56 protein-coding genes and 1 tRNA gene (1 of these 57 only partly in view) are annotated in these 55,296 nt (G+C 63.8%); 42 read left to right on the plus strand and 15 right to left on the minus strand.

The genetic code is table 11. The features are described from left to right. Window positions 1-17 precede the first annotated feature (17 nt). Complete coding sequence (gene glmS / locus ACSQ25_RS25375) at window positions 18-1,847, minus strand: glutamine--fructose-6-phosphate transaminase (isomerizing) (protein WP_436108513.1); 1,830 nt, start codon at window positions 1,845-1,847, stop codon at window positions 18-20. Window positions 1,848-2,011: 164 nt separating this feature from the next. On the opposite strand from glmS, the gene ACSQ25_RS25380 reads away from it, so the two are divergent. After that, on the plus strand, window positions 2,012-2,482 hold the full coding sequence (locus tag ACSQ25_RS25380; protein ID WP_436108514.1) for an Lrp/AsnC family transcriptional regulator: 471 nt from the start codon (window positions 2,012-2,014) through the stop codon (window positions 2,480-2,482). A gap of 92 nt (window positions 2,483-2,574) precedes the next feature. Here the strand turns inward: ACSQ25_RS25380 and glmU are convergent, their stop codons facing one another. Continuing rightward, entirely contained in the window at window positions 2,575-3,951 is a 1,377-nt protein-coding gene (gene glmU / locus ACSQ25_RS25385; protein WP_436108515.1) for a bifunctional UDP-N-acetylglucosamine diphosphorylase/glucosamine-1-phosphate N-acetyltransferase GlmU, read from the minus strand. A 91-nt stretch (window positions 3,952-4,042) separates the two neighbouring features. On the opposite strand from glmU, the gene ACSQ25_RS25390 reads away from it, so the two are divergent. The 5 genes from ACSQ25_RS25390 to ACSQ25_RS25410 all read left to right on the plus strand — a co-directional run bounded on the left by ACSQ25_RS25390 (window position 4,043) and on the right by ACSQ25_RS25410 (window position 7,172). Beyond that, complete coding sequence (locus tag ACSQ25_RS25390) at window positions 4,043-4,870, plus strand: DUF6279 family lipoprotein (RefSeq protein WP_436108516.1); 828 nt, start codon at window positions 4,043-4,045, stop codon at window positions 4,868-4,870. Window positions 4,871-4,958: 88 nt separating this feature from the next. Continuing rightward, window positions 4,959-5,624 (plus strand): 16S rRNA (guanine(966)-N(2))-methyltransferase RsmD, encoded by a 666-nt coding sequence (gene rsmD / locus ACSQ25_RS25395; protein ID WP_436108517.1) that lies wholly within the window; start codon window positions 4,959-4,961, stop codon window positions 5,622-5,624. A gap of 110 nt (window positions 5,625-5,734) precedes the next feature. Continuing rightward, window positions 5,735-6,235, plus strand: coding sequence for a pantetheine-phosphate adenylyltransferase (gene coaD, locus ACSQ25_RS25400; RefSeq protein ID WP_258827195.1), 501 nt, complete (start codon window positions 5,735-5,737; stop codon window positions 6,233-6,235). A 22-nt stretch (window positions 6,236-6,257) separates the two neighbouring features. After that, entirely contained in the window at window positions 6,258-6,518 is a 261-nt protein-coding gene (locus tag ACSQ25_RS25405) for a YfhL family 4Fe-4S dicluster ferredoxin (protein ID WP_436108518.1), read from the plus strand. Window positions 6,519-6,620: 102 nt separating this feature from the next. Continuing rightward, complete coding sequence (locus ACSQ25_RS25410; protein WP_436108519.1) at window positions 6,621-7,172, plus strand: DUF1003 domain-containing protein; 552 nt, start codon at window positions 6,621-6,623, stop codon at window positions 7,170-7,172. A gap of 382 nt (window positions 7,173-7,554) precedes the next feature. On the opposite strand, the gene ACSQ25_RS25415 is transcribed toward ACSQ25_RS25410, so the two are convergent. Further along, window positions 7,555-7,761, minus strand: coding sequence for a hypothetical protein (locus ACSQ25_RS25415; protein WP_436108520.1), 207 nt, complete (start codon window positions 7,759-7,761; stop codon window positions 7,555-7,557). 140 nt (window positions 7,762-7,901) lie between these two features. On the opposite strand from ACSQ25_RS25415, the gene ACSQ25_RS25420 reads away from it, so the two are divergent. Next, the gene (locus tag ACSQ25_RS25420; RefSeq protein ID WP_436108521.1) at window positions 7,902-8,858 is read left to right on the plus strand and encodes a LysR family transcriptional regulator; all 957 of its coding nucleotides are present in this window, start codon (window positions 7,902-7,904) and stop codon (window positions 8,856-8,858) included. 13 nt (window positions 8,859-8,871) lie between these two features. On the opposite strand, the gene ACSQ25_RS25425 is transcribed toward ACSQ25_RS25420, so the two are convergent. Continuing rightward, complete coding sequence (locus tag ACSQ25_RS25425; protein WP_005664065.1) at window positions 8,872-9,327, minus strand: Lrp/AsnC ligand binding domain-containing protein; 456 nt, start codon at window positions 9,325-9,327, stop codon at window positions 8,872-8,874. Window positions 9,328-9,542: 215 nt separating this feature from the next. Between ACSQ25_RS25425 and putA the strand changes: the two genes are divergently transcribed. Beyond that, entirely contained in the window at window positions 9,543-13,199 is a 3,657-nt protein-coding gene (putA, locus tag ACSQ25_RS25430; RefSeq protein WP_436108522.1) for a trifunctional transcriptional regulator/proline dehydrogenase/L-glutamate gamma-semialdehyde dehydrogenase, read from the plus strand. Between the two features lie 88 nt (window positions 13,200-13,287). Further along, window positions 13,288-14,403, plus strand: a complete 1,116-nt coding sequence (ald, locus tag ACSQ25_RS25435; protein WP_436108523.1) for an alanine dehydrogenase — start codon at window positions 13,288-13,290, stop codon at window positions 14,401-14,403. Here the strand turns inward: ald and ACSQ25_RS25440 are convergent. Then, window positions 14,373-15,167, minus strand: coding sequence for a 5'-methylthioadenosine/adenosylhomocysteine nucleosidase (locus tag ACSQ25_RS25440; protein ID WP_436108524.1), 795 nt, complete (start codon window positions 15,165-15,167; stop codon window positions 14,373-14,375). The genes ald and ACSQ25_RS25440 overlap by 31 nt on opposite strands. 29 nt (window positions 15,168-15,196) lie before the next feature. After that, the gene (gene aac(6'), locus ACSQ25_RS25445) at window positions 15,197-15,643 is read right to left on the minus strand and encodes an aminoglycoside 6'-N-acetyltransferase (protein WP_436108525.1); all 447 of its coding nucleotides are present in this window, start codon (window positions 15,641-15,643) and stop codon (window positions 15,197-15,199) included. A 1,239-nt stretch (window positions 15,644-16,882) separates the two neighbouring features. Here aac(6') and ACSQ25_RS25450 point away from each other — a divergent pair. From ACSQ25_RS25450 to ACSQ25_RS25480, 7 genes are all read left to right on the plus strand, one after another. Then, on the plus strand, window positions 16,883-18,523 hold the full coding sequence (locus ACSQ25_RS25450; protein WP_436108526.1) for a GMC family oxidoreductase: 1,641 nt from the start codon (window positions 16,883-16,885) through the stop codon (window positions 18,521-18,523). 78 nt (window positions 18,524-18,601) lie between these two features. After that, window positions 18,602-19,375: an ABC transporter ATP-binding protein gene (locus tag ACSQ25_RS25455; protein WP_436108527.1), complete on the plus strand. Its 774-nt coding sequence runs from the start codon at window positions 18,602-18,604 to the stop codon at window positions 19,373-19,375. Then, window positions 19,372-20,079, plus strand: a complete 708-nt coding sequence (locus ACSQ25_RS25460) for an ABC transporter ATP-binding protein (RefSeq protein ID WP_436108528.1) — start codon at window positions 19,372-19,374, stop codon at window positions 20,077-20,079. The genes ACSQ25_RS25455 and ACSQ25_RS25460 overlap by 4 nt, the downstream gene beginning before the upstream one ends. A gap of 37 nt (window positions 20,080-20,116) precedes the next feature. Next, window positions 20,117-21,319 (plus strand): ABC transporter substrate-binding protein, encoded by a 1,203-nt coding sequence (locus ACSQ25_RS25465; RefSeq protein ID WP_436108529.1) that lies wholly within the window; start codon window positions 20,117-20,119, stop codon window positions 21,317-21,319. Between the two features lie 198 nt (window positions 21,320-21,517). Further along, a complete protein-coding gene (locus tag ACSQ25_RS25470; RefSeq protein WP_436108530.1) occupies window positions 21,518-22,405 on the plus strand; it encodes a branched-chain amino acid ABC transporter permease in 888 nt (295 codons plus the stop codon). Further along, the gene (locus tag ACSQ25_RS25475) at window positions 22,402-23,388 is read left to right on the plus strand and encodes a branched-chain amino acid ABC transporter permease (protein WP_436108531.1); all 987 of its coding nucleotides are present in this window, start codon (window positions 22,402-22,404) and stop codon (window positions 23,386-23,388) included. Before ACSQ25_RS25470 ends, ACSQ25_RS25475 begins: the two co-directional genes overlap by 4 nt. Next, a complete protein-coding gene (locus tag ACSQ25_RS25480) occupies window positions 23,385-24,206 on the plus strand; it encodes an alpha/beta fold hydrolase (protein ID WP_436108532.1) in 822 nt (273 codons plus the stop codon). Before ACSQ25_RS25475 ends, ACSQ25_RS25480 begins: the two co-directional genes overlap by 4 nt. On the opposite strand, the gene ACSQ25_RS25485 is transcribed toward ACSQ25_RS25480, so the two are convergent. Continuing rightward, complete coding sequence (locus ACSQ25_RS25485; RefSeq protein ID WP_436108533.1) at window positions 24,201-25,358, minus strand: iron-containing alcohol dehydrogenase; 1,158 nt, start codon at window positions 25,356-25,358, stop codon at window positions 24,201-24,203. The two genes, ACSQ25_RS25480 and ACSQ25_RS25485, sit on opposite strands and share 6 nt — an antisense overlap. A gap of 101 nt (window positions 25,359-25,459) precedes the next feature. On the opposite strand from ACSQ25_RS25485, the gene ACSQ25_RS25490 reads away from it, so the two are divergent. The 17 genes from ACSQ25_RS25490 (at window position 25,460) to ACSQ25_RS25570 (ending at window position 42,353) form a co-directional block, all read left to right on the plus strand. Further along, complete coding sequence (locus ACSQ25_RS25490; RefSeq protein ID WP_436108576.1) at window positions 25,460-26,230, plus strand: sulfite exporter TauE/SafE family protein; 771 nt, start codon at window positions 25,460-25,462, stop codon at window positions 26,228-26,230. 153 nt (window positions 26,231-26,383) lie between these two features. Continuing rightward, on the plus strand, window positions 26,384-28,318 hold the full coding sequence (gene mnmG, locus ACSQ25_RS25495; protein ID WP_436108534.1) for a tRNA uridine-5-carboxymethylaminomethyl(34) synthesis enzyme MnmG: 1,935 nt from the start codon (window positions 26,384-26,386) through the stop codon (window positions 28,316-28,318). After that, window positions 28,315-28,974 carry a 16S rRNA (guanine(527)-N(7))-methyltransferase RsmG gene (gene rsmG, locus ACSQ25_RS25500; protein WP_436108535.1) on the plus strand — a complete coding sequence of 220 codons (660 nt, stop codon included), beginning with the start codon at window positions 28,315-28,317 and terminating at the stop codon, window positions 28,972-28,974. The genes mnmG and rsmG overlap by 4 nt, the downstream gene beginning before the upstream one ends. Before the next feature lie 114 nt (window positions 28,975-29,088). After that, window positions 29,089-29,859: a ParA family protein gene (locus ACSQ25_RS25505; RefSeq protein WP_436108536.1), complete on the plus strand. Its 771-nt coding sequence runs from the start codon at window positions 29,089-29,091 to the stop codon at window positions 29,857-29,859. A gap of 21 nt (window positions 29,860-29,880) precedes the next feature. Then, the gene (locus ACSQ25_RS25510) at window positions 29,881-30,753 is read left to right on the plus strand and encodes a ParB/RepB/Spo0J family partition protein (RefSeq protein ID WP_436108537.1); all 873 of its coding nucleotides are present in this window, start codon (window positions 29,881-29,883) and stop codon (window positions 30,751-30,753) included. Window positions 30,754-31,000: 247 nt separating this feature from the next. Further along, the gene (locus ACSQ25_RS25515; RefSeq protein ID WP_436108538.1) at window positions 31,001-31,339 is read left to right on the plus strand and encodes an ATP synthase subunit I; all 339 of its coding nucleotides are present in this window, start codon (window positions 31,001-31,003) and stop codon (window positions 31,337-31,339) included. Between the two features lie 2 nt (window positions 31,340-31,341). Further along, window positions 31,342-32,178, plus strand: a complete 837-nt coding sequence (atpB, locus tag ACSQ25_RS25520; RefSeq protein WP_436108539.1) for a F0F1 ATP synthase subunit A — start codon at window positions 31,342-31,344, stop codon at window positions 32,176-32,178. 86 nt (window positions 32,179-32,264) lie between these two features. Beyond that, the gene (gene atpE / locus ACSQ25_RS25525) at window positions 32,265-32,504 is read left to right on the plus strand and encodes a F0F1 ATP synthase subunit C (protein WP_056340707.1); all 240 of its coding nucleotides are present in this window, start codon (window positions 32,265-32,267) and stop codon (window positions 32,502-32,504) included. 72 nt (window positions 32,505-32,576) lie between these two features. Then, window positions 32,577-33,047, plus strand: coding sequence for a F0F1 ATP synthase subunit B (locus tag ACSQ25_RS25530; protein ID WP_436108540.1), 471 nt, complete (start codon window positions 32,577-32,579; stop codon window positions 33,045-33,047). A 2-nt stretch (window positions 33,048-33,049) separates the two neighbouring features. Continuing rightward, on the plus strand, window positions 33,050-33,583 hold the full coding sequence (locus ACSQ25_RS25535; RefSeq protein WP_436108541.1) for a F0F1 ATP synthase subunit delta: 534 nt from the start codon (window positions 33,050-33,052) through the stop codon (window positions 33,581-33,583). Between the two features lie 71 nt (window positions 33,584-33,654). Further along, a complete protein-coding gene (gene atpA, locus ACSQ25_RS25540) occupies window positions 33,655-35,196 on the plus strand; it encodes a F0F1 ATP synthase subunit alpha (protein ID WP_224946990.1) in 1,542 nt (513 codons plus the stop codon). A 56-nt stretch (window positions 35,197-35,252) separates the two neighbouring features. Further along, a complete protein-coding gene (atpG, locus tag ACSQ25_RS25545) occupies window positions 35,253-36,128 on the plus strand; it encodes a F0F1 ATP synthase subunit gamma (protein ID WP_436108542.1) in 876 nt (291 codons plus the stop codon). Window positions 36,129-36,172: 44 nt separating this feature from the next. Then, complete coding sequence (gene atpD, locus ACSQ25_RS25550) at window positions 36,173-37,576, plus strand: F0F1 ATP synthase subunit beta (protein ID WP_436108543.1); 1,404 nt, start codon at window positions 36,173-36,175, stop codon at window positions 37,574-37,576. Between the two features lie 27 nt (window positions 37,577-37,603). Next, complete coding sequence (locus ACSQ25_RS25555; protein ID WP_436108544.1) at window positions 37,604-38,026, plus strand: F0F1 ATP synthase subunit epsilon; 423 nt, start codon at window positions 37,604-37,606, stop codon at window positions 38,024-38,026. Between the two features lie 380 nt (window positions 38,027-38,406). Beyond that, window positions 38,407-38,766, plus strand: a complete 360-nt coding sequence (locus ACSQ25_RS25560; protein WP_436108545.1) for a hypothetical protein — start codon at window positions 38,407-38,409, stop codon at window positions 38,764-38,766. Between the two features lie 141 nt (window positions 38,767-38,907). After that, window positions 38,908-40,578: a serine hydrolase gene (locus ACSQ25_RS25565; RefSeq protein WP_436108546.1), complete on the plus strand. Its 1,671-nt coding sequence runs from the start codon at window positions 38,908-38,910 to the stop codon at window positions 40,576-40,578. 104 nt (window positions 40,579-40,682) lie between these two features. Continuing rightward, window positions 40,683-42,353 (plus strand): serine hydrolase, encoded by a 1,671-nt coding sequence (locus ACSQ25_RS25570; RefSeq protein WP_436108547.1) that lies wholly within the window; start codon window positions 40,683-40,685, stop codon window positions 42,351-42,353. A 3-nt stretch (window positions 42,354-42,356) separates the two neighbouring features. Here ACSQ25_RS25570 and ACSQ25_RS25575 read toward each other — a convergent pair whose 3' ends face one another. After that, a complete protein-coding gene (locus ACSQ25_RS25575) occupies window positions 42,357-42,980 on the minus strand; it encodes a peptidoglycan recognition protein family protein (protein WP_436108548.1) in 624 nt (207 codons plus the stop codon). A 100-nt stretch (window positions 42,981-43,080) separates the two neighbouring features. On the opposite strand from ACSQ25_RS25575, the gene ACSQ25_RS25580 reads away from it, so the two are divergent. Further along, on the plus strand, window positions 43,081-43,503 hold the full coding sequence (locus tag ACSQ25_RS25580) for a CoA-binding protein (protein WP_436108549.1): 423 nt from the start codon (window positions 43,081-43,083) through the stop codon (window positions 43,501-43,503). A gap of 42 nt (window positions 43,504-43,545) precedes the next feature. After that, window positions 43,546-44,136, plus strand: a complete 591-nt coding sequence (locus ACSQ25_RS25585) for a glutathione peroxidase (protein WP_436108550.1) — start codon at window positions 43,546-43,548, stop codon at window positions 44,134-44,136. Between the two features lie 3 nt (window positions 44,137-44,139). On the opposite strand, the gene pabB is transcribed toward ACSQ25_RS25585, so the two are convergent. The 3 genes from pabB to ACSQ25_RS25600 are packed head-to-tail and all read right to left on the minus strand — an operon-like array spanning window position 44,140 to window position 47,328. Beyond that, entirely contained in the window at window positions 44,140-45,972 is a 1,833-nt protein-coding gene (gene pabB, locus ACSQ25_RS25590) for an aminodeoxychorismate synthase component I (protein WP_436108551.1), read from the minus strand. An 18-nt stretch (window positions 45,973-45,990) separates the two neighbouring features. After that, window positions 45,991-46,569 (minus strand): nucleoid occlusion factor SlmA, encoded by a 579-nt coding sequence (gene slmA, locus ACSQ25_RS25595; RefSeq protein WP_436108552.1) that lies wholly within the window; start codon window positions 46,567-46,569, stop codon window positions 45,991-45,993. Between the two features lie 30 nt (window positions 46,570-46,599). Then, window positions 46,600-47,328 (minus strand): pyrimidine 5'-nucleotidase, encoded by a 729-nt coding sequence (locus ACSQ25_RS25600; protein ID WP_436108553.1) that lies wholly within the window; start codon window positions 47,326-47,328, stop codon window positions 46,600-46,602. 27 nt (window positions 47,329-47,355) lie between these two features. Here ACSQ25_RS25600 and ACSQ25_RS25605 point away from each other — a divergent pair, with 27 nt between their 5' ends. Beyond that, window positions 47,356-48,246 (plus strand): TraB/GumN family protein, encoded by an 891-nt coding sequence (locus tag ACSQ25_RS25605; protein WP_436108554.1) that lies wholly within the window; start codon window positions 47,356-47,358, stop codon window positions 48,244-48,246. Between the two features lie 22 nt (window positions 48,247-48,268). Here ACSQ25_RS25605 and ACSQ25_RS25610 read toward each other — a convergent pair. Together ACSQ25_RS25610 and argB are read right to left on the minus strand one after the other, a co-directional pair. Continuing rightward, window positions 48,269-48,343, minus strand: a tRNA-Thr gene (locus ACSQ25_RS25610). Between the two features lie 42 nt (window positions 48,344-48,385). Continuing rightward, a complete protein-coding gene (argB, locus tag ACSQ25_RS25615; protein WP_436108555.1) occupies window positions 48,386-49,315 on the minus strand; it encodes an acetylglutamate kinase in 930 nt (309 codons plus the stop codon). A gap of 136 nt (window positions 49,316-49,451) precedes the next feature. Between argB and ACSQ25_RS25620 the strand changes: the two genes are divergently transcribed. Further along, window positions 49,452-49,637 carry a cysteine-rich CWC family protein gene (locus tag ACSQ25_RS25620; protein ID WP_436108556.1) on the plus strand — a complete coding sequence of 62 codons (186 nt, stop codon included), beginning with the start codon at window positions 49,452-49,454 and terminating at the stop codon, window positions 49,635-49,637. Between the two features lie 105 nt (window positions 49,638-49,742). Here the strand turns inward: ACSQ25_RS25620 and ACSQ25_RS25625 are convergent, their stop codons facing one another. Together ACSQ25_RS25625 and ACSQ25_RS25630 are read right to left on the minus strand one after the other, a co-directional pair. Further along, entirely contained in the window at window positions 49,743-50,951 is a 1,209-nt protein-coding gene (locus ACSQ25_RS25625) for an extracellular catalytic domain type 1 short-chain-length polyhydroxyalkanoate depolymerase (RefSeq protein ID WP_436108557.1), read from the minus strand. Window positions 50,952-50,973: 22 nt separating this feature from the next. Beyond that, complete coding sequence (locus tag ACSQ25_RS25630) at window positions 50,974-51,405, minus strand: CopG family transcriptional regulator (protein ID WP_436108558.1); 432 nt, start codon at window positions 51,403-51,405, stop codon at window positions 50,974-50,976. A 118-nt stretch (window positions 51,406-51,523) separates the two neighbouring features. On the opposite strand from ACSQ25_RS25630, the gene ACSQ25_RS25635 reads away from it, so the two are divergent. From ACSQ25_RS25635 to ACSQ25_RS25655, 5 genes are all read left to right on the plus strand, one after another. Then, window positions 51,524-51,973: a thioesterase family protein gene (locus ACSQ25_RS25635; protein WP_436108559.1), complete on the plus strand. Its 450-nt coding sequence runs from the start codon at window positions 51,524-51,526 to the stop codon at window positions 51,971-51,973. 61 nt (window positions 51,974-52,034) lie between these two features. Then, window positions 52,035-53,501 carry a UbiA family prenyltransferase gene (locus tag ACSQ25_RS25640; protein WP_436108560.1) on the plus strand — a complete coding sequence of 489 codons (1,467 nt, stop codon included), beginning with the start codon at window positions 52,035-52,037 and terminating at the stop codon, window positions 53,499-53,501. Continuing rightward, window positions 53,501-53,707, plus strand: coding sequence for a DUF1289 domain-containing protein (locus tag ACSQ25_RS25645; protein WP_436108561.1), 207 nt, complete (start codon window positions 53,501-53,503; stop codon window positions 53,705-53,707). Before ACSQ25_RS25640 ends, ACSQ25_RS25645 begins: the two co-directional genes overlap by 1 nt. Before the next feature lies 1 nt (window position 53,708). After that, entirely contained in the window at window positions 53,709-54,626 is a 918-nt protein-coding gene (locus ACSQ25_RS25650) for an MBL fold metallo-hydrolase (RefSeq protein ID WP_436108562.1), read from the plus strand. 82 nt (window positions 54,627-54,708) lie between these two features. After that, window positions 54,709-55,296 carry the 5' portion of an NAD(P)H-dependent flavin oxidoreductase gene (locus ACSQ25_RS25655; RefSeq protein WP_436108563.1) on the plus strand. 369 nt of this gene lie beyond the right edge of the window, so the window shows 588 of its 957 coding nt (coding positions 1-588); it begins with the start codon at window positions 54,709-54,711; the stop codon falls past the right edge of the window.

Consider the following 55,296-nt stretch of genomic DNA (forward strand, 5'->3'; position numbering starts at 1 on the left):
GCGAGGGCGCCGCCGCCTTATTCCACCGTCACCGATTTGGCCAGGTTGCGCGGCTTGTCCACATCGGTGCCGCGTGCCAGCGCGGTGTGATAGGCCAGCAGCTGCAGTGCCGCCACGTGCAGGATCGGCGACAGGTCGCCATAGTGCTCCGGCAGGCGGATCACGTGCAGGCCGTCGCCCGAGGTGATGCGCGAGTCGACGTCGGCGAACACGTAGAGCTGGCCGCCGCGGGCGCGCACTTCCTGCATGTTCGACTTCAGCTTTTCCAGCAGCGCGTCATTCGGGGCAATCGTGACCACCGGCATCTCTTCGGTCACCAGCGCCAGCGGGCCGTGCTTCAGCTCGCCTGCCGGGTAGGCTTCGGCGTGGATGTACGAGATTTCCTTCAGCTTGAGCGCGCCTTCGAGGGCGATCGGATAGTGCATGCCGCGGCCCAGGAACAGGGCGTTTTCCTTGCGCGCGAACTCTTCGGCCCAGGCCATGATCTGCGGCTCCAGTGCCAGCACCGAGCTCAGCGCGACCGGCAGGTGGCGCATCGCCTTCAGGTGCTCGGCCTCTTCCGCTTCCGTCAGGCGGCCGTTCACTTGCGCCAGGGTCAGGGTCAGCAGGAACAGGGCGGCCAGCTGGGTCGTAAAGGCCTTGGTCGAGGCGACGCCCACTTCGACACCGGCGCGGGTGATGTAGGCCAGCTTGCACTCGCGCACCATGGCGCTGGTGGAGACGTTGCAGATGGTCAGCGTGTGCGGCATGCCGAGGCTGCGTGCATGCTTCAGCGCGGCCAGGGTATCGGCCGTTTCGCCGCTCTGGGAAATCGTGACGACCAGGGTCTGCGGGTGCGGGACGCTGTCGCGGTAGCGGTATTCGCTGGCGATCTCGACGTTGACCGGGACCTTGGCGATGGATTCGATCCAGTACTTCGCGGTCAGGCCGGCGTAGTAGCTGGTGCCGCAGGCCAGGATCAGCACGCGGTCGATTTCCTTGAACACGCCGTAGGCGCCGTCGCCGAACAGTTCCGGCATGATGCCGGTCACGCCTTCGAGGGTGTCGCCGATGACGCGCGGCTGCTCGAAGATCTCTTTCTGCATGTAGTGGCGGTACGGGCCGAGCTCGGCTGCGCCAGTGTGGGCGTGCACGGTCTTGACTTCACGCTCGACCGAACGTCCTTCGCTGTCGACGATCCAATAACGGGCCAGCTGCAGGTCGACCACATCGCCTTCTTCGAGGTAGATGATCTGGTTGGTGGTGCCGGCCAGCGCCATCGCGTCCGAAGCGACGAAGTTCTCGCTCTCGCCCACGCCGACGATCAGCGGCGAGCCCTGGCGGGCGGCGACCACGCGGTGCGGTTCTTCGCGCGAGAACACGGCGATCGCGTAGGCGCCATGCAGGCGCTTGACGGCCTGCTGGACGGTGTCGAACAGGTCGCCGTTATACATGTGGTCGACCAGGTGGGCGATGACTTCGGTGTCGGTCTGGCTGGTGAACTCGTAGCCGAGGCCTTTCAGCTCAGCGCGCAGCTCGTCGTGGTTTTCGATGATGCCGTTGTGGACAAGTGCGATGCGCGCGTTCGCTTCGGTCGGCGAAAAGTGCGGGTGGGCATTGTGCGAGGCCGGGGCGCCGTGGGTGGCCCAGCGGGTGTGGGCGATGCCGGTGAAGCCGTCGAGGCGGGCTTCGCGCACCTGCTCTTCGAGCTCGGCCACGCGCGAGGTGCTGCGCGCACGGGTCAGCTTGCCGTCCAGGTGCACGGCGACGCCGCAGGAGTCATAGCCGCGGTACTCGAGGCGTTTCAAGCCCTCGATCAGGACTGGAGTGATGTTGCGCTTGGCGACTGCACCGACGATACCGCACATGTTTGACCTCGTTGAAAGATGGATTTGCAATGAAACCTATCCTAGAGCAACTCGATTGAAATAAGCTTTCAGAATCCTCCTTATTTTGATAGATTATTTCACAAGCAGGACAACGTGAAATATTCTTTCATTCAAACGATATTCTTTTATATTTATTTCATTCGATGTCAGATCAACTACTACTGGACGAGCTCGATCGTCGCATTCTGAATACATTGCAGGCTGATGCATCGCATACGAATGCCGAATTGGCCGAACTCGTCCATGTCTCGCCGCCCACTTGCTTGCGCCGGGTGAAACAGCTGACCGACAGCGGCGTCATAGAACGCCAGGTTGCCATCGTCGACCCGGCCAAGGTCGGCGCACGCCTGAGCGCCATTGTCGAGATCACGCTCGACGTCCAGGCGGTCGAACGCATGGACGAGTTCGAAGCCCTGGTGGCGCCCGACCCCGCGGTGCTGCAGTGCTACCGCGTGACGCCGGGCCCGGACTTCGTGCTGATCGTGCAGGTGGCCGACATGCCGGCCTACCATGCGCTCGCCCACCGCCTGTTCACGGCGCATGCCAACGTGCGCAACGTGAAAGCCTACTTTTCCACCCACCGCTCCAAGTTCGATACCCGGATCGCGGTGTAGCCAGCCTGTGGATAACTTTGTGGATTGGCACCGGGAGAACCACAGGATAAGCCTGTGATTACCCTGTGTTCTTCCTGTGCCTATCCAGTGGATTACTTCTTGGTCTTCACCGGGCGCGACCAGCCTTCGACGGTCATCTGCTTCGGACGCGAGATGGTCAGCTTGCCCGCCGGTGCATCCTTGGTGAGCGTGGTACCCGCACCCAGGGTCGCCCCCTTGCCCACGGTGACCGGGGCCACCAGCTGGCTGTCGCTGCCGATGAAGGCATCGTCCTCGATCACGGTACGGAACTTGTTGGCGCCGTCGTAATTGCAGGTGATGGTGCCGGCGCCGATGTTCACGCGCGAGCCGACGGTGGCGTCGCCCACGTAGGCCAGGTGGTTGGCCTTGCTGTGCGCGGCGACCTGGCTGTTCTTGATCTCGACGAAGTTACCCACATGGACGTCCTCGCCCAGCTCGGTACCCGGACGCAGGCGCGCGTAGGGGCCGATCTGCGACTTGTCGCCCACCACGGCGTCTTCGATGTGGCAGAAGGGCTTGATCTGGGCGCCGGCGCCGACCTTGGCATTGACCAGCACGCAGTGCGGGCCAACCGTGACACCATCGGCCAGTTCGACCCGGCCTTCGAACACGCAGCCGACGTCGATCACGACGTCGCGGCCGCAGACCAGCTCGCCGCGCACGTCGATGCGGGCCGGGTCCATCAGGGTCACACCTTTTTCCAGCAGGGCAGTGGCGATGTTCAGCTGGTGGCGGCGCTCGAGCTCGGCCAGCTGGACCTTGCTGTTGACGCCGGCCACTTCCCATTCGGCGGAAGGCTGGGCCGACACCACCGGCACGCCGTCCGCAACGGCTTGGGCCACGATGTCGGTCAGGTAGTATTCGCCCTGGGCGTTATTGTTCGACAGCGCGGCCAGCCATTTCTTGAGGTGGGTGGTCGGGACGCACATGATGCCGCTGTTGATCTCGCGGATCGCGCGCTCGGCTTCGCTGGCGTCTTTCTCTTCGACGATGCGGACGATGCTGCCGTTCTCGCGCACGATGCGGCCCAGGCCGAAGGGATTGGCCTGCTCCACGGTCAGGATGGCGAGCTTGTCGGTGCCGGCGGCCTCGACCAGGCGGCCGAGCGAGGCGGCGGTGGTCAGCGGGACGTCGCCGTACAGCACCAGGGTCGGCACGCTCTCATCCAGCTGGGGCACCGCCTGCATCACCGCATGGCCGGTACCGAGCTGCGGTTGTTGCAGGGCGGTCTCGATCGCTGCGCCGGTTTGCCCGGACAACTGGGCAAGCATTTCCGGCACCGCTGCGCCTCCGTGACCGTAAATCACGCATAATTTACTCGGCGATAAGCTGCTGGCAGTATCGATAACGTGCCGCAACAGCGGTTTCCCCGCCAATGGATGCAAGACTTTCGGCAGCGCGGATTGCATGCGCTTTCCCATGCCGGCGGCGAGGATGACAACGTTCATAAGCCGTCCTAAAAAAGTTGATAATATGAAAAATTTTAACACGCCAGATACCTTGTTCCGGCGCACTGTTGCGCTGTGCCTGATTGTGCTCATGGCCCTTGTTGCAGGCTGCAGCTCGGTGCGTTTTACCTACAACCAGGGCGACACCTTACTGTATTGGTGGTTGGATTCCTATGCCGATCTGGAAGGCGAGCAGGCCGACCTGGCCAAGCGCGACATCGACAAGCTGTTCCAATGGCACCGCCAGACCCAGTTGCGCGACTATGCGAGCCTGCTCGGCACGATGCAGCGTGAACTCGCCGGCAACCCGACCCAGGCCGACCTGATCGGCATCTACAAGGAAATCCGCGTGCGCGGCGAGCGCCTGGCCCTGCGCGCCGTGCCGGAACTGACCACCCTGGCACTGTCCATCAAGCCGGATCAGATCGCCGATATCGAACGCAAGTTCATCTCGAAGAACGCGGAGTATCGCAAGAAATTTATCGAGGGGAGCACCGAGAAGCGCCAGCGCGCCCGCTTCAAGAAGGCGATGGACCAGCTCGAGCTGTGGTTCGGCAACTTCAACAGCGGGCAGGAAGACATCCTGCGCAAGGCCTCCGACGCCCGTCCTCTCGACAGCGAGATCTGGCTGGAAGAACGCGTCTGGCGCCAGCGCCGTGTCTTGAGTCTGCTGCGCAAGTTCCAGCATGAGAAACCGAACCGCGAGCAGGCGGCCGCCCAGATCACGGCGATGCAGCGCGAACTCTTCGGCCGCATGGAGTCGCCCGAGCGCAAGGCCTTCTATGACAATTACCTCGACCAGACCACGAAGTTCATGCTGACGGCCATCCGCACCGCCACCCCGGCGCAGAAAAAGCATGCACACGAGCGCATGCAGGGATGGATCAATGATTTCCAGGCCCTGGCGGCCGGGAAATAAGCAGTGGATAAGTCGGTGGACAGGCAGTGAACAAGCACTGAATAAGCGGCCGGGAAGGGCGGCACACCCACATGCTATAGTGCCGCCCATGCAAAAGAAGTCCTCCAAACCACAATCGAATCGAGGCCCGCAGCGGCCTTCCCACGGATCGCCCCGCCTGGCGCCGCGTCAGGTGCGTATCATCGGCGGCGCCTGGAAACGCGCCCTGCTGCCGGTCCTCGAGGCCGAAGGCCTGCGCCCGACGCCGGACCGCGTACGCGAGACCGTCTTCAACTGGATCCGGCACCAGCTCGGCGGCGATTTCACCGGCGCCAGCTTCCTCGACCTGTTTGCCGGTTCCGGCGCGCTCGGCTTCGAGGCCGCCAGCCGCGGTGCGGCATCGGTCACCATGGTGGATAACCATGGCCCGGCGGCACGCCAGCTCGAGCTCAACCGCGAAAAACTGAAGGCCGACAAGGTCAAGGTGCTGCGCACCGATGCGCTGGCGCTGGTGAAAGACCTGGCGGCGCGCGGCCAGCGTGTCGACGTGATCTTCCTCGATCCGCCCTACCAGCTGGGCCTGCTTACCCAGATCCTGCCGCTGTGCCCGGCCATCCTCAACGAAGACGGCCTGGTGTATGCGGAAACCGGCGAGCCCTTGCCCCTGGAAGAGGGCGAGCAGCCCGAATGGCTGGCCGGCTGGGAAGCGATTCGCTCGGACAAGGCCGGCATGGTCTATTACTACCTGCTGAAGTTACACAAGAAAGACGCCTGAGCGGCCAAAACTGCACAAGGATTGGGCAAAGACCGCCCCCCGCTGGGGCGGCTGCCGGATTTTCAGGCATAATGCGCGTTCTTACAGGGTGATTCTCCAAGGGAGCCGCAATGGTTGTAGCCGTTTATCCAGGTACTTTCGATCCGCTCACGCGTGGCCATGAGGACCTGGTGCGCCGTGCATCGGGCCTGTTCGACCGCCTGGTGGTCGGCGTGGCCGACAGCAAGAACAAGAAACCCTTCTTCTCGCTCGACGAGCGCCTGGAAATCGCCAACGAAGTGCTGGGCCATTATCCGAACGTGCAGGTTGAAAGTTTTTCCGGCCTGCTGAAGGATTTCGTGCGCCAGCACGATGCGCGCGTGATCGTGCGCGGCCTGCGCGCGGTGTCCGACTTCGAATACGAATTCCAGATGGCGGGCATGAACCGCTACCTGCTCCCGGATGTCGAAACCCTGTTCCTGACCCCGTCCGACCAATATCAGTTCATTTCGGGCACCATCGTGCGCGAGATCGCAATGCTGGGCGGCGACGTGTCGAAATTCGTCTTCCCGTCGGTGGACCGCTGGCTGCAAAAGAAGATCGCAGCGATGAAGGCCGCGCCGGCAGCCTAAGCAACAAGGAACGAGTACCACCATGGCACTGATGATTACCGACGATTGCATCAACTGCGACGTCTGCGAACCCGAATGCCCGAACGACGCCATTTCGATGGGCGCCGAGTTCTACCAGATCGATCCGCACAAGTGCACCGAATGCGTCGGCCATTTCGACGAGCCGACCTGCGCCGTGCTATGCCCGGTCGCATGCATTCCCCTGAATCCTGAATGGCGCGAAACGCGCGAGCAGCTTCAGGCGAAATACGAACGCCTGACCGCCCCCAAGGCGGAGACCTGATCCCAAGCCGGCTTTCACGCCGGCTTTTTATTTCCTTGTCACACGCAGGCCTGTGTGCGCGCACGCGCATAAGGCGGTCTGCGGCGGTGCTATCCTGATTTCATGGAGACGCCCGACGATCGCAAGGAAGCCCTGCCTTCCGCTTTCCAGGAACACCTCGGCACGGTGTCCGAATTCTATGCGCGGCATAACGAAGACCTGTCGCCGGTCCAGCGTGCCGTCGAAAAGATCAGCTATTTCCTCGGCAGCCCGGGCTATATCGTCGGCAACCTGGTCTTCGTTGTCCTCTGGATCGCCTGGAACCTGGCCGCGCCCGAACTCGGCTTTACGCAATGGGACGAGCCGCCCTTCTTCTGGCTGCAGGGGCTGATTGCCCTGAATGCCTTCGTGATCTCCACCACGGTGCTGATTCGCCAGAATCGCATGTCCATCCTCGCCAACCACCACGCCCATCTCGACCTCCAGGTCAACCTGCTGGCTGAGGAAAAGAACAGCAAGATCATCCAGATGCTGGAGGAATTGCGGCGCGACATGCCCAACGTCCGCGACAAGGTCGACCGCGAAGCCGAAGAACTGAGCAAACCGTCCGATACCGGCGCCATCCTGGCCATCATCGAAGAGTCGTCGGACCAGCTCAATTGCGAACGCAAATAATAACCGAGACTCATCAAGATGCATGAATAGAAGGTGAACTGTGTCAAACACCACGCATATCTCATCAAGATTCTGTCTTCATGAGCTCAACTCCATTCAATAGCTTTTTTCAGGCACGGTTTTAAAGAGTATTCCAAAACGATCAATTACTCATTTTTTCCGGCAAACATGCGCTCAACGTCTGCTAATATTTCCTCATCATGCGGATGAATGGATTTTCTGCTGATTCATCGTGTTGACTCTTCGTGAACTTTGTTAAATCATCGAAGCGAGAAAGCCCCGGTAACGAAGAGTCACCGAAGAAACCGGGAAAAACGGGAGAAACGGGCGAAAAAAAACGCGGCGTCCGGATCGGAGGCCGCGTTCAATGGAGGAAGATGAATCAGTGGCGCTTGGCCAGGTGGGCTTTCGGCGGGCGCGGGCGCACGGCCAGCACTGCGGCGCGGCCGATACCGACCAGCAGCGGACGGAAGAACATGGCAACGCCACCCAGCAGGGCAAGGCCGGTAGCTGTACGGAGGACCTGGCCGACGGGAACGGCTGCCACGGCAGCGCCGGCGGTCTGGATAAGGGTCAGGGAAGCAGACATGGTGAGTGAATTGTTCAGTTGCAAGCAATATAGTGCGATGCAACATATAAATCTAATTTTGTTCCCTGATGTCGCTTATGCATTTCATGAATACTTGAGGTACACTGGTAACACTTCCTGTATGCCATCAATAAGTTCCCATGAGCTTTCTGACGCTTGACCTGAACCTGCTGCGCGTGTTCGACGCAGTGATGACCGAGCAAAACCTCACCCGCGCCGCCGGGCACCTCGCGATGACCCAGCCGGCGGTATCGAACGCCATCAAGCGGCTGCGCGAAAGCCTGGGAGACGAACTCCTGATCCGCACCGCCTACGGGGTTAAGCCGACGCCGCGTGCGGAAGCGCTGTGGCCGGCCGTGCGCCAGGCCCTGGCCGCGCTGGAAGCGGCCGTGATGCCGGAAACTTTCGACGTCTCGAAGGCGCAAGCCACCTTCCGGATGGCGATGGCCGACGCCACCGCCGCCCTGTGGCTGCCTTCGCTGATGCGCTCGATCGAGCGTGAGGCGCCGGGCGTAAACATCCGCATGGTGCCCCTGACGACGCGCGAACCGCGGCCGATGCTGCTGCGCGGCGACATCGACCTGGCGGTCGGCTTCTTCCCGGGCGTGGCGGCCCAGCTGTCCTATGAAACCGGCTCGCCGATCCGCCACGAGCGCCTGTATTCCGGCGTGTACGTGTGCGTGATGCGCAAGGATCACCCGCTGGCCAAGGAAAAGCTCGACCTCGACACCTACTGCAAGGCCAATCACCTGCTGGTGAGTTTCTCCGGACGCGCCCACGGCCTGGTCGACGAAGCCCTGGCCCAGATCGGCCGCGAACGCCGCATCCTGCTGACGGTGAACCAGTTCTTCACGGCGGGGCGCGTGGTGGCGAATTCGGATTTGATCACGGTGCTGCCGAAGCACCTGATGGTCTCGACCGGCATGACCGACGCGCTGGTCTGGCGCGAGCTGCCTTTCCAGCTGCCACCCGTGCACCTGGACATGCTTTGGCACGAGCGCGACGGCCGCAGCCCGGCACACCGCTGGCTGCGCAAGAATCTGGAAACGATGTCGGAAACTGCGGCGCCAAAGACCGGCGCACGCAAGGTAGTGTAACTGCCCGGTCCGCTCAGCGGATCGGCAGCTTGGTCGTGTTCTTGACCTCTTCCATCACCGCATAGGTGTGCGTTTCGCGCACGCCTTTCTGCAGCAGGGTCTTGCCCAGGAATTCGCGGTAGGCCGCCATGTCTTTCACGCGCGCCTTGACCAGGTAGTCGAAGCCGCCCGCGACCATGTGACACTCGAGCACTTCCGGAATCATCTGGACGCTCTGTTTGAATGCATCGAACACCTCGGGAGTGGTACGATCGAGTACCACTTCGATGAACACCAGCAGCGAGACGTCCAGCAGCTGCGGGTTGAGCTGGGCGGTGTAGCCCATGATGTAGCCGGATTCGTGCAGCTTGCGCACGCGCTCCAGGCAGGCGGCGGGAGAGAGGTTGACCCGAGCAGCCAGTTCGACGTTGCTGATTCGTCCGTCGTTCTGGAGTTCCGCCAGAATTTTCTTACTGATCTTGTCGAGCATGGTCCGTCTCCTGCCATGTAAATATTATTCGGTCAGATTGTCTCACCAAAAACTATCTTTTGCTAGTCTGTCTTAAAAACAGAATTAATCCAGAAGATTTCCTTCTACAATCGAATCATTCAATTGTGTTCCACAGCACGCCGTCCGCCCTCGTTGCGGTACGGCGTTTTTTGCTGCATGGGCACGGTTCCCGTTTCCTTTTTAGAAGAGTCACCATGCAGATCGACGCCGCCCTGGCTAGCACCTCGGCCTCCACCTTTGTCCCCTTCGACGCGCTCCAGCTCGAGGTCAAGCGCGACCAGACCCCGCTGCGCGAAGCCATCACCAATGCCTACCGCCGCGACGAAGCCGAGGCCGTGCAGTGGCTGCTGGGCCAGGGTGCCAGCGCCAACGGCGACGCCTACATGCTGGCCCACCGCCTGGTCTCGAGCGTGCGCGAGAAGCGCACCCGCTCCTCGGGCGTCGACGCGCTGATGCACGAGTTCTCGCTGTCGTCGGAAGAAGGCGTGGCGCTGATGTGCCTGGCCGAGGCGCTGCTGCGCATCCCGGACAGCGAGACCGCCGACCGCCTCATCGCCGACAAGATCAGCAAGGGCGACTGGAAGAAGCACCTGGGCGAATCGCCTTCGCTGTTCGTCAACGCGGCCACCTGGGGCCTGCTCATCACCGGCAAGCTGGTCTCGACCAACAGCGAAAAGAACCTGGGATCGGCGCTCACCCGCCTGATCGCCAAGGGCGGCGAACCCCTGATCCGCAAGGGCGTCGACATGGCGATGCGCATGCTGGGCAACCAGTTCGTCACCGGCCAGACCATCGAGGAAGCACTGAAGAACAGCCGCGAGAACGAGACCCGCGGCTACCGCTACTCCTACGACATGCTGGGCGAGGCCGCGCTCACCGAAGCCGACGCCAGGAACTACTACGCCTCGTACGAAACCGCGATCCATGCGATCGGCAAGGCCTCGAACGGCCGCGGCATCAAGGACGGTCCGGGCATCTCGATCAAGCTGTCGGCCCTGCATCCGCGCTACAGCCGTGCCCAGTACTGGCGCGTGATGAACGAGCTGCTGCCGCGCGTGCGCAGCCTGGTCCTGCTGGCCAAGCAGTACAACATCGGCATCAACATCGACGCCGAAGAAGCCGACCGCCTCGAGATCTCGCTCGACATGCTGGAGGCACTTGCTTTTGATCCGGAGTTGGCCGGCTTCGAAGGCATCGGCCTGGTGGTGCAGGCTTACCAGAAGCGCTGCCCCTTCGTGATCGACTTCGTGGTCGACCTGGCCAAGAGGAGCGGCCGCAAGTTCATGGTGCGCCTGGTGAAGGGCGCCTACTGGGACGCCGAGATCAAGCGCGCCCAGGTCGACGGCATGCCGGGCTACCCGGTCTACACCCGCAAGGTGTACACCGACCTGTCCTATCTCACCTGCGCACGCAAGCTGCTGGCGGCCAGCGACATCATCTATCCGCAGTTCGCGACCCACAACGCACACTCGCTGTCGGTGATCTACACCTGGGCCAAGGCCGAGGGCATCAGCAACTACGAATTCCAGTGCCTGCACGGCATGGGCGAGACCCTGTACGACCAGGTCGTCGGCCCGCGCAAGCTGGACAAGGCCTGCCGCATCTACGCGCCGGTCGGTTCGCACGAAACCCTGCTGGCCTATCTGGTGCGCCGCCTGCTGGAAAACGGCGCCAACTCGTCCTTCGTGAACCAGATCGTGGACGAGAACGTGGCCATCGACAGCCTGCTGGCCGACCCCTTCGAGCAGGCACGCGCCGCCGGCGGCAAGCCGCACCCGGCGATCGCGCTGCCGCTGCAGCTGTTCGGTGACGAGCGCAAGAATTCAAGCGGCCTGGACTTGGTCAACGAGAACATGCTGACCACGCTCGCGGAAGGTTTGGCAAAGCAGCGCCAGCACAGCGCCGCGCCGCTGATCGCCGGTCCGGTGGAAGCGAGCGAGAAGGCGAACATCGTCAATCCCGCCATGTCGGGCGACATCGTGGGCCAGGTCGTCGAGGCCTCGCGCCCTGATGTCGACACCGCGCTGTCCGCTGCCGCCGCCTTCGCCGGCGAATGGGAAGCGACGTCCGCCGAGACCCGCGCCGGCGTGCTGGAACGCACCGCCGACCTGTTCGAGCAGAACGGCACCGAACTGATGGCGCTGGCCGTGCGCGAAGCCGGCAAATCGCTGCCGAACGCGATCGCCGAACTGCGCGAAGCGGTCGACTTCCTGCGCTACTACGCGGTGCAGATCCGCGAATCGAAAGCCGAGGGCGCACTCGGTCCGGTCACCTGCATCTCGCCATGGAACTTCCCGCTGGCGATCTTCACCGGCCAGGTGGCCGCCGCCCTCGCGGCCGGCAACGTGGTGCTGGCCAAGCCGGCCGAACAGACCCCGCTGATCGCGCACCGCGCGGTCGAGCTGTTCATCGAAGCCGGCTGCCCGCGCGCCGCCCTGCAGCTGCTGCCGGGCCGCGGCGAAGTCGTGGGCGCCGCCCTGACCTCGGACTCGCGTGTAAAGGGCGTGATCTTCACCGGTTCCACCGAAGTGGCGCAGCTGATCAACCGTACCCTGGCGAAGCGTGCCGAACACGAGGGCATCGACATCCCGCTGGTGGCCGAAACCGGCGGCCAGAACGCCCTGATCGTCGATTCCTCGGCGCTGCCGGAGCAGGTGGTGCAGGACGTGCTGTCCTCGGCCTTCGACTCGGCCGGCCAGCGCTGCTCGGCGCTGCGCGTGCTGTTCCTGCAGGAGGATATCGCCGACAAGACCATCACCATGCTCAAGGGCGCGATGCAGGAACTGCGCGTCGGCTCGCCCGACCGCCTGGCCACCGACATCGGCCCGGTGATCGATGCCGAAGCCCAGCGCAACCTGCTGGCCCACATCGAGCGCATGCGCGCCACCGCGCGCAGCCACTTCGCGCTGGAGCTGCCGAACAGCGTCAGCAAGGCCGGCACCTTCGTGCCGCCGACCGTGCTGGAAATCGGCTCGCTGGCGGAACTGAAGCACGAAGTCTTCGGTCCGGTCCTGCACATCGTGCGCTACCGCCGCGCCGACCTGCCGAAGGTGATCGACACCATCAACGCCACCGGCTACGGCCTGACCCTGGGCGTGCATTCGCGGATCGACGAGACCATCGACTTCATCGTGTCGCGCGCCCACGTCGGCAACATCTACGTGAACCGCAACATCGTGGGCGCAGTCGTGGGCGTGCAGCCTTTCGGCGGCGAAGGCAAATCAGGCACCGGCCCGAAGGCCGGCGGTCCGCTCTACCTGAAGCGCCTGCAGCGCCATGCAGCGCCGCTGATGGAGCACAGCCGCGTGTTCGACGCCGGCCTGGATGCGCTGCTCGGCTGGCTGCGCAACAACGGCCAGCAAGACCTCGCGACCCTGGCCCAGGCCTATGGCCGCACGGCACTCAAGGGTATCGAGATGGTCCTGCCGGGTCCGACCGGCGAGCGCAATACCCTGGCCTTCACGCCGCGCGGCACCGTGCTGTGCGCACCGAAGAGCGCCGCCGGCCTGCTCAACCAGGTGGCCGCAAGCCTCGCCAACGGCAACCGCGCGCTGGTGCTGGCCGCGCCGGAGCTGATCCCGGCCAAGCTGCCGGCGCTGGTGAAGGAACGCGTGCGCTTCATCGGCGAGGACGAAATCGATGCGAGCGAATTCCAGGTCGCGCTGCTGGAAGCGGGCCTCGCCGGTTCGCTGCGCAGCAAGCTGGCGGCGCGCACCGGCGCCATCGTGGGCATCGTCGACACCACGGCCCAGGAGCCGGTCGCCCTGTGGCGGCTGGTGGCCGAGCGGGCCGTCTGCGTCAACACGACGGCGGCTGGGGGCAACGCAAGCCTCATGACCTTGGGAGTGTAATCATCACGGGGAGCGCAAGCTCCCCTTTTTTTTACAACAGGAGTAGCGTAGTAGCAGAAGTCACATTCTTATAAAAATGGAGGTAGACATGCTTGTTGGCGTACCTAAGGAGATCAAGAATCACGAGTACCGCGTCGGCCTGACCCCGCCCTCGGTGCGCGAACTGACGTCACGCGGACACGAAGTCATCGTGCAGCAAGGCGCCGGCGAGCAGATCGGGCTGTCGGACGAGCAGTACATGGCGGCCGGCGCCGGCATCGTGGCCACGGCGAAGGAAATCTTCGCGCGCGCCGACATGATCGTGAAGGTCAAGGAACCGCAGCCGCAAGAGTGCGCGATGCTGCGCGAAGGGCAGGTGCTCTACACCTATCTGCACCTGGCGCCGGATCCTGAACAAACCGCCGCGCTGGTGAAATCCGGCGCGGTCTGCATCGCCTACGAAACCATCACCGGCCCAGGCGGCGGCCTGCCGCTGCTGGCGCCGATGAGCGAAGTGGCCGGCCGCATGGCGATCCAGGCCGGCGCCGCGCACCTGGAAAAGTCCAAGGGCGGCATGGGCCTGCTGCTGGGCGGCGTTCCGGGCGTCGCCGCGGGCCACGTGGTGATCATCGGCGCGGGCGTGGTCGGCACCAATGCGCTGCAGATGGCGGTCGGCACCGGCGCCCGCGTCACGGTGCTCGACAAGAACGTCGACCGCCTGCGCCAGCTCGATCTCGTCTTCGGCAACCGCATCTCCACGCTCTACTCCAACGCGCATGCGATCGAGGAAGCGGTACTGTCGGCAGATTTGGTGATCGGCGGCGTGCTGGTGCCGGGCGCCGCAGCGCCGAAGCTGGTCACCCGCGACATGATCTCGCGCATGAAGAAAGGCGCGGTGGTGGTGGACGTCGCGATCGACCAGGGCGGCTGCTTCGAGACTTCGCATGCGACCACCCACGCCGACCCGACCTTCGTGGTCGATGGCGTGATCCACTACTGCGTGGCCAATATGCCGGGCGCAGTGGCGCGCACCTCGACCTTCGCGCTGAACAACGCGACCATCGGACACGCGGTGGCGCTGGCCACCAAGGGCTGGCGCCAGGCGCTCTCGGATGACGTCCACCTGCGTAATGGCCTGAACGTCTGCCAGGGCAAGGTGACTTATGAAGCCGTGGCCCGCGATCTGAACTACAACTACGTGCCGGCCGAATCGCTCCTCGGCTGAAGCGGCGCTTCCCGTAGATCCCGGCATACGCGCCGGGTGATGTGGAAGGCATACTGCGCGGCCACCGATTTCACGAAACGCATGAAATCGGTGGCCGCGTTTTCATTGGCGTTGTCGGACACGGTGCGGATGACCGCACAGGGCACGCCCAGCTCGTGGCACACCTGGGCCACCGCGGCACCCTCCATTTCGACCGCCACGAGGCCGGGAAGGGCTGCGTTGAGCCCGTTCAGGTGCGCGCGGTCGGTCATGAACTGATCGCCGCTCGCCACCAGGCCGCGGTGCACACGCGGTTGCGCCAGCCGGAATGTACGCCGCTCTCCTTCGCTGATCGCATCCAGGAAGTCCAGCTCCAGGAAGTCATGGGCAGCGCGCGACAGGCGCATCGACAGCTGCAGATCGGGCGGGAAGTGCGTCAGGCCGGTCAGCGGCACCTCGAAACGGGGAAATAGCGGACTGGCATCCATGTCGTGCTGGACCAGGGCTTCGGCCACCACGATATCGCCTACCTGGACCGTTTTATCCCCCGCACCGGCCACGCCGGTGAAGAGGATGTGGGTAACTCCGAACTTTTCCACAAGCGTCGTGGCCGTCATGGCAGCCGCAACCTTCCCAATTCGCGACAGAACGCACACAGCGTCGATTTCCCACAGTGTTCCTGCCCAGTACTCGCGCTTGCCATGGATGAGCCTGGAGGGCCCTCTGATGGCTTCCACGAGCCCCAGCTGTTCTTCGACCAGCGCGCTGATGATCCCCAAACGCATGTTTTTCCTTGATTTTCTTGTGTTTTTTACTAGACCAGCGGCTTGCGGAAGTAGACCACACGCTCGGTTTCGCTAAATCCGAGCGCCTGGTGCATCGCATGGCTGGCCGTATTCTCGAGCAAGGCATCCGATGCCATCTCGCTGCAACCCTGTTCTTTCGCCCATTGTTCGGCAACCCGGACCAGCTGGACGGCAATGCCCTGCCTGCGGAAGCCTGGAGCGACATACAAGCCTTCCAGGAAACCGACCGGCGAGGATTCCGTTCCGTTGACGTAATCGCTGCGCAGCGCCACTTCGACCAGTCCCTGGGGCTCTCCAGCGCTGGAATACGCGATGAACTGTGCATAACGGCCGGGTTGTGCACACAGTTCCTGCATTTCAGGCAAGTGTTCGTCGGGATCTGCAGGCCATAAAGCCATGCGCAGTTGCAACCAGCCGGCTTGTTCAACGCTTGTGCACGGTTTGATCGAGCTCATGAAGCGGGAGTTTTCTACGCTAGAGCGTCCATTTTGCTTGTCTTACGGGTGTGAGGCCAGAAAAAACCGCGTTTCCTGGCTTTTCCAGCACTGCAGAGCTTCAGGGTATTAGTTAACTAAAGTTTGTATACAAACTGGTAGTAGATAGTAAACGCGGCTTTTTCTGTTGATAACTCGCGTTTACTCCACAGTATCAAATACTTGGCGAGCTTTTTACTGGCAGGACAAAGTTTGTGTGGGCCTTGAACGAAAGGTGGACAGATTTTGGCTTGCGCGGTAAACGCTGCGTTCTGCACATCCGATCCTGTGGATATACCTCGACTTTTCCACAGCAGGCTTGGCAGAAATCAGCGAGAAAGCGGTTTTGCGTGCTGCCTGGCAGCTTTTGGCAAAACAGTGCTCAGCCGTTTTTGATGACAGGCAGTGTCCAGGGTCGATGCACTGCTGGCGGATTCGCGTTGTCAGTTTTGTTGTTGTAGTAAACAAGTTTGTATACAAACTGGTAGTAATAGTAAACGAGCAGGTTCCTGTGGATAAGAAGAGTTTTCTCCACAACGTCAATGGTTTACGGTCGCTTTAAGGCCATGTACAAGACTTGTTTTTGAACTGTAGGAAAGTTGGACAGAATTCCTGCGTGTCGGTTTACTGAGCTGTTCTACACATTCGATCCTGTGGATATCCCAGCTGTTTTCCACAGACCCGTGCGAGAAGAGAGGGTTTTTGCAGTCAGGAGTTGCGGTGTGCCTTTGGTCAAGGCTGGATGGAGACCAAGCCAGGGCTTGCAGGCAGAGCATCTTGAAGCTGTGCGATTGCTGCGACGGCGGACAAAAAAAAATTGAAAAAAGTTTTGCAAGGTTTACAAAGCAAAGTTTGTATATAAGGATAGTAGTAGTGGTTAACGCAGGCCCCAGCTTGTGGAAAACGCACTTTAGGCCTGAGAAATCATCGACTTACAGAAGGTATAAGGCGGTGCAGCACTGACGCGTTGGGGCTGTCGGTAAACTGGACAAGATTTCGCGGATCTGAAATTTGCCCGGTTCTGCACAAAACAGACCTGTGGATATCAATAGGCTTATCCACAGGAGGGCCCTAGACTTCCGTTTACGATCTGGTAAGCTTGCCTCATCGAATGACGAACGGAGGGCTGGTGAATCTCGATACACGGTTTCGACAGTCCATGTTCCGGCCCGCGAAAGGCGACTTGCGTTCGCTTTGCAGCGCCGTTCGGGAACGCTAGCCTTGGAACCGGCCGGCGAGTACGACTACATCATCGTCGGCGGCGGCACGTCCGGCTGTGTGCTGGCAAACCGCCTGACATGCAATCCCGATATCGACGTCCTGCTGGTGGAAGCGGGCGGCCGTGACGATTACCTGTGGATCCACATCCCGGTCGGCTACCTGCATTGCATCGGCAATCCGCGCACGGACTGGCTGTTCCGTACCGAAGCCGATCCTGGCCTGAACGGACGGGCGCTGATCTACCCGCGGGGCAAGGTCCTGGGCGGCAGTTCGTCGATCAACGGCATGATCTACATGCGCGGCCAGCCTGCCGATTACGCACGATGGGCCGAGGTATCGGGCGACGATTCCTGGCGCTGGGAAGGGGTGCTGCCGCTGTTCAAGCGTAGCGAAGACCACTACCTGGGCGCGAGCGAGGTGCATGGAGCGGGCGGCGAATGGCGCGTGGAAAAGCAGCGCCTGTCCTGGAAAATCCTGGATGCCTTCCGTGAAGCGGCGCATGAGGTCGGCATCCCGAAGATCGCTGACCTGAATGCCGGCCTGGGCGAGGGAACGGCGTATTTCGAGGTCAACCAGCGGCGCGGCATCCGCCTGAATACGGCGAAAGCCTTCCTGAAGCCGGCGGCGAAACGGCCGAACCTGACGATCATGACCGGCTGTCACGTCGAGCGCCTGCTGTTCGAGGATACGCCACAAGGCAAGGCCTGCACCGGCATCCGCTTCACAGGCGCCGGACGCGTCTACACGGCAAAAGCTCACCGAGAAACCCTGCTGGCGGCAGGGGCGGTGGGCTCGCCGCAGATCCTGCAGCTGTCCGGCATCGGTGCGGCGGAAGAACTCCAGCGTCACGGCATCGCCCCGGTAGTGGAGCTGCCCGGGGTCGGCGGCAATCTGCAGGACCACCTGCAGCTGCGGATGATCTTCAAGGTGCGGGGCGTGCCGACCCTGAACACGCGCGCCACCAACTGGTTCGGCAAGACCCTGATCGGCCTCGAATACGCCTTGTTCCAGAGCGGGCCGATGTCGATGGCGCCATCCCAGCTCGGCGGCTTCGCCAGGTCTGCGCCGGAACTGGCCGCACCGAACCTGCAGTACCACGTCCAGCCTCTTTCGTTGGACAAGTTCGGCGATCCGCTGCACCGCTTCCCGGCCTTCACGGCCAGCGTCTGCAACCTGCAGCCAACTTCGCGCGGGCAGGTGCGCCTCGCCTCCGGCGACAGTTACGCGGCGCCGAAGATCACGCCGAACTACCTGAGCACCGAGGCTGACCGGAAAACCGCCGCCGCGGCGCTGGCGCTGACGCGCCGCATCGTGGCCGCGCCGGCATTGGCGAAGTACCGGCCTGAAGAGTTCATGCCTGGTCCGCAATACCAGAGCGAGGAAGAACTGGCCCAGGCGGCAGGGCTGGTCGGCACCACGATTTTCCATCCGGTCGGCACCTGCCGCATGGGGCGGAAAGACGATCCGCTGGCCGTGGTCGACGGCCGCCTGCGCGTGCACGGCATCGCAAAACTGCGGGTCGTCGACGCCTCGATCATGCCTTTCATTACTTCGGGAAATACCAATTCGCCGACCATCATGATTGCGGAGAAGGCTGCGCAGGACATCCTCACCGCGCACATTAGCCCAGCCGTATTGTGACGGCCTCCGCTTGTATGTATTATCTGGCAAGTAGTCCTTATCGTTCTGTCGATCGCAGCACCCGGTGTTGGAGAGTCAATGGCGGATGTCATCCTGGAGACGAAGGCGCTCACCAAGGAGTTCAAGGGATTCACGGCAGTCAGTGAGGTCAACCTCCAGGTCGAACGCGGCCACATCCACGCCCTGATCGGCCCCAACGGCGCCGGCAAGACTACCTGCTTCAACCTGCTCACGAAATTCCTGGCGCCGAGCGCGGGCCGGATCCTCTTCAACGGCCGCGACATCACCGCCGCCCGGCCGGCCCAGATCGCCCGCATGGGCATCATCCGTTCCTTCCAGATTTCCGCCGTCTTCCCGCACATGACGGTGCGCGAGAACGTGCGCATCGGCCTGCAGCGCCGGCTCGGCACCAGCTTCCACTTCTGGCGCAGCAGCCGTTCCCTGGACAGCCTGAACGAACGCGCACTAAGCCTGCTGGCCGAGGTCGGCCTGGAAAGCTTCGCCGACACCATGACGGCCGACCTGCCCTACGGCCGCAAGCGTGCCCTGGAAATCGCCACCACGCTGGCAATGGAGCCGGAACTGATGCTGCTGGACGAGCCGACCCAGGGCATGGGCCACGAAGATGTCCACAGGGTGACCGAGCTCATCAAAAAGGTCGCGGCGGGCCGCACCATCCTCATGGTCGAGCACAACATGAAGGTGGTGGCGGGCATCTGCGACCGCATCTCGGTGCTGCAGCGCGGCGCCGTGCTGGCCGAAGGCAGCTACGCCGAGGTGTCGCGCAATCCGCTGGTGATGGAAGCCTATATGGGCACGGCCGACGGCCAGCTGGGCGGAGCACAGGCATGACGGCGGCGCTCGAGATCAAAGACCTGCACGCCTGGTACGGCGAATCGCACATCCTGCATGGCATCGGCCTGGACGTGGCGCCGGGCGAAGTCGTGACCCTGCTGGGCCGCAACGGCGCCGGCCGGACCACGCTGCTGCGCGCCATCATGGGCCTGACCGGCCGCCGCAGCGGCTCGATCCGGGTGAACGGTGTCGAGGCGATCGGCCTGCCGACGCACCGGATCGCCCACCTCGGCATCGGCTATTGCCCGGAAGAGCGCGGCATCTTCGCTTCGCTGTCGGCCGAGGAAAACCTGCTGCTGCCGCCGCAACTGAAGGGGGCAGAGGCGGGCATGAGCGTGGACGAGATCTACGCGATGTTCCCCAACCTCTACGAGCGCCGGCACAGCCAGGGCACGCGCCTGTCGGGCGGCGAACAGCAGATGCTGGCGGTCGCGCGCATCCTGCGCACCGGCGCGCGCCTGCTGCTGCTGGACGAGATTTCCGAAGGCCTGGCGCCGGTCATCGTGCAGAGCCTGGCGCGCACCATCACGACCCTCAAGGCCAAGGGCTACACGATCGTCATGGTCGAACAGAATTTCCGCTTTGCCGCGCCGCTCGCGGACCGCTTCTATGTGGTCGAGCACGGCCGGGTCGTCGAATCCATCGCTGCCGCGGAACTGGACAGCAGGATGCCGCTGCTGACCGAGCTGCTCGGCGTCTGAACACCTGTGAATAACCCGCACACATAAGGGAGACACCATGAAACGCACCGCCATCGCCCTCGCTGCCGCCACCGCCTTCGGCCTGTCCATGCCCGCCCAGGCGCAAATCTCGGGCGAGGTCATCAAGATCGGCTTCATCACCGACCTGTCCGGCGTCTATTCCGACGTCGACGGCAATGGCGGCGCGGAAGCGATCCGCATGGCGATCGCCGACATGGGCGGCGCGATCAACGGCAAGAAGATCCAGCTGGTCGTGGCGGATCACCAGAACAAGCCGGACATCGCCGCCTCGAAGGCACGCGAATGGTTCGACCAGCAGGGCGTCGACCTGCTCATCGGCGGTACGAATTCCGGCGCCAGCCTGGCGATGGCCAAGGTCGCCGCGGAAAAGAAAAAAGTGTTCATTGCAATCGGTTCCGGCACCGCGCAGCTGACCAACGAGCAGTGCACGCCCTACACCGTCCACTACGCCTACGACACCGTGGCGCTGGCGCGCGGCACCGGCGCGACCATGCTGAAGCAGGGCGGCAAGTCCTGGTACTTCCTGACCGCCGACTACGCCTTCGGCCATTCGCTCGAGAAGGATACCGCGGACGTCGTCAAGGCCGGCGGCGGCACCGTGGTGGGCAGCGTCAAGCACCCCTTGTCGGCGTCCGATTTCTCGTCCTTCCTGCTGCAGGCGCAGTCGTCCAAGGCACAGGTGCTGGGCATGGCCAATGCCGGCGGCGACCTGATCAATGCGGTGAAGGCGGCCAACGAATTCGGCCTGACCAAGAAGATGAAGGTGGCCGGCCTGCTGGTGTTCATCAACGACGTGCACACCCTGGGCCTGAACACGACCCAGGGCATGTACTTCACCGACGGCTGGTACTGGGACCGCACCCCGGAAAGCCGCGCCTGGGCCAAGCGCTATTTCGCCAAGATGAAGAAGCAGCCTTCGATGCTGCAGGCGGGCGACTATTCGGCCACGATGCAGTTCCTGAACGCCGTGAAAGCCACCGGCACCGACAATGCCGACAAGGTGATGGCGCAGCTGAAGAAGACCCCGGTCAACGACATGTTCGCGAAAAACGGCACGATCCGCCCGGACGGCCGCATGGTCTACGACATGTACCTGATGCAGGTGAAGTCGCCCAAGGAATCGAAGGGCGCCTGGGATTACTACAAGGTGGTCGCCACCATCCCGGGCGAGCAGGCCTATACGAAGAAGGCCGAAACCAAATGCGCGTTGTGGAAGTAAGCGCCGCTGCTGCAGTTTGATTGCACTGCTAACAGTAGAGCCGTCATCCCGGCGAAGGCCGGGATCCAAGTTCGTACCGCAGTCGGTGCGCACGCAAAAATTGGGTTCCGGCCTTCGCCGGAACGACGTTCATAGGCAGCGGGACTGATGTAACGCCTTATCGCGTCACCTCGTCCCGCGCACTAACCGAACGAGTACATGGACATCTTCGGCATCCCCCACCAAGCCCTGCTGAGCCAGCTCCTGCTCGGCCTGGTCAACGGCTCCTTCTACGCCATGCTCTCGCTGGGCCTGGCCGTCATTTTCGGCCTGCTCAACGTCATCAACTTTTCCCACGGCGCCCTGTACATGATGGGTGCCTTTGCCGCCTACATCGGCGTCACCAGTTTCGGCCTGAACTACTGGATGATGCTCCTGCTGGCGCCGCTGCTGGTCGGCCTGTTCGGCATCCTGGTCGAGCGCTCCATGCTGCGCTGGCTCTACCAGCTCGATCACCTGTATGGCCTGCTGCTGACCTTCGGCATCACGCTGCTGCTGGAAGGGGTGTTCCGCTCCTTCTTCGGCGTCTCCGGCCAGACCCTGGACGTGCCGGAACAGCTACAAGGGGCCACCGACCTCGGTTTCATGATCCTGCCTAACTATCGCGCCTGGGTCGTGGTCGCCTCCCTGGTCGTCTGCCTGTCGACCTGGTTCGTGATCGAGAAGACCCGGCTCGGCGCCTACCTGCGCGCCGGCACCGAGAACCCGAAGCTGGTCGAGGCCTTCGGCATCAACGTGCCGCTGATGGTCACGCTGACCTACGGCTTCGGCGTGGCGCTGGCGGGCTTTGCCGGCGTGCTGGCGGCGCCCGTCATCAACGTCACGCCGCTGATGGGCTCGAACCTGATCATCGTCGTGTTCGCGGTGGTCGTGATCGGCGGCATGGGCTCGATCCTCGGTTCTATCCTCACCGGCCTGGCCCTGGGCGTGATCGAAGGCCTGACCCGCGTGTTCTATGCGGAAGGATCGGAAGTGGTGGTGTTCGTGGTGATGGTGATCGTCCTGCTGCTGCGGCCGGCCGGGCTGTTCGGCAAGGAGACACGATGAACAGGAAGCTCGGCTATCTCCTCGCGCTGGCGCTGTTCCTGGCCGCGCCCTTCTTCGCCTATCCGGTGTTCCTGATGAAGCTGCTGTGCTTCGCCCTGTTCGCCTGCGCCTTCAACCTCCTGATCGGCTTCACCGGGCTGCTGTCCTTCGGCCATGCCGCTTTTTTCGGCAGCGCCGGCTATGTGACCGGCCATTTGCTGGCGGTCAGCGGGCTGCCGACCGGGCTCGGCATCGTGCTGGGCGTGGCCGCATCCAGTGTGCTGGGCCTGGTGATCGGCGCCCTGGCGATCCGCCGTCAGGGCATCTATTTTTCGATGATCACCCTGGCGCTGGCGCAAATGGTGTACTTCGCGGCGCTGCGCGCGCCCTTTACGCATGGCGAGGATGGCTTGCAGGGCGTGCCGCGCGGGCAGTTGTTCGGCCTGCTGGACCTGTCGAACGACCTGAGCATGTACTACCTGGTGCTGGCGATCGCCGCCGCCGGCTTTCTGCTGATCGTGCGCATCGTCCATTCGCCCTTCGGTCAGGTGCTCAAGGCCATCAAGGAGAACGAGCCGCGCGCCGTGTCCCTGGGCTACGAGGTCGACCGCTACAAGCTGCTGGCCTTTGTGCTGTCCGCAGCCCTGGCAGGGCTCGCAGGAGCCACCAAAACGGTCGTGCTGGGCTTCGAGACGCTGACCGACGTCCACTGGACCATGTCGGGCCTCGTGGTCTTGATGACCCTCGTAGGCGGCATGGGAACGATGGCCGGGCCGATCCTGGGCGCCTTCCTGGTCATTGCCCTGGAGAACAAGCTGGGCGACTTGGGCGCCTGGCTGGCGGAGCGCTCCGGCATCGAATGGTTCGGGACGCTCGGCGAGTCGGTCGGCATGGTGACGGGGCTGATCTTTATTGTCTGCGTTCTCTTGTTCCGGCGTGGTATCGTGGGGGAGATCGGTGCGCTGCTCGCGCGTGGCCGCACCGGGCAAGCGGAGCGAACTTGAACCTGGAATCCCACACCATCGACGTACACGGCCTGCGCATGCATTACGTCAGCGCAGGCAGCGGCCCGGCCGTCATCCTGATGCACGGTTTTCCCGATACCCATGAGATCTGGCGCCACCAGATCCCGGTATTGGCCGCGAACGGCTACCGCGTCATCGCGCCGGACATGCGCGGTTACGGCAAGACCGATGCGCCGCCCGGCGTCGGCGCCTATGCCATCGAATTCCTGTGCGCCGACATCCTCGGCCTGATGGACCAGCTCGGCCTTGAGAAGGCCTCGCTGGTCGGGCACGACTGGGGCGGCCTGGTCGGCTGGCAGCTGTGCATGAATGCGCCCCAGCGCTTCGAGCGTTTCGCCGCCCTGTCCACCGGCCATCCGGCGGCCATTGCCAACGCCGGCGCCACCCAGCAGATGCGCTTCTGGTACATCCTCGGTTTCCTGATGCCGGTGGTGGCCGAACATGCGATCCGGGCCAATGACTGGTTCTTCCTGCGCCAGATGACGCGCCGTCCGGAACAGCTGGCGATCTCGCGTGCGGCGCTGGAGCCGGAAGGGCGCCTGACGGCGGCCCTGAACTATTACCGCGCCAACCTCAAGCTCGGCCGCCCGCACCACTGGTGTCCGGTCGAAGTGCCGGTGATGGGCGTCTGGAGCGACCGTGATCCGGCCCTCGGCGAAAAGCAGATGCTCGATTCGCTGCACCACTGCCGCGCCGGCTTCCGCTACGAGCGGCTGAGCGGGGTGGGGCACTGGATGCAGCTGTCGGCCACCGAGCGCCTCAATGCCCTGCTGCTGGACTTCCTCAAGACCTCATAAGGCCGCGGCGTAGATCGCGCGCGCATCATCGCGGCTGAGTTCGCGCGGGTTGTTGCCGAGCAGCCGGGTCTGGAGCATGGCATCGTTGGCCAGGCGGTCGAGGTCGTTTTCCGTGATGCCCACCTGGCGCAAGCTCGTTTCGATTCCCGTCATCTTGGCTGTTTGTTGCATCGCAACAATGAGCGCCTCCGCCCGCGCTTCCTCGCTGCCGCTGGCGTGCGGGACGATCACGCCGGCCAGTTCCGCATACAGGTGAGCCGCCTGCGGCAGATTGAAACGCAGGACATGCGGCAGGACCAGGGAGTTCGACAGTCCATGCGGCACATGGAAGATGCCGCCGATCGGGTAAGCCAGCGCATGGACGGCTGCTACCGGCGCATTCGAGAAGGCCTGTCCGGCAAGGCAGGCGCCGAGCAGCATGGCCTGCCGCACCTTGAGCCGGTCGCCCTGCTCGCAGGCCGGCAGCAGGTTGCGTCCCAGCAAGGACAAGGCTTCGCGCGCCAGTGCGTCCGACAGCGGATTCTTCTTGTGCTTGCTGGTATAGGCTTCGATGGCATGCACCATCGCGTCGATCCCGGTGGCTGCGGTGACCGGCGGCGGCAAGCCCAGGGTCAATGCCGCATCGAGCACGGCCAAATCGGCGTAGAGCTGGGGCGCGACGACGCCGGTCTTGGTGGTCGCGCCGGTGGTCACGATCGCGATGTTGGTCACCTCGGATCCGGTGCCGGCGGTGGTCGGCACCTGCACCAGCGGCAGCCGTTTTCCGCTGACCTTGCCGATTCCGTAGATCTCGCCGATGGCCTGCGCCGACCCGGCCAGCACCGCCACCAGTTTCGCCACGTCCATCGAACTGCCGCCGCCGAAACCGATGACGAGGTCGGCTTCATGGCGGCGCGCGCTGTCGACGGCGTCCAGCACGACCGCTTCCGGCGGGTCGGCGATGACGCCGGAAAAGTGCGCGGGCAGCATGCCAGCCTGTTCCAGGCTAAGCGTCGGAAGCGTGAGCAGGCCGGTGCGCAGGAAGCCGGCATCGGTCACGATGAAGGGGCGGCGGGTGCCGGGGAAGCGTTCCGCGATGATGTCGCCGAGGCGCTGGGTCACGCCTGGTTCGGACAGGATGTTCGCAACCGTGCTGAAGGCAAAGGCGGTCATGGCAGGTCTCCGTGTGTGTTCTTATCGTACAAGCTTACCCCATCATGCTCGAAGGAATCGACTGCCGTACAATGCAGCCTCTGCTTTCCTTTACATTTTCCATGATTGATTTTGCTTGGCTAGGCGCTGCTGCCTTCACCGCCGGCCTGGTCGATGCCGTCGTCGGTGGCGGCGGCCTGATCCAGATTCCCGCGATCTTCTCCGTACTCCCCAAAGAGGTGCCGGCAACCCTGCTGGGGACGAACAAGTTCGCCAGTATCTTCGGCACCAGTGCCGCGGCGGTGAACTACGCACGCCGGGTGAGGGTGGCGTGGAGCACTGCGGCACCGGCAGCGCTGGCGGCCTTCGCATTGTCCTTCGCCGGTGCCTGGACGGTCACGCGGGTGCCGGCTGACTTTGTACGTACGCTGCTGCCGATCATCCTGGTCGCTGTCGCGGTCTACACCTTCAAGAAGAAGGATCTGGGCTCGGTCCATGCGCCGGTGCACAGCGGACTGGCCGAGCGTTACTGGGCCATCGGCATCGGCGCCGCGATTGGTTTTTATGATGGCTTCTTTGGTCCGGGTACGGGCAGCTTCCTGATCTTCCTGTTCGTGCGCTTCTTCGGCTTCGATTTCCTGAGCGCGTCAGCGGCGGCCAAGATCGTCAACGTCGCCTGTAACTTCTCGGCCTTGCTGTGGTTTGGCTACAGCGGTCATTTGTTGTGGCAGCTGGGCTTGATGATGGCCGTGTGTCAGGTGGCCGGTTCCCTGATCGGCACCAGGCTGGCGCTAAAACACGGCAGCGGGTTTGTCCGCAAACTCTTCCTTGTCGTGGTCTCCGGACTGATCCTGAAAACCGCCTACGATGCCTTCACCAAGATCGGGTGGTGATTGTTCCACGTGAAACAGAAAAAGCCGGGTTCGCCCGGCTTTTCTTTTTTTGTTCCACGTGGAACAAAATCTGTCGTTTTCAGCCCCCCAAAAGCTTCTGCAAGAAAAAAGAATCTATAATCGCGCATTAGACTCCTCGCCTTACTCTCCATCATGCTATTTCCTACTGAATTCGACGTCATCGTCGTCGGCGGCGGCCATGCCGGTACCGAGGCCGCGCTCGCGTCCGCACGCACCGGTCAAAAGACTCTGCTGCTGACCCACAACATCGAAACCCTGGGTGCGATGTCTTGCAACCCATCGATTGGCGGCATCGGCAAGGGCCATCTCGTCAAGGAAGTCGATGCACTCGGCGGCGCCATGGCCATCGCCACGGACGAGGCGGGCATCCAGTTCCGCATCCTGAATTCGTCCAAGGGCCCGGCCGTGCGCGCTACCCGCGCCCAGGCCGACCGCGTCCTGTACAAGGCGGCGATCCGCTCGCGCCTGGAAAACCAGCCGAACCTGTGGCTGTTCCAGCAAGCCGTGGAAGACCTGATGCTGGAAGGCGAGCGCGTCGTCGGCGCCGTGACCCAGGTCGGGCTGAAGTTCCGCGCCCGCGCCGTGGTGCTGACGGCCGGCACTTTCCTCGACGGGAAGATCCACGTCGGCCTGCAGAACTACTCGGGTGGCCGTGCCGGCGACCCGCCGGCCGTGTCGCTGTCGAGCCGCCTGAAGGAACTCAAGCTGCCCCAGGGCCGCCTGAAAACCGGTACGCCGCCGCGTATCGACGGCCGCAGCATCGACTTCTCGGTGCTGGCCGAACAGCCGGGCGACCTCGATCCGGTGCCGGTGTTCTCGGTCATGGGCAATGCCGCCATGCACCCGCGCCAGGTGCCGTGCTGGGTGACGCACACCAATGAAAAGACCCACGAGATCATCCGCAACGGCCTCGACCGCAGCCCGATGTACACCGGCGTCATCGAAGGCGTGGGCCCGCGTTACTGCCCGTCGATCGAAGACAAGATCCACCGTTTCGCCTCGAAAGAGTCGCACCAGATCTTCCTCGAGCCGGAGGGCCTGACGACCAACGAGTTCTACCCGAACGGAATCTCGACCAGCCTGCCGTTCGACGTGCAGCTGGACCTGGTGCGCTCGATGCGCGGCATGGAGAACGCCTTCATCCTGCGTCCGGGCTATGCCATCGAATACGACTACTACGATCCGCGCGGACTGAAGGCCTCGCTGGAAACCAAGGCGATCCAGGGCCTGTTCTTCGCCGGCCAGATCAACGGCACCACCGGCTACGAAGAAGCGGCGGCCCAGGGCCTGCTCGCCGGCCTGAACGCCGCGCTGCAGACCCAGGGCAAGGAAGCCTGGACCCCGGGCCGTTCGGAAGCCTACCTCGGCGTGCTGGTCGACGACCTGACCACTCAGGGCGTGGCCGAACCCTACCGCATGTTCACCAGCCGCGCCGAGTACCGCCTGTCGCTGCGCGAGGACAACGCGGACATGCGCCTGACCGAGATCGGCCGCCAGCTCGGCATCGTTGGCGACGCCCAGTGGGCCGCCTTTGAAACCAAGCGCGAATCGGTGGCCCGCGAACTCGAGCGCCTGCGCTCGACCTGGGTCAACCCGCGCATCCTGGCCGCCGCCGAATCGGAGCGCGTGGTGGGGCAGGCGATCGAGCGCGAGTACAACCTCGCCGACCTGCTGCGCCGCCCGGGCGTGCAGTACGACACCCTGGTCAGCATGACGGGCATCGAAGGCCAGCCCCTGGGCGGCCCGGGTGTGGAAGATCCGGCGGTCAAGGAACAGGTCGAAATCCAGCTGAAATACGCCGGCTACATCGACCGCCAGACCCGCGAAGTGGAGCGTCATGAGCACTACGAAAACCTGAAGCTGCCCGAGAACCTGAACTACCTGGAGATCGCCGCACTGTCGATCGAAGTGCGCCAGAAGCTCGACAAGCAGCGTCCGGAGACCCTGGGCCAGGCCTCGCGCATCTCGGGCGTGACCCCGGCGGCGATCTCGCTGCTGCTGGTGCACCTCAAAAAACGCGGTGCAAAGGGCTTTACCAGCAACACCACCGCGGAGGCGGCTGAATGAAGTATTTCGACCGCGCCGCCCTGGCGCAAGTGCTTGCCGATGGCATTAGCGAGATGAAGCTCGCAGTTCACCTTGATTTGACGCCGGCCCAGCAGGAAAAGCTGCTGGATTACCTGGCGCTGATGAACAAATGGAACAGCGTCTACAACCTGACCTCCTTGCGTGACCCGATGCAGATGGTGACCCACCACCTGCTCGATTCGCTTGCCGCGGTGCCGGCCTTTGCGCAAGCGCGCAATGTGCTGGACGTCGGGGCAGGGGGCGGTTTGCCCGGCATCGTGCTGGCGATCAGCCGCCCGGACATGAAAGTGTCGATGATCGACACCGTGCACAAGAAAACCGCCTTCCTCAAGCAGGTAAAAGCCGAGCTCGAACTTTCCAACGTCAGCGTGTACACGATGAAGGTGCAGGAATTGGAGGTGAGCGACAAATTCGACGTCATCACCTCGCGTGCTTTCGCGGATTTGAGCGATTTCCTGGAGTGGTCGGGGCACCTGCTGGCCGAGGGCGGAAAATTCATCGCCCTGAAAGGCACGGCGCCGGCTGAAGAGCAGGAGCGGGTGCCGGCAGAGTGGAAAGTGACGGGTTTACAGCCCCTGCAGGTTCCAAGGCTGGGCGCGGAGCGTCACCTGGTTTTCGTCGAGCGATCTGCGTAAACAGAATAAACCGTATAAATAGTTTATATCGTTTATAAAGTATGAACCGTTAAAATGGTTTGTACGATATGAACGGTATAGCGTCTTGTTGTCCCCTCCAACGGATAAGAATAGATGGCGAAGATTTTTTGCGTAGCGAACCAGAAGGGCGGGGTCGGCAAGACCACCACCACCGTCAACCTGTCGGCCGGCCTGGCGAAGCTGGACCAGCGCGTGCTGCTGGTCGACCTCGACCCGCAGGGCAATGCCACCATGGGGGCGGGCATCAACAAGGCCTCGCTCGAAGCATCGATCTACCAGGTGCTGCTGGGTGAAGCCGACGTGGCCAGCGCGCGCCTGCGTTCCGAGTCGGGGCGCTTCGATGTCCTGCCCGCCAACCGCGAACTGGCCGGCGCCGAAGTGGAGATGGTGGCGCTGGAGAACCGCGAGCGCCGCCTGAAGGATGCGCTGGAGGCTGTGGACAAGGACTATGACTTCATCCTGATCGACTGCCCGCCGGCCCTGTCGCTGCTGACCCTGAACGGCCTGTGCTCGGCGCATGGGGTGATCATCCCGATGCAGTGCGAGTACTACGCACTCGAGGGCCTGTCCGACCTGGTCAACACGATCAAGAAGGTGCACGCCAACCTGAACACCGACCTGCGCATCATCGGCCTGCTGCGCGTGATGTTCGATCCGCGCATGACGCTCTCGCAGCAGGTGTCGAGCCAGCTCGAACAGCATTTCGGCGACAAGGTGTTCAAGACCATCATCCCGCGCAACGTGCGCCTGGCCGAGGCGCCGTCCTATGGCATGCCCGGCGTGGTGTTCGATCCGTCCTCGAAGGGCGCGCAGGCGTACATCGCCTTCGGCGCGGAAATGGTCGAACGTATCAAGACAATGTAATCACAGAGAGCTGACACAGAAATGGCAACCAAAAAACTCAAGGGTCTCGGACGCGGTCTCGACGCGCTGCTCGGCGGCGACAGCCAGCCGGCCCCGGCGAAAGCCCCCTCGTCCCTGAAGATCGACCAGATCCAGGCCGGCAAGTACCAGCCGCGCACCCGCATGGACGAAACCTCGCTCAGCGAGCTGGCCGCCTCGATCAAGACCCAGGGCATCATGCAGCCGGTGCTGGTGCGTCCGCTGGGGGAGGGCGCCAACGTGCCCTACGAGATCATCGCAGGCGAGCGCCGCTTCCGTGCAGCCCAGATGGCCGGGCTGGAAGAGATCCCGGTGCTGGTGCGCGACGTCGACGACCAGTCGGCCGCCGCCATGGCCCTGATCGAGAACATCCAGCGCGAAGACCTGAACCCGCTCGAAGAGGCGCAGGGCATCCAGCGCCTGATCAACGACTTCAGCTTTACCCATGAGCAGGCGGCTGCGGCCGTCGGCCGTTCGCGCAGTGCGGTGTCGAATTTGCTGCGCCTGATCAACCTGGCCCAGCCCGTGCAGACCATGCTGATGGCCGGCGACATCGACATGGGCCACGCCCGCGCCTTGCTGGCGGTCGACAGCGCGCACCAGATCACCCTGGCCAACCAGGTGATTGCCAAGCGCCTGTCGGTACGCGAGACCGAAAAGCTGGTTGCCCGTGCCCTCGAGGAACAATCCGGTCCGGCAACGCCGGCGCGCGCCAAGGACAAGCCGGGCGACATCGTGCGCCTGGAAGAGGAATTGTCGGACAAGCTGGCGACGCCGGTGATGTTCAAGATGGGTGCGAAAGGCAAGGGACAGCTAATCATCGACTTCGCCGACCTCGACATTCTCGACGGCGTTCTGGCCCGTCTGCGCGCCTGAATTGTGTCTTGCCGGAGGGTGGGCAGATGACGTATGCATGCCACGCTCCGGTTCCCCCGCGCAAGGGTTAAGTTACTGAAAATATAGGGATTTCGGCAATCCCACTGTTGCTCCCATCACATCTTTACGCGGCAGTTATAAGCGCGGAATCGTTTGACTCGCGTCCGTATAACCACTTATAATCCCGCTGATTCATGTAATTACCACATCGTAACTGTCCGATCGCGCGGCGAGAAACCAGAACAATATGCTGCGTATCGTCTCCCTGCAATTGATTGCAACAGTAGTCGTCGGCCTGATCGCCGCACTGCTGGGGGGATGGTCTGCGATGTTTTCAGCAGTACTGGGCGGTTTGTGTTGTGTTGTGCCCAACGGCATCATGGCAGTACGGCTGTTCGCCAACGCCCAACGGGCCGGAGGCGCCAGTCCTGCAACATTCTTCATCTGGGAATTTGTAAAGATTGCACTGACGGTCGCGCTTCTGTTCGCGGTCGCGAAGCTGTACCACGACCTGAACTGGCTGGCACTGGTCGCCGGCTTCATCGTGGCGCTGAAGAGTTACATCATCTTATTATTTAGGCACTGACAATGGCGACTCCAACCGTAGAAGGCGCAGCACACGCGCCCACCCCATCAGAATACATCACCCACCACCTGGGTCACCTGTCGAACAAGCACCAGGACTTCGTGGTCGATTTCAGTGTCTTCAACATGGACACGATCTTCTGGTCGATCACTGCCGGCCTGATCGGCTGCCTGTTCATGTGGGCGGCTGCGCGTAAAGCCACCTCGGGCGTGCCGGGCCGCTTCCAGGCCGCAGTCGAGATGCTGGTCGAGATGGTCGAAGACCAGTCGAAGTCGATCGTGCACGGTGACCGCAGCTTCATCGCGCCGCTGGCGCTGACCGTGTTCGTCTGGGTCGCCATCATGAACTCGCTGGACTTCCTGCCGGTCGACATGTTCGCCGGCCTGTTCGGCCTGCTGGGCGTCGAAAACATCTTCCCGTACCACCGCGTGGTCCCGACCGCCGACCTGAACGGCACCCTGGGCATCTCGCTGGGCGTACTGGCCCTGATGCTGTACTACAGCGTCAAGATCAAGGGCCTGGGTGGCTTCATCCATGAACTGTTCGCAGCCCCGTTCGGCATCTGGATGGCGCCGTTCAACCTGCTCCTGAACATCATCGAATATGCAGCAAAAACCGTGTCGCTGGGTATGCGACTGTTCGGCAACATGTACGCCGGTGAGCTGCTGTTCCTCTTGATTGCTCTGCTCGGCTCCATGGCCACCGCATTTGGTGTGATCGGTCACATCATCGCGGGTTCGATCTGGGCGATCTTCCACATCCTGATCGTGTTCCTGCAGGCATTCATCTTCATGATGCTGACGCTGGTGTATATCGGTCAGGCCCATGAAGGCCACTGATCGGCGCCGCAAGCATCGAACAGATAGTGGTTGTAAAGAAGTTGTAGTTTTTAATCTAGTTTTTAAATTAACTTTTGGAGTTACACATGACTGACCTTTCTTTTGTTGCACTGGCTTGCGGTTTGATCATCGGCCTGGGCGCCATCGGTGCTTGCATCGGTATCGCAATCATGGGCGGTAAATACCTGGAAGCTTCTGCACGTCAGCCAGAACTGATGAACACCCTGCAGACCAAGATGTTCCTGCTGGCTGGTCTGATCGACGCGGCATTCCTGATCGGCGTTGGTATCGCCATGCTGTTCGTCTTCGCACGTCCGTTCAGCTAATCAAGCACGACTTGATCTGAAGAGCCGAACCGTCCCTGGTTCGGCATCCGTTTTTGTGAGAAGGAATTTACCGTGAACTTGAACGCAACTTTGTTTGTCCAGTTCGTGGTCTTCTTCATCCTGGCGGGCTTCACGATGAAATTCGTGTGGCCGCCACTGATGAAAGCGCTCGACGAGCGCGCCGAGAGGATCGCGAATGGCCTGGCCGCAGCCGACCGTGGCAAGGCCGACCTGGCTGCCGCTGAAAAGCGCGTCCAGACCGAACTGGCCGGCGCCCGTGACGAAGTCCAGAAGCGCATCACCGACGCTGAAAAGCGTGCTGCCCAGATCATCGACGCAGCCAAGGCAACCGCCGCCGAAGAAGCCGCCCGTATCGTCGCTGCAGCACAGGCCGACGCCGAGCAGCAAGTGACCCGTGCCCGCGAAGAACTGCGTGGCCAGGTAGCCGCACTGGCAGTGCAAGGCGCCGAGCAGATCCTGAAGCGTGAAGTGAACCCAGCGGTCCACGCCGACCTGCTGTCGAAACTGTCGACCGAGCTCTGATCATGGCTGAACTCGCAACCGTCGCCCGCCCTTACGCCGAAGCGCTGTTCCGTGTTGCCCAGTCGGGCGACATGGCCGCCTGGTCGGCCGTCACTGCCGAGTTGGGCCAGATCGGCGCCAACCCGGAAGTGCAGGCTTTCGCCGCCAACCCGAAGGTCACCGCTGCCCAGCTGGCCGACACGATTGCGTCCCTGGTCAAGTCGCCGCTGAACGCTGAAGCGAAGAACTTTATCGCGATGCTGGCCGAAAACGGCCGCGTCAACCTGCTGCCCGAAATCGCCGCCCAGTTCGCGGCACTGAAGAACGCCAACGAAGGTGCCGCCGATGCGGCCATCGTCAGCGCCTTCGAGATCTCGGGTGACCAGCTGGCCCAGTTGGTCGCTACGCTGGAAAAGAAATTTGGCCGCAAGCTGAACCCAACGGTGACAGTGGATCCTTCGCTGATCGGTGGTGTGCGCGTGGTCGTCGGCGACGAAGTGCTCGATACCTCGGTACGCGCCAAGCTGCAACAGATGCATGTTGCGCTGGTGTCCTAATCGTATCTAGCAGCACGCGCCGGCGCTAGCGCCCTTGCCCTACGCATCAAAAACATTTGGAGTTAGCACTCATGCAACTTAATTCTTCTGAAATCAGCGAACTGATCAAGAGCCGCATCCAGGGTCTGGAAGGTTCGGCTGAAGTTCGCAATCAAGGCACGGTGATCTCCGTCGCCGACGGTATCTGCCGCATCCATGGTCTGTCGGACGTGATGCAGGGCGAGATGCTGGAATTCCCTGGCAACACCTTCGGCCTGGCGATGAACCTCGAGCGCGACTCCGTCGGCGCCGTCATCCTGGGTGCCTACGAGCACATCTCGGAAGGCGATACCGTCAAGACCACCGGCCGCATCCTGGAAGTGCCGATCGGTCCGGAACTGCGTGGCCGCGTGGTCAACGCACTGGGCCAGCCGATCGACGGCAAGGGTCCGGTCAATGCACAGCTGACCGCACCGATCGAAAAGATCGCTCCGGGCGTCATCGCCCGTGAATCCGTCTCGCAGCCGATGCAGACCGGCATCAAGTCGATCGACGCAATGGTGCCGATCGGCCGTGGCCAGCGTGAGCTGATCATTGGCGACCGCCAGACCGGCAAGTCGGCCGTGGCGGTGGATGCGATCATCAACCAGAAGGGCCAGGGCGTCACCTGCGTGTACGTCGCAATCGGCCAGAAGGCATCGACCATCAAGAACATCGTCCGCTCGCTGGAACAGCACGGCGCGATGGAGTACACCATCGTTGTCGCCGCTTCCGCTTCGGAATCGGCAGCGATGCAGTACATCTCGGCCTACTCGGGCTGCGCGATGGGCGAATACTTCCGCGACCGCGGCGAAGACGCACTGATCGTGTACGACGACCTGTCGAAGCAGGCAGTTGCCTACCGCCAGATTTCCCTGCTGCTGCGCCGCCCACCGGGCCGCGAAGCTTACCCAGGCGACGTGTTCTACCTGCACAGCCGTCTGCTCGAGCGCGCAGCACGCGTGAACGCCGACTACGTCGAGAAGTTCACCAACGGCGCCGTCACCGGCAAGACCGGTTCGCTGACCGCACTGCCGATCATCGAAACCCAGGCAGGCGACGTCTCGGCCTTCGTTCCGACCAACGTGATTTCGATTACCGACGGCCAGATCTTCCTGGAGACCTCGCTGTTCAACGCCGGTATCCGTCCTGCGATCAACGCCGGTATCTCGGTGTCGCGCGTCGGTGGTGCAGCCCAGACCAAGGTCATCAAGGGCCTGTCGGGCGGTATCCGTACCGACTTGGCGCAGTACCGTGAACTGGCTGCGTTCGCGCAGTTCGCATCGGACCTGGACGAGTCGACCCGCAAGCAGCTGGACCGCGGTGCCCGCGTGACCGAACTGCTGAAGCAGCCGCAGTTCTCGCCGCTGTCGACCTCGCTGATGGCCGCATCGCTGTTCGCCGTCAACAAAGGCTACCTGGACGACATCGAAGTCAAGAAAGTGCTGCCGTTCGAGCACGGTCTGCACAACTTCCTGAAGTCGAGCCACGCTGCCCTGCTGTCGAAGATCGACGAAACCAAGCAACTGGACAAGGACGGCGAAGCTGCGCTGGCCGCCGCCATTGCTGATTTCAAAAAATCCGGCGCATATTAATCGTCAAGCCGGCGTCGTGTGAGCACGGCGCCGGTGCGCGGAAGGAGTAAGGACTCATGGCAGTAGGCAAAGAGATTCGTGGCAAGATCAAGAGCGTAGAGAATACGAAGAAGATCACCAAGGCGATGGAAATGGTCGCCGCATCGAAAATGCGCAAAGCGCAGGACCGTATGCGCGCCGCCCGTCCCTACAGTGAGAAGGTTCGTACCATCACCGCCAATCTGGCCGGCGCAAACCCGGAATACACGCACCCGTTCATGGCGCAAGCCAAGCACGTGAAGGCGAAGGCAGTGGGTTTCATCGTCGTCACGACCGACAAGGGTCTGTGCGGCGGCATGAACACCAACGTGCTGCGCCAGGTGACGCTGAAGGCGCGCGAGCAGGAGCAGGCAGGTAATACCGTCGAGGCAGTTGCGATTGGCAACAAAGGCCTGGGCTTCTTGAACCGCATGGGCATGAAAGTCGTTTCGCAAGCGACCCAGCTCGGCGACACCCCGCACCTGGACAAGCTGATTGGCCCGGTCAAAGTGATGCTGGACGCGTACCAGGAAGGCACGCTCGACGCTGTCTACCTGTGCTACACCAAGTTCATCAACACGATGAAGCAGGAGCCGATGGTCGAGCAGCTGTTGCCGCTGCCGGCGAAGCACCTGGAAAAGGATGCCGGCGGTATCAGCTGGGACTACATCTACGAACCGGAAGCGCAAGTCGTCATCGACGAGCTGCTGGTGCGTTACGTGGAAGCGCTGGTGTACCAGGCGGTTGCAGAAAACCTCGCGTCCGAGCAGTCGGCGCGCATGGTCGCGATGAAGGCCGCGAGCGATAACGCCGGCAGTGTCATCAGCGACCTGAAGCTGGTCTATAACAAGACCCGCCAGGCGGCGATTACCAAAGAACTCTCCGAGATCGTTTCCGGCGCAGCAGCCGTTTAATCGATCAAGTAAAAGAATTTAACTATATATCTGAAGGAACGAAAATGGCTGATGGCAAAATCGTTCAGTGTATCGGCGCAGTGGTTGACGTGGAATTCCCGCGTAACGCCATGCCGAAAGTGTACGACGCACTGAAAATGGAAGGCTCGGAACTGACCCTGGAAGTCCAGCAGCAGCTGGGCGACGGCGTGGTCCGTACCATTGCACTGGGCAGCTCGGAAGGCCTGCGCCGCGGCATGATCATCCAGAACACCGGCCACCCGATCATGGTCCCGGTCGGCACCCCGACCCTGGGCCGCATCATGGACGTGCTGGGCAACCCGATCGACGAATGCGGTCCGGTCAGCCACGAGCGCATGGCATCGATCCACCGCGATGCGCCGGCCTACGACGAACTGTCGCCGTCGACCGACCTGCTGGAAACCGGCATTAAAGTGATTGACCTGGTCTGCCCGTTCGCCAAAGGCGGTAAGGTCGGCCTGTTCGGCGGCGCCGGCGTCGGCAAGACCGTCAACATGATGGAACTGATCAACAACATCGCAAAAGCGCACTCGGGTCTGTCCGTGTTCGCCGGTGTGGGTGAGCGTACCCGTGAAGGTAACGACTTCTACCACGAGATGGCGGACGCCAAGGTCGTCGACCTGGAAAACCCGACCAACTCGAAAGTGGCGATGGTCTACGGCCAGATGAACGAACCGCCGGGCAACCGTCTGCGCGTCGCGCTGACCGGCCTGACCATGGCGGAAGCTTTCCGTGATGAAGGCAAGGACGTTCTGTTCTTCGTCGACAACATCTACCGCTACACCCTGGCCGGTACCGAAGTGTCGGCACTGCTGGGCCGTATGCCGTCGGCAGTGGGCTACCAGCCGACCCTGGCCGAAGAAATGGGCCGCCTGCAAGAGCGCATCACCTCGACCAAGACCGGCTCGATCACCTCGATCCAGGCCGTGTATGTCCCTGCGGATGACTTGACCGACCCGTCGCCGGCAACCACCTTCGCCCACCTGGACTCGACCGTCGTTCTGTCGCGTGACATCGCTTCGCTGGGTATCTACCCGGCAGTGGATCCGCTGGATTCGACCTCGCGCCAGCTGGACCCGCTGGTCGTCGGTGAAGAGCACTACAACACCGCGCGCGCCGTGCAGGGCACCCTGCAGCGCTACAAGGAACTGCGTGACATCATCGCGATTCTGGGCATGGACGAACTGGCGCCGGAAGACAAGCTGGTCGTCGCTCGTGCACGTAAGATGCAGCGTTTCCTGTCGCAGCCTTTCCACGTCGCTGAAGTGTTCACCGGCTCGCCGGGCAAGTACGTTTCGCTGAAAGACACGATCAAGGGCTTCAAGATGATCGCATCGGGCGAACTGGACCACCTGCCGGAGCAGGCCTTCTACATGGTCGGCACCATCGAGGAAGCAATCGAGAAGGCCAAGAAGCTGGCTGCTTAAGCTAGTCTCTTAACCTGAAGGACAGACATGGCAAACACTATTCAAGTGGACGTGGTCTCGGCCGAAGAGCAGATCTTCTCCGGCCTGGCCGAATTCGTCGCGCTGCCGGGTGAAGCGGGTGAGCTGGGTATCTACCCGAAGCACACCCCGCTGATCACGCGCATCAGGCCAGGTGCTGTACGGATCCAGGTAGCCGGCGGCGGCGAAGAGTTCGTCTTCGTCGCGGGCGGTATCCTCGAAGTGCAGCCGAATGGCGTGACCGTGCTGGCCGACACCGCAATCCGCGGTGGCGACCTGGACGAAGCGAAGGCACTGGAAGCAAAGAAGCAGGCCGAAGAGCTGATGCTGAACAAGGAATCGAAGATCGACTACGCGAAAGCCCAGGCCGAGATGGCCGCGGCGATCGCGCAGCTGGCGGCGATCCAGAAGCTGCGTTCGAAAGGACGCTAAGCAGCATCCGCGTCTGCGGTACAAAGAGGCAGCCTTCGGGCTGCCTTTTTTATGTGCGCCCAGCATGGGCGCACTCTTGCGCACTTATGGGGGTCAGGTCTGACATTTGGACACAGGCTCAGCCTTGCCGCGCACTTGGTTCTTGCATTGCCGCTGTTCGTAACTGCGCACACGGTCGAGGTCGTGTCCGAATGTCAGACCTGACCCCGGGATGGACCTGACCCCGGGATGGGGATGTTCGGGCTGCCTTTTTTATTGGCACTTGTTCTGCCGCAATGTTTGGCAGCATCGAATGCCGCGCACGGTTAACCAGCGCACGGGTGCGCGTCCCATTCCGGCTTAGTATCCTCATTCCAGCATGAGAATCGTCGGGCCGGACCATGGCACTCCCTCCAGAACCTCGCGAGCAGCAAACACAGGCGGTTGAATCCCCCTTCGGCCAGACCCTGTACCGTTTCCTCTTCTTCGGCTGGCTGTTCCGCGACGTCAGCGCCGCCCGCAACCTCTATGAACGCCATGCCGCGCGCGAACATAACCGGCGCATGAGCCGCTACTTGCCGGTCTACATGCGGCGCTGGTCGGTGCTGGCCACCTTCGACTTCATGCTCGGCTTCCTGTTCGAAAGGGTGCTGTCCGCCACCATGCTGTCGGCCCTGTTCTTCACCGGCTCCTGCGTGACCGTGACCGGCATCCTCCTGATGACCGTGATCTGGCTGTTCCTCGCCGCCCGGCTGCCTTGACGCGCGCCTGGGAGCGCCCCGTTCGCCCCCGGATAGCCACCACTTGACCCATCCGAACGACCACTTATCGGCTGGCGATTGCGGCTGATCGGGGCCGCAAATACAGTCACGGCACTCCATAACAACAAGGGAATGCCGATCATGATGCTCCGTACCGCCATCTGCGCCGCCGCGCTGCTCCTGTGCCAGCCGCAGGCCGCGTTTGCCTTCGATACCGTCCAGGACAAGCCGCTCAGCAAGCGCGCCCTCGAGGACCTGTCCTTCCGCCTCCACGCGACCATCGCCCCTTACTTCCCGGCCGAGGCGCCGGGCGGCATCGTCCTGGTCGTCAAGGACGGCCAGACCGTATTGCGCCGTGCCTACGGCATGGCCGACACTACCAAGGGTGTGAAGATGGCGCCCGAGATGGCCATGCGCATCGGCTCGATGACCAAGCAGTTCACAGCCACCGGCATCCTGATGCTGGCCGATGAAGGCAAGCTGTCGGTCGAGGACGAGATCAGCAAGTACCTGCCGGACTACCCGACCCAGGGCAAGAAGATCACCATCGAGCACCTGCTGACCCATACCTCGGGCATCGTCAGCTACACCGGCAAGCCGGGTTTTGCGCAGCGGGCGCCGCAAGACATCACAGTGGCGGCCCAGATCGACTCGTTCAAGAACGACCCGATGCAGTTCGAGCCGGGCAGCACCTGGCGCTACAACAATTCGGGCTACTACCTGCTCGGCGCCATCATCGAAAAAGTCTCGGGCCAGCCCTACCACGCCTTCCTCGAACAGCGCATCTTCGCGCCGCTCGGGATGGAGCATACGGCCTACGAAGGCTACGAGCGCAGCAAGTGGCCGAGCGCCGCCGGCCATTCACCCGCCGAGAAAGGCTTCGGCCCGGCCCGCACGCTCGGCAAGAACCAGTCCTATGCGGCCGGCGAGCTGGTCTCGACCGTGGACGACCTGGCGAAATGGGATGCGGCGGTCGGCAGGAAGCTGCTCAAGCCGGCCACCTGGCAGCGCGCCTTCACGTCTTATCGCCTGCTTGATGGCAAGGACAGCAATTACGGTTACGGCTGGGAGATGACCCTGATCCAGGGCGAACCCACCATCGGCCACAGCGGCTCGACCCGCGGCTTCCGTTCCTACGGCCTGCGCGTCCCAAGCAAGGGCGTGTATGTGGCGGTGCTGACCAATGGCGACGCCGGCATGGTGGTGCCGGACGTGGTGGCGCGCAGGGCGGCCGCCGTCGCCATCGGCAAGCCGCTCCCGGAATTCAGGGAAATCGCGCTGGACGCGGCCAGCCTGGATGCGGTAGCGGGCGTGTACAGCGTCGACAAGGACACGCAGCGCGTCTTCCGCCGCGACGGCGAGTTCCTCTCCCTGCAGCGCAACGGCCGCGGGCCCCTGGTGCTGAAGCCCATGTCGGCCAACGAATTCTTCGTGCCCGACACGGCCGACTGGTTCGTGTTCCAGCGCGATGCTGCCGGTAAGGTGACCGGCGTGACCTACCACCAGGACGGCAGGGCGCTGGCGCACACCCGCAGCGGCGAGGCGCCGCCGCCGCGGATCGTGGCGAAGATCGCGGACGCCGCCTTCGATGCGCACGCGGGCCGCTACCAGATCGAGGCGGGCATGGTGTTCGAAGTCACGCGCGTGGGCAGCCGCTACTTCGTGCAGCCGAGCGGCCAGCGCCGGGTCGAGATCTTCCCGCTGAGCGAAACCCGGTTCTTCTCGCGCGACGTCGACGCCGAGATCAGCTTCGAAGGCCAGAACCTGATGTTCAAGCAGGGCAGCCGCAACGTCACCGGTCGCCGTATCTGACCGCCTGGGCCGCATAAACGCTCTTCTGTCGCCCGGCATTTGCCATCCAGGCAAGCCGGGCATATTCTTTTCTGCGCCTCCACAACAATCGAAAGGGACTGACCATGCTGCTCCGTACCGCCATCTGCGCCGCCGTGCTGCTGCTGTGCCAACCGCAGGCCGCCCAGGCCCAGGAAGCCCCCAGGTCCGTGCTCGCCGAGCAGGACATGGCCGGCCGCATCGACGCCTCGATCGCGCCCTACTTCAAGGCCGACGTCCCCGGCGCCACCGTCATCGTGGTCAAGGACGGCAAGCCCGTGCTGCGCAAGGCCTACGGCCTGGCCGACACCGCCAAGGGCGTGAAGATGACGCCGGAGATGGCGCTGCGCCTCGGTTCCATCACCAAGCAGTTCACGGCGAGCGCCATCCTGATGCTGGCGGAAGAGGGCAAGCTGTCGGTGGACGACGACATCACCAAGCACCTGCCGGACTATCCGACCAGGGGCAAGAAGATCAGTATCGAGCACCTGCTGACGCATACCTCGGGCATCGCCAGCTACACCGGCAAACCGGGCTACATGGCCGGCATGGCGCAGGACATGAGCGTGGCCCAGATGATCGACTCGTTCAAGAACGATCCGCTCGACTTCGAGCCGGGCAGCCAGTACCGCTACAACAACTCGGGCTACTTCCTGCTCGGCGCGATCATCGAGAAGATCTCGGGCCAGTCCTATGCGAACTTCCTGGAGCAGCGCATCTTCAAGCCGCTCGGCATGCGCGACACCTATTACGAAGGTTTTGGAAACAGCAAGGCGCCGGTGGCCGCCGGCCATAGCCGCGGCGCCCAGGGTTTCGGCGCCGCCAAGCCGCTCAGCATGACCCAGCCCTATGCGGCCGGCTCGCTGGTGTCGACCGTGGACGACCTGGCGCGCTGGGACGCGGCGATCGGCGCCGGCCGCCTGCTCAAGCCGTCCAGCTGGAAGCAAGCGTTCACTTCCTACCGCCTGAGCGACGGCAAGGCCACCGGCTACGGCTATGGCTGGGACGTCGACAAGGTGCAGGGCGAGACCAGCATGGGCCATGGCGGCGGCATCAACGGCTTCAGCACCTACGCCTTGCGCTTCCCGGAACAGAAGGTCTATGTGGCGGTGCTGACCAACAGCGACAGCGGCCCGGCGAATCCGGGCGTGGTGGCGCGCAAGGCGGCCGGCATCGCCATCGGCAAGCCCTACCGCGAGTTCAAGGAGGTGGCGCTGGACGGTGCGGCGCTCGATGCCGTCGCCGGCACCTACGAGGTGGAGAAGGGTGTGCAGCGCGTGTTCCGCCGCAGCGGCGACGGCCTGGTCATGCAGCGCAGTGGCCGTCCGCCGGTGGCGCTCAAGGCCGCATCCGCCAACGAGTTCTTCGTGCCGGGTGCGCTCGACTGGTTCGCCTTCCAGCGCGACGCCGGCGGCAAGGTCAGCGCGATGACCCTGCACCAGGATGGCAACGCACTGGTGCATCCGCGTACCGGCGACGCGCCGGCCGGCCGCCAGGCGGTCAAGATTGCCAACGCAAGCTTCGACAGCCGCGTCGGCCGCTATGAGCTGCGCCCGGGCTTCGTGATGGAGCTGACCCGTGACGGCGACCGCTATTTTGCCCAGGCCACCGGCCAGGGCAAGCTGGAGATCTTCCCGATGAGCGAGACCGTGTTCTTCTCGAACGACGTGGATGCCGAGATCAGCTTCGAACCGGCGGCCGGGCAGGGCTTCGTGCTGAAGCAGGGCGGGCGCACCATCCCGGCCCGCAGGCTCTGAGCGTCAGCGCCTGGCCTGCTCGCCGGCCAGGCGCAGCGCCACCTTGTGGCGGAAGTAATCCTCCTTCACGTAGCGGTACAGGTTGGCGCCCGGGCACACGGTCTTGTCCGAGTGATCGCGGTGGCTCCTGATATCGTCCAGCGACACCTTGTACTTCGCCGCCAGCAGCGCCATCAGGTCGACCACCGCGTCGAGCTGCTGCTGGTTCGGCTCCACTTCCTCGAAGTTGCCGACCACCTCGATCAGGGCATGTCCTGACGGGTCGTAGTCGGTATTGGTGTCGCCCGCGAAATCGATCTTGCGCGCCTCGTAGACGCGGCCGTCGAGGTCGATGACGTAGTGGTAGGGGATGTCGAGCCAGCCCTTGCTGGTGCGCGACCAGGATTGCAGGCGGCGCAGGTAGGCCTGCGGGTCGGTGCCGGGCTTGAAAGGCTCGCCCTGGTGGTGCAGGGTGATCTGGCTGATGGCGTGGCGGCGCGCCTTGCCCGCGTCGGCCGGGGTGCCGCCCCAGGCGGCGACGGGGACGATCGCGCGTTCGACCGCGGCCAGCGGTTCGGCCCCATGGGCGGACAGGGAGGCCAGCGCGAGGGCAAGGGCAGTGAAGGAAGAGAGGGCGGTCAGGCGCATGGCATGCTCGATTGGGGATGAGCCCGCATCTTTCCATGAAAGCGCGCATGATGCAAATCTGATAAGCTGAGGCTGAGCCCTGAACCTACCGAATTCCATCATGAGAAGCATTGCCCAGATCCTCAGCGACAGCAAGACCATCGCCATCGTCGGCCTGTCGAACAAACCCGACCGCGCCAGCCACGAGGTGGCGGCCTACCTGCAGGAGCAGGGCTACCGCATCGTGCCGGTGAACCCGAGCTATGCGGGCGACTCCATCCTGGGCGAAACGGTCTACGGCACGCTGCAGGAAGCGGCCGACGCCCTCGCCGGCGGCGGCCAGCGGATCGACATCGTCGACTGCTTCCGCAAGTCCGAGGACATCCCGCCGATCGCCCGCGATGCGATCGCCGTGCGCGCCGGCTGCCTGTGGATGCAGCTCGACATCGAGAACCAGGCCGCCGCCGACCTCGCGCGCGCCGCCGGGCTCGACGTCGTCATGAACCACTGCATCAAGATCGAGCACCGCAGCCTGAGAGGGTAAGCGCGGTACAATCGTGGCATCACCAACCAGGGAACTCCCGCCATGATCAAGACCACCGCCTTGCTGTTCGCCTCCCTCGCCGCAGCCGTCATCGCTCCGCCGGCCGCAGCACAGGCGGCGGCCGCACCAGCTGCCGCACGCATGCCGGCCAGCTGCCCGGCCATCCTCAAGCAGAATTTCAAGCGCCTGCAGGACGACGCGCCGCAGGACCTGTGCCAGTACGCCGGCAAGGTGGTGCTGGTCGTGAACACGGCCAGCTACTGCGGCTTCACCAAGCAGTATGAAGGGCTGGAGAAGCTGTACGCGAAATACGGCGGCCGCGGCCTGGTGGTGCTGGGCTTCCCGTCGAACGACTTCGGCAAGCAGGAGCCGGGCAATGCGAAAGAGATCGCCGACCTCTGCTTCAACACCTACGGCGTGAAGTTCCCGATGTTCGCCAAGAGCGTGGTCACCGGCCCGGAAGCCAACCCGCTGCACGCCAGTCTCACCAAAGCCACCGGCCAGGCGCCGAAATGGAACTTCACCAAGTACCTGATCGGCCGCGACGGCAAGGTGCTCGAGCACTTCCCGAGCAAGGTGACCCCGGAAGATCCTGCGCTGGTCGGCAAGATCGAGCAGGCACTCGCTCCGTAATACTCAAGCTAGGCTGCCGTCGTCGAGAATGACGGCGCGCAGCGGCCCGCGCAGGGCATTGCAGACGACGATGTCGTCCGCCTCTTCCAGCATCTCGCGGGTGATCACGCGCTCGCTCGCGTTCCAGGCCGGCGCCTGCAGCATCACGCCGCGCATCACGCCCGGCAGCAGGCCACAGGACAGCGGCGGCGTATACCAGGCCGTACCGAAGCGCACGAACACATTGCTGCGTCCCCCCTCGGTCAGTTCCCCGCGCTCGTTGAAGAACAGGCAGTCGAAGGCGCCCTGCGCCTCGGCGGCGCGCCAGGCCGCGTCGTAGCGGCTGCGCACGTTCGTCTTGTGGCGCAGGAACAGGTCGCCCGAGTGCGTCGTCTCGCTCGCCAGCAGCAGCGTCACCGGTTCGGCCAGGGGCGTCAATGGCGCTGCCTGCAGGTTCAGCGCACCGGCCTGGTCCACCGCCAGGCGCACACGGTGCAGCTGGCCGGGGGGCAGGGCGAGGCAGGCCTCGTTCAAGGCGGCACGGGCGGCGCCGAAGTCGAAGGGGAGTCCGAAATGGCGGCAGGACGCGGCCAGGCGGTCGAGGTGCTGTTCGACGTGGCGGCAGCCGTCGTCCCAGGAGGCGCGCAGGGTCTCGAAGATCTCGAGCTCGTTGGGCAGGCCGGTCAGGAAGCGCGCCTTCAACTGGCATTCGGCGAATTCGGAAGGCGCATCGCTGTCGTAGACGATGCCGGCGCCGACGCCCAGTTCGCCCTGGCGGGTGCCGCCCTGGGACGCGCCCAGGGCCAGGGTACGGATCGGCACCGACAGGCAGAAGTCGCCGAAGGCCTTGCCGTCCTGGGGAGGATCGAACCAGCCGATCGCGCCGGTATAAATGCCGCGCGCGCTCGCTTCGAGTTCGTGGATGATCTCCATGGTGCGGCGCTTGGGCGCGCCGGTGATCGAGCCGCAGGGGTAGAGCGCGGCGAACACCTGTTCGAGGCTGACGTCCGCGCGCAGGCGCGCCTGCACGGTCGAGGTCATCTGCAGCACGGCGCCGTAGCGGCGCACTTCGAACAGCGCCGGCACCTCGACGCTGCCGGTCTGCGCCACCCGTCCCAGGTCGTTGCGCAGCAGGTCGACGATCATCAGGTTCTCGGCGCGGTTCTTGGTGTCATGGGACAGCGCATCGGAGCGCTGCGCGTCCACGGCATCGTCGCCGCTGGCCGGCGCCGTGCCCTTCATCGGGCGTGCCGTCAGCACGCCGGCATCGTGGCGCACGAACAGTTCGGGCGAGAAGGACAGCAGGGCTTCGCCGCCAGGCAGCGCCACCAGGGCGCCGTAGGGCACGCGCTGGCGCGCGCGCAGCCGCGCATACAGCTTGACCAGCGGTCCGAATGCCTCGAAGCGCAGGCGGTAGGTGTAATTGACCTGGTAGGTGTCGCCGGCGGCGATGTAGTCGCGGATGCGCCGGATGGCATCGGTGAAGGCGGCTTCGTCGACGTTCGGGTTGACACCGGCCACGCCCGCCGGCTCGCCGGTCGTGGCGCGGGTGGCGATCCAGGCCTCGACCTGGGCCGCGTCCAGGTGCTCGCACTGTTCGAACAGCAGCACCTGCGCCAGCGCGCTGTCGACCGCGTGCGCGGGCACCCCCTGCAGCTGCGCCCCGAGTTCGTAGCTGAGCAGGGGAAGCGCGTACAGGCCGCGTGCCAGCGCCTCCTGCATCTCCTGCAGCAGCTGCGGCCAGCCGGCTGCCTCGCTACAGCGCAGCGTGCCGGCGTGGCGGCTGTACAGGCGCGAGCGGGCTTCGCCCGAGCTGCCTGCATCGTCCAGCAGCGCAAAGACTTCCTGGGTGTCCATGGTGCCTCGCTTGCAGCCTTACGCTGCCAGCAGCAGCGACAGCTGCAGGGCCGTGCCTTCGGCCGGGTTTTGTTTGAAGCCGCTCTTGGCGAAGCGGTGCCAGCGTCCGGTCACGTAGCTCACCAGCAGGCTGGCGCGCGCCGCGACGTCGGTCTCGACGCCATGGCCCTGGGTGACGGCGACCCGCAAGGCCCCCTTGAACGCCAGCTCGACCTTGTCGTAGAAGCCGTTCATGCGCTGCTGCAGGCGCTCGTCCTCGCCCACCAGGGCGTCGCCGATCAGCACCCGGGTCATGCCCGGATTATTGCTGGCGAAGGACAGCAGCATCTGCAGGATCGCATGCGCCTGGTGCACGCCGTCTTCTTCGCGCTCGGCGATCTGGTTGATCAGGCCGAACACGCTCGACTCGATGAATTCGATCAGGCCCTCGTACATCTGCGCCTTGCTGGCGAAGTGACGGTACAGCGCCGCCTCCGATACCGACAGGCGCGCCGCCAGCGCCGCCGTGGTGATCTTCTCTCCCTTCGGCTGCTCGAGCATCGAGGCCAGGGCCTGGAGGATTTGCAGCTTGCGCTGGCCCGGCTTGGTGCTTGCCATGTGATCCCTAATCAGTAGTTGGTCGTCGTTTCAACGCAGCCGGTGCAGGCGCGCCGGTAGTTGCCGCACGGATTTTACTTTGACATCGACGTAACCGGGGCGTTTCAGGGTCCGCGGCAGTGGCGCCTTGCCGATCGGGTCGCTCATGCGCAGGTATTGCGTCACCCAGACGGTACGCAGCCCGAGGCGGCTGGCGCTTTTCAGGTTGGCCAGGGTGTCCTCGACCAGGATGCAGCGGCGCGCCGCCACGCCGTGCTTGCGCAGCAGGCGGCGCAGCATCAGGCTGGAAGGCTTGGGCCGCAGCTGGCGGTGCACGTGCATGTGCTCGATCGCGACGTGGTGGGCGAAATGGCGGCTCAGGCCCAGGTGGCGCATCACGTCGGTCGAATAACGCGTCGGCGCATTGGTGAGCAGGATCTTGCGGCCGGGAAGGCGGCGCAGCAGCGTGCCCAGGCCCTTTTCGGCGCGCACCAGCTTGTCGAGGGCGCCGAGGTCGTGCGTCATGTGCAGGAAGTCGGCCGCCGATACCCCGTGGTGGCGGATCATGCCGAGCAGGGTGGCGCCGTAGCGCTTCCAGTAGCCCAGGCGCGCGGCGTCGACGACCGCCTGGCTGGCCGGCGTGCCGCCGTCACCCAGCACGCGCGCGATATAGGTGTTCATGTTCGCGCTGATGGCCGGGAAGATCGCATGCGAGGCGTCATGCAGGGTGTTGTCGAGATCAAACAGCCAGACGGGAGAAGCAGGGTTATGATTTGGCACGGTTTAAAGCACAACAAGGAGAAGTGAATGCGGCGACGTCCGATTATAGTGGTGTTCTTCAGCTTGTTCCTGCTGGCCTTCCAGGCGCTGGCAGCGGAACGGGGGGCGCTGTTCAAGGCCACCGACAAGGGCAAGACACTGTACCTGTACGGCACCATGCACGTCGGCCGTGCCGACTTCTATCCGCTCGAGCCGCGCATCCGGGCGGCAATGGCGGCCGCCCCCACGCTAGTGCTGGAAATCGACATGTCGGGCAATCCTGACGCCATCGCGGCTGCGGTCCGGCAGCATGGCATGTTCGCGCCCGGCAGCCCGGGCTATGCGGGCCTGGCGCCCGAGCGCCGCGCGCGCATCGAAGGCGCGCTCAGGAAGCAGGGGATCGATCCGGCTGCGGTGGCGCAGTTCAAGCCCTGGATGCTGATGACGATGCTGGCCGTGCTCGACACCGTCAAGCTGGGCTACGACCCGGCGCTCAGCGTCGACGAACACCTTGCCGCGCTGGCGCGCCAGGGCAAGACCCGCGTCGCCGAACTCGAGACGATGCAGTACCAAGCTTCGCTGCTGAACCGCTTGCCGGACGAGCAGCAATGGCAGCTGCTGGAAGAAACCCTGGACAACATGGCCTCGGGCCGCCAGCTGCGCGAGACGCGCGAGATGCTCGAGGCCTACGAGCGCGCCGACCGCAAGGTCCAGGACGGCCTGATGCAGCGGGTGCAAAGCGATGACAGCCTGACCGGCAAGTTCATGCGCGATATCCTGCTCGACGAGCGCAACGGACCGATGGCGGACAAGGTGGCCTCGCTGCTGGCGCGCGAAAACAATGCGGTGGTGGCGGTGGGCTTGCTGCACCTGCTGGGACAAGGCGGATTGCCGGAGCTGCTGCGCAAGCGCGGCATCAAGGTGGAGCGGATCTACTGAGGGGATTACTGCGGGAGGGGAGTGGTGCCCTTGACGTGGATTGAACACGTGGCCTCTCCCTTACCAAGGGAGTGCTCTACCACTGAGCTACAAGGGCATTCAGGTCATCTCTTGTGGCGAAGTTTCCGCCACAAAAAATTTAGTGAGACCGGATCATAGTGCCAAAAGCCTGTTCGGTCAAGACTTCCAGCAACAAACTGTGCTCGATGCGGCCATCGATGATGTGGACCGTGTTCACGCCCGACTTGGCCGCGTCCAGGGCCGACGAGATCTTCGGCAGCATGCCGCCGGAAATCGTGCCGTCTTCGAACATCTCGTCGATCTCGCGCGCCGACAGGTCGGTGACCAGCTTGCCGGTCTTGTCCTGCACGCCGGCGATATTCGTCATCATGATGAGTTTTTCGGCTTTCAGGATCTCGGCGATCTTGCCGGCGACGACGTCGGCGTTGATGTTATAGGCCTGGCCGTCCTGGCCGAAACCGATCGGCGAAATGATCGGGATGAAGGCATCGTCCTGCAGCGCCTTGACCACGGCCGGATTGATCGCCTCGATCTCGCCGACGAAACCGATGTCCAGGAATTCGCCCGGCTTTTCCTTGTCCGGCATCGCCATGCGGCGTGCACGGATCAGGCCGCCGTCCTTGCCGGTCAGGCCCACCGCCTGGCCGCCGTAGTGGTTGATCAGCATGACGATGTCCTGCTGGACCTCGCCGCCCAGCACCCACTCGACCACTTCCATGGTTTCTTCGTCGGTGATGCGCATGCCCTGCACGAAGCTGCCCTGCTTGCCGATCTTCTTCAGCGCGTTGTCGATCTGCGGACCGCCGCCGTGCACCACGACCGGGTTCATGCCCACCAGCTTGAGCAGGATGACGTCGCGGGCGAAGCCGTGCTTCAGGCGCTCGTCGGTCATGGCGTTGCCGCCGTACTTGATGACGATGGTCTTGCCGTGGAAGTTACGGATGTACGGAAGCGCCTCGGCCAGGATCTGCGCCTTGATCTGCGGCGATACCTTGGTCAGATCATTGGGCTGGTCGTCGGGATTCAGGCTGCTCAGGGTAGCGTTCATGGAGGGTCCAAAATAAATGTCGCAAGATTTTAAGGCAAGGGGATATGACTTGTGCTGATTATATGGGGTTTTGTTGTATTTTATTGGCCTGATCCTTGCCGTACCGGACAATGAACGTTTTCACTTGGAGCAAACGATGAGCACCTGCACCCGCTGCGGCGCCGAATTCGGCTGCGCCATGGTCGACGGCAGCCCTGAACCCTGCTGGTGCACCGCCTTGCCGCCGGCGCTTCCCGTACCGCAGGAAGCCGCCGGCTGCTGGTGCCCGGCCTGCCTGCGCGCCCATATCGAAGTCGAACTAGCGAAACGCCGGATGTTGTAGGGTGGACGGCTCCGCCGTCCGCGCGTTCGACCAGCAATGGAATAGCCGAGCGGGCAGTTTTAGCCAAGTTTGGACGCGCGCACGGCAAAGCCGTGCACCCTACGCTCAGCGCTGCGTCCGGAAGAAACGCATCATTTCGCGGCTCGCATCCGGTCCCTTGCCATCGGTATAACTGCCGCGCGCATCGCCGCCCGACCAGGCGTGGCCTGCGCCATGGATCAGCCAGTGTTCGGCGTGGACGCTGCCGTCGTCGTGGTGGTGCATGGTGCGGGTGTAGGCGTGGCCGTTCGGCACCTGCCCCGGCTCCACCGCGGTCCGGCGCGCACCTTTGGCGCGGACCTGCGCCACCAGCTCGTCGCCGTTGGCAGGATGGACGGTGGTGTCGCGGTCGCCGTGGAACACGATGATCGGCACCGTGCGTCCCGGCGCCTGGCTGCGGCGGAAATCGCCCTTCATCGCCGCCAGTGCCGAGGGCAAGTCCCTGGCCGCGGCAAACGGCAGCCCCGAGTGAACGCCGACGGCGGCATACAGCTCCGGATACAGCGTGCCCATGATGGTGGCCATGGCGCCGCCGGCCGACAGTCCGGCGACGAAGACCTGGCTTTGGTCGACCGCGTGGCGTGCCATTACGTCGCGGGTGATGCCGGCAATGATCGAGGGCTCGCCGCGGTCGCGCTGCTGGTCGGTCTCGTTGAACCAGTTCCAGCAGCGTGAGGGATTGGCGGCCTGCGACTGGGCCGGATACACGACCAGGCAGCCCAGTTCTTCCGCCAGCGCGTTCATCTGCGTGCCGTGCGCGAAATCGTCGGGATTCTGGGTACAGCCGTGCAGCATCACGACCAGGGCGGCCGGTGCTTCCGTCAGCGTGCTCGGCACATACAGCTTGTAGTCGCGGGTGCCGGCTTCGTTGCCGAAACTGCCGCTGCTGAAGCTGCCCGGCCACGGGTTGCTGCTTTCCGTGCCGGTGCCGCCCAGGCCACCCAGCCCGCCCAGTCCGCCATTCAGGCCGCCGAACTGTTCGCGCACCGAGTCCATCGTGCGCTGCAGGTTGGCCAGCATGTCGGGGACGACGTCGGTGGCGACGCGTTCGCGCGCCGCTTCCTGGCTGGCGTCGTCGTTGGCGGCCGCGCCCTGCGGCGGTGGATTGATGTCGCGCATCGGCGGCGGCGAGCCGGGAGCCGGGGTGGGCCGCTGGAAGGCGGTCGCGTGTTTCATGGCTTCCTGGACGATGGCCGTCGTGTCCACCGGCCCTTTCTTCAGCAAGGCGTTGGTGGCCTTGCGCATCTGCGCGAGCAGGTGGAGATTCAATTTCATGCTTGTCCTTTGGCCGGCGCGATCACTCGATGCGCCCGGCTAGTGCCGCCTTGACCGCGCTGCTGGCATGCAGCGCTCCGAGGACGACGATTGATTCGATGGTATCCAGCGCCAGTTCGGGCGGGACGTCGTGGGCAATGCTGGCCAGCCCCAGTACCTGTATCTGCAGGCGTTCACCGGCCTCGCGGGCCCGCTCCAGGTCGGCGCGCGTGTAGTGGTGCATGCCGAGCACCAGGCTGCGCCGCGCCACGGTCTGGCGCACCACGTCGGCGTGCGCCAGTAACTGGTTGCGGATCGCCGTGCGGATCAGGTCGGAACGGTTGGCATAGAAACCTTCGCTCACCAGCAGGTCGATCTGTCCGAGGTCGATCGGCCCCAGGTTGATCGTGATCTTTTCCGAATCCGCCGGTCGCGCCGGTTCCCGTGTTGCCGCTTTCATTATTTCCCTGGTCATGATGCCCTTCGCTTCCTTACGCCACGCTTGCACCATCCATCTGGATGGTCTGGGGAGTGTACGCCGATCATGCGACGGAGAACACCCCAAATGGGACAGGCTGCGTTAATCTGCGAACATGCGTGCAGAAATACAACTCGGCCATTGCTTCGAATGGCGCTATACGATCCCCCGGCGGGCCAGCGTGCCCGAGCTCTACCACGACACGCCTTTCTGCCGCGACATGCCGGAGGTGCTGGCCACCGGCTACCTGGTCGGCATGATGGAACTGGCCTGCCTGCACGGCCTGATGCCTTTTGTTGACTGGCCGCGCGAGCAGAGCCTGGGCACGATGGTCGAGTTCCGCCACCTGGCGCCGACGCCGCCGGGCATGACGCTCACCATCCGCGGCGAGGTGCTGGAAGTGGATGGCAGGCGCGTGCGCTTCCGGGTCGAGGCCTGGGACGAGGTGGAAAAGGTGTGCGAGGGCGTGCACGAGCGCCATCTGATCGACCCGGAACGTTTCGCCGGCAGGCTGGCGCGCAAGCAAGAGATGTCATTGACCCGCCATGAACAAGGCGCAAAATAGCGTGACCCGCTGCTGACATTCATGCATAGTGGAATGTCAACTTTATATTTTTCAGGTGCGTATGTTGAATTCTCAACAGGCTGAGCGCGGCGCCGCTGGCGTGCCGCTGGTCGTCGACCTCGACGGTACCCTGACCCTGACCGATACCCTGGTCGAGTCCGTACTCGTGCTGGCCCGGCAGTCGCCTCTCAGCCTGTTGCGCCTGCCGTTCTGGCTCCTGCGCGGCCGCGAAACCCTGAAAACGGAAATCGCCCGGCGTGTCAGCTTGCGGGCGGAACAGCTGCCTTACCGCACCGAGCTGCTCGATTACCTGCGTGCCGAAAAAGCGGCCGGACGCGAGATCGTGCTGGCCACGGCCGCCCACCACAGCATTGCCGACGGCGTCGCCGCCCACCTTGGCCTGTTCGACCGCGTGCTGGCGACCGACAGCACCCGCAACCTGAAGGGCAGCAACAAGCTGGCCGCCATCCGCGAAGAACTGGGTTCGCATTTCGCTTATGCCGGCGACAGCCCGGCCGACCTGACCGTCTGGGAAGGCGCCCAGGCCGCCGTGCTGGTCGGCGCGTCGGCATCGCTGGCGCGCCAGGTGCGCAGGGAGCACGTGGTCGAGAAAGAGTTCGCCCGCCCGGCCGCCGGCCTGAAGGTCTGGCGCAAGGCGCTGCGCGTGCACCAGTGGGCCAAGAACGTGCTGCTGTTCGTCCCGATGCTGACCGCGTTCTCGTTCGCGCCAGCCGATATCGCCACCATGCTGCTGGCCTTCCTGTGTTTCTCGCTGGCCGCCTCCGCCACCTACATCGCCAACGACCTGTGGGACCTCGGCAACGACCGCCTGCATCCGCGCAAGCGCCTGCGTCCCTTTGCCAGCGGGGTGCTGCCGATCACCTCCGGCGTCGCGGCGGCCGTGCTCCTGCTGGCCGTCGCCTTCGGGCTCGCCTTCACCGTCAACGCCGGCTTCGCCGGCATGCTGCTGGCCTACGTCGTCATGACCACCATCTACAGCTGGCGCCTGAAGGAATACGTGCTGGTCGACGTCATGGCGCTGTCGATCCTGTACACCCTGCGCATCGTCACCGGCTCGGTGGCGGTGGGCATCCACACCAGCTCCTGGCTGCTGGCCTTCTCGCTGTTTGTCTTCCTCAGCCTGGCGCTGGTCAAGCGCTGCTCGGAACTCAAGTCCCTGCAGGGCAGCGGCGGCATCAGCACGCGCGGACGCGACTACCGCGTGGCCGACCTGGCCGTGCTGTGGCCGATGGGCCTGGCCTCGGCGATGTCGGCAGTGGTCGTGTTCGGCCTCTACATCAACGCACCCGAGACCCAGGCGCGTTACGCCAGCCCGACGCTCTTGTGGGGCGCGGCGGCCATGCTGATCTACTGGCTGGGACGCCTGTGGATCAAGACCGGGCGCGATGAAATGGACGACGACCCGGTCCTGTATGCGCTCAAGGACCGCGGCAGCCGGATGGTGGTTTTCGCGATGGGCGGTATCATGGCATGCGCTTATTTTTTAGACCTTAACGTCGTACTCTGATGCCCCTGACGCTCGAACCCGAACTGCAAAGCCCCGTCCCTTCGCCCTGCATCAACGTATGCCAGATGGAGCCCGCCACCGGCCTGTGCCGGGGCTGCCTGCGCACGATCGACGAGATCGTCGCCTGGGGCAGCGCCGGCGACGACTACAAGCGCGCCGTGTGGGCCGAGATCCGGCGCCGCGAAGCCGAGATCGACTGGGGCTGAGGTGAGCCGGGGCCCGTCGCTTCCATCGTCGATCCAGGTCTTCGAGCGCGGCTGGCTCTCGTCCAACAACGTCCTGTTCACGGGCGGCGAAGGCACGGCGCTGGTCGACAGCGGCTATGTCACCCACGCGCCGCAGACCCTGGCGCTGCTGCGCCAGGCCCTCGGCGCGCGGCCGCTCGAGCGCCTGCTCAACACCCACCTGCACTCGGACCACTGCGGTGGCAATGCACTGCTGGCGGCCGCCTATGGCTGCCGGATCGCGATTCCGGCAGCGGAGGCGGCCAAGGTCGCCGCCTGGGACGAGGAGGCGCTCAGCTACCGCGCCACCGGCCAGCAATGCGCACGCTTTTCCTTCGATGCGACCCTGGCGCCGGGCGATCGCCTGGTGCTGGGCGGCCTGCACTGGACGGTCGCCGCGGCGCCCGGCCACGATCCGCACGCCCTGCTGTTCTTCTGCGAAGAAGAGGGCATCCTGATTTCCGGCGACGCGCTGTGGGAAAACGGCTTCGGCGTGATCTTCCCGGAGCTCAGCGGCGAGCCGGGTTTCGACGAAGCCGGCGCGACGCTCGACCTGATCGCCACGCTCGATCCGCGCGTTGTCATTCCCGGCCACGGGGCCCTGTTCGGCGACGTGGCCGGAGCCCTGGCGCGGGCCCGTTCGCGCCTGGACTATCTGAGCGCCGACCCGGTGCGCAACGGAGAAAACGCGGTCAAGGTGCTGCTCAAGTTCCTGCTGCTGGAGCGGCGCACGCTGCCGCTTGCCACCCTGCCTGCAGTGCTGGCCGCGATCCCGCTGGTCGAGCGCGTACGCGTGAAGCTGCTGGGCCGGGGCAGGGAGGAACTGGCGCAGTGGGCCGTGGCTGCCCTGGTGCGCGCCGGCGCCGCGCGCGTGGAGGCAGACCGGCTACTGGATGTTTAGAGTCAAAAATCTAGCACGATCGTTCTTTTTTCACGGCATAATGCCCTGAGTGATTTGATCAACCGACTAACGAGAGCCTTCCATGACGCTGCCACCCGTGCTGCAAGACCTGTCCCTCCCCGTCATCGCCTCGCCGATGTTCATCGCCAGCGGCCCCGCGCTGGTGGCGGCCCAGTGCAAGGCCGGCATCGTCGGTTCCTTCCCGGCCCTGAACGCGCGCCCGGCCGAGCTGCTCGACACCTGGCTGACCGAGCTGCAGGGCGAACTGGCCGCCTACCAGGCCGCCAATCCGGGCGCCAGGGTGGGACCGATCGCGGTGAACCAGATCGTGCACCAGTCGAACGACCGCCTGGCCCACGACGTCGAGGTCTGCGTGAAGCACCAGGTGCCGATCATCATTTCCTCGCTGCGCGCGCCGCCGAAGGAGATGCTGGACGCGGTCCACGCCTACGGCGGCATCGTGCTGCACGACGTGGTCTCGATCCGGCATGCGGAAAAGGCGCTGGAAGCGGGCGTGGACGGCCTGATCCTGGTGGCGGCCGGCGCCGGCGGCCATGCGGGTGCGCTGTCGCCGTTCGCGCTGGTGGGTGAGGTGCGCAAGTTCTTCAGTGGCCCGATCGCGCTGTCCGGCTCGATCGCCACCGGCGACGCCATCCTTGCGGCGCAGGCG

The organism is Massilia sp. LjRoot122, from assembly GCF_964252725.1.
Classification (GTDB): domain Bacteria; phylum Pseudomonadota; class Gammaproteobacteria; order Burkholderiales; family Burkholderiaceae_D; genus Telluria.

Excerpts from the sequence above, each read along its gene's own strand:
- pabB (WP_436108551.1), bottom strand. The coding sequence starts at position 45,972 with ATGGACACCCAGGAAGTCTTTGCGCTGCTGGACGATGCAGGCAGCTCG.
- ACSQ25_RS25575 (WP_436108548.1), bottom strand. The coding sequence starts at position 42,980 with ATGCGCCTGACCGCCCTCTCTTCCTTCACTGCCCTTGCCCTCGCGCTG.
- argB (WP_436108555.1), bottom strand. The coding sequence starts at position 49,315 with ATGAACGCTACCCTGAGCAGCCTGAATCCCGACGACCAGCCCAATGAT.
- ACSQ25_RS25415 (WP_436108520.1), bottom strand. The coding sequence starts at position 7,761 with ATGTCTGCTTCCCTGACCCTTATCCAGACCGCCGGCGCTGCCGTGGCA.
- ACSQ25_RS25630 (WP_436108558.1), bottom strand. The coding sequence starts at position 51,405 with ATGACCAGGGAAATAATGAAAGCGGCAACACGGGAACCGGCGCGACCG.
- atpB (WP_436108539.1), top strand. The coding sequence starts at position 31,342 with ATGGCGACTCCAACCGTAGAAGGCGCAGCACACGCGCCCACCCCATCA.
- ACSQ25_RS25620 (WP_436108556.1), top strand. The coding sequence starts at position 49,452 with ATGAGCACCTGCACCCGCTGCGGCGCCGAATTCGGCTGCGCCATGGTC.
- ACSQ25_RS25390 (WP_436108516.1), top strand. The coding sequence starts at position 4,043 with ATGGCCCTTGTTGCAGGCTGCAGCTCGGTGCGTTTTACCTACAACCAG.
- ACSQ25_RS25565 (WP_436108546.1), top strand. The coding sequence starts at position 38,908 with ATGATGCTCCGTACCGCCATCTGCGCCGCCGCGCTGCTCCTGTGCCAG.
- ald (WP_436108523.1), top strand. The coding sequence starts at position 13,288 with ATGCTTGTTGGCGTACCTAAGGAGATCAAGAATCACGAGTACCGCGTC.
- rsmG (WP_436108535.1), top strand. The coding sequence starts at position 28,315 with ATGAAGTATTTCGACCGCGCCGCCCTGGCGCAAGTGCTTGCCGATGGC.
- atpD (WP_436108543.1), top strand. The coding sequence starts at position 36,173 with ATGGCTGATGGCAAAATCGTTCAGTGTATCGGCGCAGTGGTTGACGTG.
- ACSQ25_RS25515 (WP_436108538.1), top strand. The coding sequence starts at position 31,001 with ATGCTGCGTATCGTCTCCCTGCAATTGATTGCAACAGTAGTCGTCGGC.
- ACSQ25_RS25640 (WP_436108560.1), top strand. The coding sequence starts at position 52,035 with ATGTTGAATTCTCAACAGGCTGAGCGCGGCGCCGCTGGCGTGCCGCTG.
- atpE (WP_056340707.1), top strand. The coding sequence starts at position 32,265 with ATGACTGACCTTTCTTTTGTTGCACTGGCTTGCGGTTTGATCATCGGC.
- ACSQ25_RS25470 (WP_436108530.1), top strand. The coding sequence starts at position 21,518 with ATGGACATCTTCGGCATCCCCCACCAAGCCCTGCTGAGCCAGCTCCTG.
- putA (WP_436108522.1), top strand. The coding sequence starts at position 9,543 with ATGCAGATCGACGCCGCCCTGGCTAGCACCTCGGCCTCCACCTTTGTC.
- ACSQ25_RS25535 (WP_436108541.1), top strand. The coding sequence starts at position 33,050 with ATGGCTGAACTCGCAACCGTCGCCCGCCCTTACGCCGAAGCGCTGTTC.
- ACSQ25_RS25510 (WP_436108537.1), top strand. The coding sequence starts at position 29,881 with ATGGCAACCAAAAAACTCAAGGGTCTCGGACGCGGTCTCGACGCGCTG.
- ACSQ25_RS25490 (WP_436108576.1), top strand. The coding sequence starts at position 25,460 with ATGATTGATTTTGCTTGGCTAGGCGCTGCTGCCTTCACCGCCGGCCTG.
- ACSQ25_RS25645 (WP_436108561.1), top strand. The coding sequence starts at position 53,501 with ATGCCCCTGACGCTCGAACCCGAACTGCAAAGCCCCGTCCCTTCGCCC.
- ACSQ25_RS25460 (WP_436108528.1), top strand. The coding sequence starts at position 19,372 with ATGACGGCGGCGCTCGAGATCAAAGACCTGCACGCCTGGTACGGCGAA.
- ACSQ25_RS25420 (WP_436108521.1), top strand. The coding sequence starts at position 7,902 with ATGAGCTTTCTGACGCTTGACCTGAACCTGCTGCGCGTGTTCGACGCA.
- rsmD (WP_436108517.1), top strand. The coding sequence starts at position 4,959 with ATGCAAAAGAAGTCCTCCAAACCACAATCGAATCGAGGCCCGCAGCGG.
- coaD (WP_258827195.1), top strand. The coding sequence starts at position 5,735 with ATGGTTGTAGCCGTTTATCCAGGTACTTTCGATCCGCTCACGCGTGGC.
- ACSQ25_RS25405 (WP_436108518.1), top strand. The coding sequence starts at position 6,258 with ATGGCACTGATGATTACCGACGATTGCATCAACTGCGACGTCTGCGAA.
- ACSQ25_RS25605 (WP_436108554.1), top strand. The coding sequence starts at position 47,356 with ATGCGGCGACGTCCGATTATAGTGGTGTTCTTCAGCTTGTTCCTGCTG.
- atpA (WP_224946990.1), top strand. The coding sequence starts at position 33,655 with ATGCAACTTAATTCTTCTGAAATCAGCGAACTGATCAAGAGCCGCATC.
- ACSQ25_RS25475 (WP_436108531.1), top strand. The coding sequence starts at position 22,402 with ATGAACAGGAAGCTCGGCTATCTCCTCGCGCTGGCGCTGTTCCTGGCC.
- ACSQ25_RS25440 (WP_436108524.1), bottom strand. The coding sequence starts at position 15,167 with ATGCGTTTGGGGATCATCAGCGCGCTGGTCGAAGAACAGCTGGGGCTC.
- ACSQ25_RS25635 (WP_436108559.1), top strand. The coding sequence starts at position 51,524 with ATGCGTGCAGAAATACAACTCGGCCATTGCTTCGAATGGCGCTATACG.
- slmA (WP_436108552.1), bottom strand. The coding sequence starts at position 46,569 with ATGGCAAGCACCAAGCCGGGCCAGCGCAAGCTGCAAATCCTCCAGGCC.
- ACSQ25_RS25585 (WP_436108550.1), top strand. The coding sequence starts at position 43,546 with ATGATCAAGACCACCGCCTTGCTGTTCGCCTCCCTCGCCGCAGCCGTC.
- ACSQ25_RS25555 (WP_436108544.1), top strand. The coding sequence starts at position 37,604 with ATGGCAAACACTATTCAAGTGGACGTGGTCTCGGCCGAAGAGCAGATC.
- atpG (WP_436108542.1), top strand. The coding sequence starts at position 35,253 with ATGGCAGTAGGCAAAGAGATTCGTGGCAAGATCAAGAGCGTAGAGAAT.
- glmU (WP_436108515.1), bottom strand. The coding sequence starts at position 3,951 with ATGAACGTTGTCATCCTCGCCGCCGGCATGGGAAAGCGCATGCAATCC.
- ACSQ25_RS25485 (WP_436108533.1), bottom strand. The coding sequence starts at position 25,358 with ATGACCGCCTTTGCCTTCAGCACGGTTGCGAACATCCTGTCCGAACCA.
- ACSQ25_RS25380 (WP_436108514.1), top strand. The coding sequence starts at position 2,012 with ATGTCAGATCAACTACTACTGGACGAGCTCGATCGTCGCATTCTGAAT.
- ACSQ25_RS25410 (WP_436108519.1), top strand. The coding sequence starts at position 6,621 with ATGGAGACGCCCGACGATCGCAAGGAAGCCCTGCCTTCCGCTTTCCAG.
- ACSQ25_RS25560 (WP_436108545.1), top strand. The coding sequence starts at position 38,407 with ATGGCACTCCCTCCAGAACCTCGCGAGCAGCAAACACAGGCGGTTGAA.
- ACSQ25_RS25455 (WP_436108527.1), top strand. The coding sequence starts at position 18,602 with ATGGCGGATGTCATCCTGGAGACGAAGGCGCTCACCAAGGAGTTCAAG.
- ACSQ25_RS25425 (WP_005664065.1), bottom strand. The coding sequence starts at position 9,327 with ATGCTCGACAAGATCAGTAAGAAAATTCTGGCGGAACTCCAGAACGAC.
- glmS (WP_436108513.1), bottom strand. The coding sequence starts at position 1,847 with ATGTGCGGTATCGTCGGTGCAGTCGCCAAGCGCAACATCACTCCAGTC.
- ACSQ25_RS25570 (WP_436108547.1), top strand. The coding sequence starts at position 40,683 with ATGCTGCTCCGTACCGCCATCTGCGCCGCCGTGCTGCTGCTGTGCCAA.
- ACSQ25_RS25625 (WP_436108557.1), bottom strand. The coding sequence starts at position 50,951 with ATGAAATTGAATCTCCACCTGCTCGCGCAGATGCGCAAGGCCACCAAC.
- ACSQ25_RS25465 (WP_436108529.1), top strand. The coding sequence starts at position 20,117 with ATGAAACGCACCGCCATCGCCCTCGCTGCCGCCACCGCCTTCGGCCTG.
- ACSQ25_RS25580 (WP_436108549.1), top strand. The coding sequence starts at position 43,081 with ATGAGAAGCATTGCCCAGATCCTCAGCGACAGCAAGACCATCGCCATC.
- ACSQ25_RS25505 (WP_436108536.1), top strand. The coding sequence starts at position 29,089 with ATGGCGAAGATTTTTTGCGTAGCGAACCAGAAGGGCGGGGTCGGCAAG.
- mnmG (WP_436108534.1), top strand. The coding sequence starts at position 26,384 with ATGCTATTTCCTACTGAATTCGACGTCATCGTCGTCGGCGGCGGCCAT.